Source organism: Pseudomonas sp. P116 (assembly GCF_020149425.1).
Lineage (GTDB): Bacteria > Pseudomonadota > Gammaproteobacteria > Pseudomonadales > Pseudomonadaceae > Aquipseudomonas > Aquipseudomonas anatoliensis.
The window spans coordinates 55,151-112,821 of the sequence record NZ_JACVHB010000010.1 but is presented as its reverse complement, the minus strand read 5'-3'; the positions used below and the strand labels follow the sequence as shown (position 1 = coordinate 112,821).

49 protein-coding genes (2 of these 49 running past the window's edge) are annotated in these 57,671 nt (G+C 59.7%); 16 read left to right on the top strand and 33 right to left on the bottom strand.

What is annotated here, in order from left to right; genetic code table 11:
• Both ICA15_RS27040 and ICA15_RS27035 read left to right on the top strand, forming a co-directional pair.
• Positions 1-2,072: the 3' portion of an Orn/Lys/Arg decarboxylase N-terminal domain-containing protein gene (locus tag ICA15_RS27040; protein ID WP_210555174.1), read on the top strand. 184 nt of this gene lie to the left of the window's left edge; the window shows 2,072 of its 2,256 coding nt (coding positions 185-2,256); its start codon lies off the left edge, out of view; it ends in the stop codon at positions 2,070-2,072.
• 14 nt (positions 2,073-2,086) lie between these two features.
• Positions 2,087-2,701 carry a GNAT family N-acetyltransferase gene (locus ICA15_RS27035; protein WP_150595431.1) on the top strand — a complete coding sequence of 205 codons (615 nt, stop codon included), beginning with the start codon at positions 2,087-2,089 and terminating at the stop codon, positions 2,699-2,701.
• On the opposite strand, the gene ICA15_RS27030 is transcribed toward ICA15_RS27035, so the two are convergent.
• Both ICA15_RS27030 and ICA15_RS27025 read right to left on the bottom strand, forming a co-directional pair.
• A complete protein-coding gene (locus tag ICA15_RS27030) occupies positions 2,667-3,560 on the bottom strand; it encodes a LysR family transcriptional regulator (RefSeq protein ID WP_150604969.1) in 894 nt (297 codons plus the stop codon). The genes ICA15_RS27035 and ICA15_RS27030 overlap by 35 nt on opposite strands.
• 85 nt (positions 3,561-3,645) lie before the next feature.
• A complete protein-coding gene (locus tag ICA15_RS27025) occupies positions 3,646-3,882 on the bottom strand; it encodes a hypothetical protein (RefSeq protein ID WP_150618188.1) in 237 nt (78 codons plus the stop codon).
• Positions 3,883-4,063: 181 nt separating this feature from the next.
• On the opposite strand from ICA15_RS27025, the gene ICA15_RS27020 reads away from it, so the two are divergent.
• Together ICA15_RS27020 and ICA15_RS27015 are read left to right on the top strand one after the other, a co-directional pair.
• Positions 4,064-4,621: an NADPH-dependent FMN reductase gene (locus tag ICA15_RS27020; RefSeq protein WP_150604971.1), complete on the top strand. Its 558-nt coding sequence runs from the start codon at positions 4,064-4,066 to the stop codon at positions 4,619-4,621.
• Positions 4,622-4,879: 258 nt separating this feature from the next.
• Entirely contained in the window at positions 4,880-6,163 is a 1,284-nt protein-coding gene (locus tag ICA15_RS27015; RefSeq protein ID WP_210555175.1) for an arsenic transporter, read from the top strand.
• A 109-nt stretch (positions 6,164-6,272) separates the two neighbouring features.
• Here ICA15_RS27015 and ICA15_RS27010 read toward each other — a convergent pair whose 3' ends face one another.
• The gene (locus tag ICA15_RS27010; protein WP_210555176.1) at positions 6,273-7,223 is read right to left on the bottom strand and encodes a DUF1853 family protein; all 951 of its coding nucleotides are present in this window, start codon (positions 7,221-7,223) and stop codon (positions 6,273-6,275) included.
• 115 nt (positions 7,224-7,338) lie between these two features.
• On the opposite strand from ICA15_RS27010, the gene ICA15_RS27005 reads away from it, so the two are divergent.
• From ICA15_RS27005 to pepN, 6 genes are read left to right on the top strand one after another with little or no spacing between them, the layout of a single operon-like run.
• The gene (locus ICA15_RS27005) at positions 7,339-8,229 is read left to right on the top strand and encodes an NAD(+) kinase (protein WP_042558815.1); all 891 of its coding nucleotides are present in this window, start codon (positions 7,339-7,341) and stop codon (positions 8,227-8,229) included.
• Positions 8,226-9,200, top strand: a complete 975-nt coding sequence (locus tag ICA15_RS27000; protein WP_191626503.1) for a metallophosphoesterase — start codon at positions 8,226-8,228, stop codon at positions 9,198-9,200. Before ICA15_RS27005 ends, ICA15_RS27000 begins: the two co-directional genes overlap by 4 nt.
• On the top strand, positions 9,197-10,066 hold the full coding sequence (locus ICA15_RS26995; protein WP_150604976.1) for a rhomboid family intramembrane serine protease: 870 nt from the start codon (positions 9,197-9,199) through the stop codon (positions 10,064-10,066). Before ICA15_RS27000 ends, ICA15_RS26995 begins: the two co-directional genes overlap by 4 nt.
• 34 nt (positions 10,067-10,100) lie before the next feature.
• Entirely contained in the window at positions 10,101-10,361 is a 261-nt protein-coding gene (locus ICA15_RS26990) for a YeaC family protein (protein ID WP_210555177.1), read from the top strand.
• Positions 10,358-11,188, top strand: coding sequence for a DUF2797 domain-containing protein (locus ICA15_RS26985; RefSeq protein ID WP_210555178.1), 831 nt, complete (start codon positions 10,358-10,360; stop codon positions 11,186-11,188). The genes ICA15_RS26990 and ICA15_RS26985 overlap by 4 nt, the downstream gene beginning before the upstream one ends.
• Positions 11,189-11,198: 10 nt before the next feature.
• The gene (gene pepN, locus ICA15_RS26980) at positions 11,199-13,856 is read left to right on the top strand and encodes an aminopeptidase N (protein ID WP_210555179.1); all 2,658 of its coding nucleotides are present in this window, start codon (positions 11,199-11,201) and stop codon (positions 13,854-13,856) included.
• Positions 13,857-13,997: 141 nt separating this feature from the next.
• On the opposite strand, the gene katG is transcribed toward pepN, so the two are convergent.
• The 7 genes from katG to ICA15_RS26945 form a co-directional block, all read right to left on the bottom strand.
• Positions 13,998-16,268, bottom strand: a complete 2,271-nt coding sequence (gene katG, locus ICA15_RS26975; RefSeq protein ID WP_210555180.1) for a catalase/peroxidase HPI — start codon at positions 16,266-16,268, stop codon at positions 13,998-14,000.
• A 271-nt stretch (positions 16,269-16,539) separates the two neighbouring features.
• Positions 16,540-18,750, bottom strand: coding sequence for an LTA synthase family protein (locus tag ICA15_RS26970; RefSeq protein ID WP_210555181.1), 2,211 nt, complete (start codon positions 18,748-18,750; stop codon positions 16,540-16,542).
• A gap of 254 nt (positions 18,751-19,004) precedes the next feature.
• A complete protein-coding gene (locus ICA15_RS26965) occupies positions 19,005-19,202 on the bottom strand; it encodes a helix-turn-helix transcriptional regulator (RefSeq protein ID WP_150595422.1) in 198 nt (65 codons plus the stop codon).
• A complete protein-coding gene (locus tag ICA15_RS26960) occupies positions 19,199-19,573 on the bottom strand; it encodes a hypothetical protein (protein WP_210555182.1) in 375 nt (124 codons plus the stop codon). The genes ICA15_RS26965 and ICA15_RS26960 overlap by 4 nt, the downstream gene beginning before the upstream one ends.
• A 151-nt stretch (positions 19,574-19,724) precedes the next feature.
• Positions 19,725-20,204 carry a copper chaperone PCu(A)C gene (locus ICA15_RS26955; protein WP_210555183.1) on the bottom strand — a complete coding sequence of 160 codons (480 nt, stop codon included), beginning with the start codon at positions 20,202-20,204 and terminating at the stop codon, positions 19,725-19,727.
• Positions 20,204-20,809 carry an SCO family protein gene (locus ICA15_RS26950; protein WP_210555184.1) on the bottom strand — a complete coding sequence of 202 codons (606 nt, stop codon included), beginning with the start codon at positions 20,807-20,809 and terminating at the stop codon, positions 20,204-20,206. Before ICA15_RS26950 ends, ICA15_RS26955 begins: the two co-directional genes overlap by 1 nt.
• A 173-nt stretch (positions 20,810-20,982) precedes the next feature.
• Positions 20,983-22,542 carry a sensor domain-containing diguanylate cyclase gene (locus tag ICA15_RS26945; protein WP_210555185.1) on the bottom strand — a complete coding sequence of 520 codons (1,560 nt, stop codon included), beginning with the start codon at positions 22,540-22,542 and terminating at the stop codon, positions 20,983-20,985.
• Between the two features lie 225 nt (positions 22,543-22,767).
• On the opposite strand from ICA15_RS26945, the gene ycaC reads away from it, so the two are divergent.
• Entirely contained in the window at positions 22,768-23,400 is a 633-nt protein-coding gene (gene ycaC / locus ICA15_RS26940) for an isochorismate family cysteine hydrolase YcaC (RefSeq protein WP_042558826.1), read from the top strand.
• Positions 23,401-23,943: 543 nt separating this feature from the next.
• On the opposite strand, the gene ICA15_RS26935 is transcribed toward ycaC, so the two are convergent.
• The 3 genes from ICA15_RS26935 to ICA15_RS26925 are packed head-to-tail and all read right to left on the bottom strand — an operon-like array spanning position 23,944 to position 27,486.
• The gene (locus tag ICA15_RS26935) at positions 23,944-25,182 is read right to left on the bottom strand and encodes a nucleoside permease (RefSeq protein ID WP_210555186.1); all 1,239 of its coding nucleotides are present in this window, start codon (positions 25,180-25,182) and stop codon (positions 23,944-23,946) included.
• A gap of 41 nt (positions 25,183-25,223) precedes the next feature.
• Positions 25,224-26,306: a sugar phosphate isomerase/epimerase family protein gene (locus ICA15_RS26930; protein ID WP_210555187.1), complete on the bottom strand. Its 1,083-nt coding sequence runs from the start codon at positions 26,304-26,306 to the stop codon at positions 25,224-25,226.
• Positions 26,296-27,486, bottom strand: coding sequence for a Gfo/Idh/MocA family protein (locus tag ICA15_RS26925; protein ID WP_210555188.1), 1,191 nt, complete (start codon positions 27,484-27,486; stop codon positions 26,296-26,298). The genes ICA15_RS26930 and ICA15_RS26925 overlap by 11 nt, the downstream gene beginning before the upstream one ends.
• A 178-nt stretch (positions 27,487-27,664) precedes the next feature.
• Here ICA15_RS26925 and ICA15_RS26920 point away from each other — a divergent pair, with 178 nt between their 5' ends.
• Positions 27,665-28,669 (top strand): LacI family DNA-binding transcriptional regulator, encoded by a 1,005-nt coding sequence (locus ICA15_RS26920; protein WP_210555189.1) that lies wholly within the window; start codon positions 27,665-27,667, stop codon positions 28,667-28,669.
• Here ICA15_RS26920 and ICA15_RS26915 read toward each other — a convergent pair.
• From ICA15_RS26915 to ICA15_RS26895, 5 genes are all read right to left on the bottom strand, one after another.
• The gene (locus ICA15_RS26915; RefSeq protein WP_210555190.1) at positions 28,666-28,989 is read right to left on the bottom strand and encodes a hypothetical protein; all 324 of its coding nucleotides are present in this window, start codon (positions 28,987-28,989) and stop codon (positions 28,666-28,668) included. The two genes, ICA15_RS26920 and ICA15_RS26915, sit on opposite strands and share 4 nt — an antisense overlap.
• A 484-nt stretch (positions 28,990-29,473) precedes the next feature.
• Positions 29,474-32,389, bottom strand: coding sequence for a PAS domain S-box protein (locus ICA15_RS26910; protein ID WP_210555255.1), 2,916 nt, complete (start codon positions 32,387-32,389; stop codon positions 29,474-29,476).
• Between the two features lie 173 nt (positions 32,390-32,562).
• Entirely contained in the window at positions 32,563-34,101 is a 1,539-nt protein-coding gene (locus tag ICA15_RS26905) for a cryptochrome/photolyase family protein (RefSeq protein ID WP_210555191.1), read from the bottom strand.
• Between the two features lie 103 nt (positions 34,102-34,204).
• Positions 34,205-35,329 carry an alkene reductase gene (locus ICA15_RS26900; protein ID WP_210555192.1) on the bottom strand — a complete coding sequence of 375 codons (1,125 nt, stop codon included), beginning with the start codon at positions 35,327-35,329 and terminating at the stop codon, positions 34,205-34,207.
• A 110-nt stretch (positions 35,330-35,439) separates the two neighbouring features.
• Positions 35,440-36,117, bottom strand: a complete 678-nt coding sequence (locus ICA15_RS26895) for a type 1 glutamine amidotransferase domain-containing protein (RefSeq protein ID WP_042558830.1) — start codon at positions 36,115-36,117, stop codon at positions 35,440-35,442.
• A 209-nt stretch (positions 36,118-36,326) separates the two neighbouring features.
• On the opposite strand from ICA15_RS26895, the gene ICA15_RS26890 reads away from it, so the two are divergent.
• Positions 36,327-36,911 carry a TetR/AcrR family transcriptional regulator gene (locus ICA15_RS26890; protein WP_210555193.1) on the top strand — a complete coding sequence of 195 codons (585 nt, stop codon included), beginning with the start codon at positions 36,327-36,329 and terminating at the stop codon, positions 36,909-36,911.
• 57 nt (positions 36,912-36,968) lie between these two features.
• Here ICA15_RS26890 and ICA15_RS26885 read toward each other — a convergent pair whose 3' ends face one another.
• The 8 genes from ICA15_RS26885 to ICA15_RS26850 all read right to left on the bottom strand — a co-directional run bounded on the left by ICA15_RS26885 (position 36,969) and on the right by ICA15_RS26850 (position 44,687).
• Positions 36,969-39,404, bottom strand: a complete 2,436-nt coding sequence (locus ICA15_RS26885; protein ID WP_210555194.1) for a TonB-dependent siderophore receptor — start codon at positions 39,402-39,404, stop codon at positions 36,969-36,971.
• A gap of 99 nt (positions 39,405-39,503) precedes the next feature.
• A complete protein-coding gene (locus ICA15_RS26880; protein WP_210555195.1) occupies positions 39,504-40,472 on the bottom strand; it encodes a FecR domain-containing protein in 969 nt (322 codons plus the stop codon).
• The gene (locus ICA15_RS26875) at positions 40,469-40,975 is read right to left on the bottom strand and encodes a sigma-70 family RNA polymerase sigma factor (protein ID WP_210555196.1); all 507 of its coding nucleotides are present in this window, start codon (positions 40,973-40,975) and stop codon (positions 40,469-40,471) included. Before ICA15_RS26875 ends, ICA15_RS26880 begins: the two co-directional genes overlap by 4 nt.
• Positions 40,976-41,071: 96 nt before the next feature.
• Positions 41,072-41,995, bottom strand: coding sequence for a LysR family transcriptional regulator (locus ICA15_RS26870; protein WP_150618210.1), 924 nt, complete (start codon positions 41,993-41,995; stop codon positions 41,072-41,074).
• Between the two features lie 112 nt (positions 41,996-42,107).
• Positions 42,108-42,818: an SDR family NAD(P)-dependent oxidoreductase gene (locus ICA15_RS26865; protein WP_042562036.1), complete on the bottom strand. Its 711-nt coding sequence runs from the start codon at positions 42,816-42,818 to the stop codon at positions 42,108-42,110.
• Between the two features lie 49 nt (positions 42,819-42,867).
• On the bottom strand, positions 42,868-43,524 hold the full coding sequence (locus tag ICA15_RS26860) for a DsbA family oxidoreductase (RefSeq protein ID WP_210555197.1): 657 nt from the start codon (positions 43,522-43,524) through the stop codon (positions 42,868-42,870).
• The gene (locus ICA15_RS26855; RefSeq protein WP_042558834.1) at positions 43,521-43,736 is read right to left on the bottom strand and encodes a tautomerase family protein; all 216 of its coding nucleotides are present in this window, start codon (positions 43,734-43,736) and stop codon (positions 43,521-43,523) included. The genes ICA15_RS26860 and ICA15_RS26855 overlap by 4 nt, the downstream gene beginning before the upstream one ends.
• A 255-nt stretch (positions 43,737-43,991) precedes the next feature.
• Positions 43,992-44,687 (bottom strand): tRNA (adenine(22)-N(1))-methyltransferase, encoded by a 696-nt coding sequence (locus tag ICA15_RS26850; protein WP_210555198.1) that lies wholly within the window; start codon positions 44,685-44,687, stop codon positions 43,992-43,994.
• Positions 44,688-44,940: 253 nt separating this feature from the next.
• On the opposite strand from ICA15_RS26850, the gene ICA15_RS26845 reads away from it, so the two are divergent.
• Positions 44,941-45,870, top strand: a complete 930-nt coding sequence (locus ICA15_RS26845; protein ID WP_210555199.1) for a Gfo/Idh/MocA family protein — start codon at positions 44,941-44,943, stop codon at positions 45,868-45,870.
• A gap of 424 nt (positions 45,871-46,294) precedes the next feature.
• On the opposite strand, the gene ICA15_RS26840 is transcribed toward ICA15_RS26845, so the two are convergent.
• The 5 genes from ICA15_RS26840 to ICA15_RS26820 all read right to left on the bottom strand — a co-directional run bounded on the left by ICA15_RS26840 (position 46,295) and on the right by ICA15_RS26820 (position 52,788).
• On the bottom strand, positions 46,295-47,560 hold the full coding sequence (locus tag ICA15_RS26840; protein WP_210555200.1) for an NAD(P)/FAD-dependent oxidoreductase: 1,266 nt from the start codon (positions 47,558-47,560) through the stop codon (positions 46,295-46,297).
• Positions 47,550-49,142, bottom strand: coding sequence for an aldehyde dehydrogenase (NADP(+)) (locus ICA15_RS26835; protein ID WP_210555201.1), 1,593 nt, complete (start codon positions 49,140-49,142; stop codon positions 47,550-47,552). Before ICA15_RS26835 ends, ICA15_RS26840 begins: the two co-directional genes overlap by 11 nt.
• 67 nt (positions 49,143-49,209) lie before the next feature.
• The gene (locus tag ICA15_RS26830) at positions 49,210-50,157 is read right to left on the bottom strand and encodes a dihydrodipicolinate synthase family protein (RefSeq protein WP_210555202.1); all 948 of its coding nucleotides are present in this window, start codon (positions 50,155-50,157) and stop codon (positions 49,210-49,212) included.
• A 55-nt stretch (positions 50,158-50,212) separates the two neighbouring features.
• Positions 50,213-51,139: a 4-hydroxyproline epimerase gene (locus ICA15_RS26825; RefSeq protein WP_210555203.1), complete on the bottom strand. Its 927-nt coding sequence runs from the start codon at positions 51,137-51,139 to the stop codon at positions 50,213-50,215.
• Between the two features lie 23 nt (positions 51,140-51,162).
• Positions 51,163-52,788, bottom strand: coding sequence for an APC family permease (locus ICA15_RS26820; RefSeq protein WP_210555204.1), 1,626 nt, complete (start codon positions 52,786-52,788; stop codon positions 51,163-51,165).
• 220 nt (positions 52,789-53,008) lie between these two features.
• Between ICA15_RS26820 and ICA15_RS26815 the strand changes: the two genes are divergently transcribed.
• Together ICA15_RS26815 and ICA15_RS26810 are read left to right on the top strand one after the other, a co-directional pair.
• Positions 53,009-53,782, top strand: a complete 774-nt coding sequence (locus ICA15_RS26815; RefSeq protein WP_210555205.1) for an AraC family transcriptional regulator — start codon at positions 53,009-53,011, stop codon at positions 53,780-53,782.
• A gap of 137 nt (positions 53,783-53,919) precedes the next feature.
• Positions 53,920-54,207, top strand: coding sequence for a hypothetical protein (locus ICA15_RS26810; protein ID WP_150595402.1), 288 nt, complete (start codon positions 53,920-53,922; stop codon positions 54,205-54,207).
• A 119-nt stretch (positions 54,208-54,326) separates the two neighbouring features.
• On the opposite strand, the gene ICA15_RS26805 is transcribed toward ICA15_RS26810, so the two are convergent.
• Positions 54,327-55,871, bottom strand: coding sequence for a class I SAM-dependent methyltransferase (locus ICA15_RS26805; protein WP_210555206.1), 1,545 nt, complete (start codon positions 55,869-55,871; stop codon positions 54,327-54,329).
• Positions 55,872-56,160: 289 nt separating this feature from the next.
• Positions 56,161-57,671: the 3' portion of a DUF3772 domain-containing protein gene (locus tag ICA15_RS26800; RefSeq protein ID WP_150605009.1), read on the bottom strand. The gene runs 871 nt beyond the window's last position; 1,511 of the gene's 2,382 nt are visible here — the last part of the coding sequence; its start codon lies beyond the right edge, outside the window — the gene reads right to left on this strand; its stop codon occupies positions 56,161-56,163.

Below are 57,671 nucleotides of genomic sequence, written 5' to 3'. Positions count from 1 at the left end.
TGTTGATTGCCGCCGAGGACGCCAGCACCGACTCGCATCTTTTGCAGAACATGGCCGAACTGATCGGCCTCGCGCGGGTGCGGGCGCCGGATCTGCCGATCTTTGCCCTGGGCGAGCAAGTCACCCTGGAAAATGCCCCGGCCGACGCCATGGCCGAGCTCAATCAACTGCGCGGCATCCTTTATCTGTTCGAAGACACCGTACCGTTCCTGGCCCGGCAAGTCGCGCGGGCGGCGCGCAAGTATCTCGATGGTCTGCTGCCGCCGTTTTTCAAGGCGCTGGTGCAACACACCGCCGACTCCAATTATTCCTGGCACACGCCCGGCCATGGCGGCGGCGTGGCGTATCACAAGAGTCCGGTGGGGCAGGCGTTTCATCAGTTTTTCGGTGAAAACACTCTGCGCTCCGACTTGTCAGTGTCGGTGCCGGAACTCGGTTCTCTGCTTGATCACACCGGTCCGCTCGCCGAGGCAGAAGCCCGCGCAGCTCGCAATTTCGGAGCCGACCACACGTTTTTCGTGATCAATGGCACCTCGACCGCCAACAAAATTGTCTGGCATTCGATGGTCGCTCGCGATGATCTGGTGCTGGTGGATCGCAACTGCCACAAGTCGGTGCTGCACGCGATCATCATGACCGGCGCGATCCCGTTGTACCTGTGCCCGGAGCGTAATGAACTGGGGATCATCGGCCCGATACCGCTTAGCGAGTTCAGCCGCGAATCAATCCAGGCCAAGATCGACGCCAGTCCGCTGACCAAGGGGCGCGCGCCGAAAGTGAAACTGGCGGTGGTCACCAATTCGACCTACGACGGGCTCTGTTACAACGCCGAACTGATCAAACAAAGCCTGGGCAATAGCGTCGAAGTGCTGCATTTCGACGAGGCCTGGTACGCCTATGCGGCGTTTCACGAATTTTTCGCCGGGCGCTATGGGATGGACACTTCGCGCAGCGAAGACAGTCCACTGGTATTTACCACCCATTCCACTCACAAGATGCTGGCGGCGTTCAGTCAGGCTTCGATGATTCATGTGCAGGACGGCGGCGCGCGGCAACTGGATCGTGATCGTTTCAATGAAGCATTCATGATGCACATCTCGACCTCGCCGCAGTACAGCATCATCGCCTCGCTGGACGTGGCCTCGGCGATGATGGAAGGTCCGGCCGGGCGCTCACTGTTGCAGGAAACCTTCGACGAAGCCCTGAGCTTCCGCCGCGCGCTGGCCAATCTGCGTCAGCATATCGCGGCGGATGACTGGTGGTTTTCGATCTGGCAGCCGCCGGGTGTCGAAGGCATCGACCGCGTGCACACCGAGGACTGGCTGCTGAAGCCTGACGCCGACTGGCATGGTTTCGGCGAGGTCAGCGACGATTACGTTTTGCTCGATCCGATCAAGGTCACGCTGGTGATGCCGGGCCTGAACGCCGGTGGCGCGTTGAGCGAGAAGGGCATCCCGGCGGCGGTGGTCAGCAAGTTCCTCTGGGAGCGTGGGCTTGTGGTGGAGAAGACCGGGCTGTATTCGTTCCTGGTGTTGTTCTCCATGGGCATCACCAAAGGCAAATGGAGCACGTTGCTCACCGAGTTGCTGGAGTTCAAGCGCAGTTACGACGCTAACGTCAGTCTGGCGACGTGTCTGCCGTGTGTCGCCCAGGAAGACACCGCGCGCTATCGCGGCATGGGCCTGCGGGATCTGTGTGATCAATTGCACGCCTGTTATCGCAGCAATGCCACCGCCAAACATCTCAAGCGCATGTACACGGTGCTGCCGGAAATCGCCATGAAGCCGGCCCACGCTTACGATCATCTGGTGCGCGGTGAAGTCGAGGCGGTGCCGATCGACGAGCTGGAAGGGCGGATTGCCGCCGTGATGCTGGTGCCGTATCCGCCGGGAATCCCGTTGATCATGCCCGGTGAGCGCTTTACCGAGTCGACGCGCTCGATCATCGATTACCTGAAATTTGCCCGCACGTTTGATAGCAGCTTCCAGGGTTTTGTAGCTGATGTGCATGGACTGCAACATGAAGATGAAGGCAATGGGCGACACTACACCGTCGATTGCGTCAAGGAATGAGGAGCTTTGCGAGCATGCAACCGGTCATGAATCCAAAACACCCAGGGCTGTCGGTGCGGGTTGCCGATGAAGGTTTTGCGCCTTATATCTGGGGCAGCGACTTCAGTTTTGAAGTCGCAGCGTATGGTGCCGCTGTAATCGGCAAACCCGTCGAACAGTGGCGTGTGACGCCCATCGTGCCGTACCGCAAGTGCTACGGCATTGATCCCGAGGAGTTCAGCAGCTTTCACAAAGCTGCCGACAGCGCGATATTCATGGCCTACCTCGATGATGAGCCGGTGGGCCATCTGGTGATCAGCACCAACTGGAACGGCTTTGCCCATATCGATGAACTGGCGGTGCACGCGCCGGCCCGTCGCCATGGCGTGGCCAAGGCTTTGCTGGATGTGGCGCAGTTCTGGAGTCGCAAGAAGAAGCTGCCGGGGATCATGCTGGAAACCCAGAACAACAACCTCGGTGCCTGTCGGCTGTATGAGCGTTGCGGGTATGTGATTGGCGGCGTCGACCAGTTGCGCTATCGCGGTATTGATCCGAACACCGCCGAAGAGGCGCTGTTCTGGTATCGATTGTTCGATAACCCGCTGGAAAATCCGCTCAGCTCGACAACATCGCCTCGGCTTGTTCCGTGATGATCGCCAGTAACGTCTGAATCGTCGATGACGGTGCGACGTGTTTGAAGGTCAGGGCGTAGAGGCTGATCGGCACGGCAGGCGAGAGCGGGCAGACATCCAGCCCGGCCGCGCGCGCACCGAGCGCGGTAAACGGGTCGACGATGGCCAACCCTTCGCCAGCCTCGACCATGCTGCGCATCATCTGGTGGGTTTGTACGCGGGTCTGGATACTCGGCGCCGGACGCACGGCCTGGAGTTTGTGATCCAGCGCCGGGCTCAGCGGGTCCTGACCGTCGAGGCCGACCATCGCCTGGCCTGCCAGATCCTGTAGGGAAATGTACTTTTGTCGGGGTTGCAGCCAGCCGTGCGGCGCGAGCAGTTGCAGCTTGCTGTGGGCCAGTGGCTGGCAATGAATGTCTGGATGTTCGGGATCGTGCAGGCTCAAGCCGAGATCGCTTTCGCGCAGCAGCAGACTGCGGACGATGTCGCGGGTCGGTGCGCTGAGCAGGCTGCACGGCGCGTCTGGCACGCGTCGGCGCAGGGCGGCGAGGCTGTGCGGGAGTAATTGTTGCGCCAGCGGCGGGGTGCCGATGATGCGCAGCGGCGGTGCGAGGTATTGCTTGAGGCTGCTGGCCAGACGTTGCACTGGTTCCAGCGCTTCATAGACGTGGGCGATTTCCACTTGCAACGCCCGCGCCTCGGGCGTCGATTGCAGGCGCCCGCGAACGCTGGCGAACAGCATGAACCCCAACTGACTCTCGGCTTCGCGCAAACGCTCTTCGACTTCGGTCACCGGCAACTGCAGCCATTCGGCGGCGGTGCCCAGGTGACCAGTCTGCAAGAGCGCCTGAATCACTTCGATATGGCGTAAACGCATGCGTGAAGTCCATGTTCAGCAGGTGGGGTCAGAGGCTGAATCCTACCCCAAGTCTGCGCATATGACTTCTGCTCATAACGCACGGTTATGAAGCGACGATTGGCTCAGGTTCGCGGGTCAGGATAATGCCTGACTGAACCAGCTTGAATTCGGCGTCATCAAGTTTCTCGATGCGATCGCCAATCGCCAATTTGTACGTGGTGACGGGCTCCGTGCCGGTGATTCCGTCCGCAGACGGGGTGGATTCCTGGAACTCATGCACGGAATAAACGCGGCCTTCCGCATCTCTTGCATGGAACTGACCGACGAGTACTGCTGCCATCTGCTTAGAACCTCTGGAGATAAATCGCTTGATTTGCGGCTTGGTAGACCGTCATCAAGTGCTGTAAGTTTTCCTACAGGAAAAAAATAATCAGCAGCCGGGAATTTCCCTCCTCTGCTGGTGAAATCGTCATCGGATCATCTATAACTAGTGGCTCCCCCACTGACAGTCGAGAGTTTCCATGAGCAATGTCTACAACGTCGCGGTAGTGGTTGGTAGCCTGCGCAAAGCTTCGATCAATCGCAAGGTCGCTTTGGCACTGGCTGAGCTGGCGCCAGCGAACCTCAAGCTTGAGATTATCGAGATTGGCGACCTGCCACTGTACAACGAAGACATCGACGGTGATTCACCGCCCGCAGCCTACAGCACTTTCCGTGAAAAAGTGGGTTCATCCGACGCGTTGTTGTTTGTGACGCCGGAGTACAACCGTTCCGTGCCGGCTCCGCTGAAGAATGCCATCGATGTCGGCTCGCGGCCTTACGGCAAGAGCGCTTGGAGCGGCAAGCCGGGCGCGGTGATCAGCGTATCGCCGGGGGCTATCGGTGGTTTTGGCGCGAACCAGCACCTGCGCCAGTCGTTTGTGTTTCTTGATGTGCACTGCATGCAGCAACCGGAAGCCTATTTGGGTGGCGCGGGTTCGGCTTTTGACGAGGCGGGCAAGCTGAGTGAAACGGTGAAGCCGTTCCTGCAAAAATTCATTGATGCCTATGGGCAGTTTGTCGAACAACACAAGAAGTAAGCCAGGACCGAGAACCCCTGTGGCGAGGGGATTTATCCCCGATGGGTTGCGAAGCGACCCCCAGCATTCCTCAGTCATACCCTGTTTGCAGGTTTGACGACTGCTTCGCAGCCGATCGGGGATAAATCCCCTCGCCACAGATTATTTTCAACTCTGCCTATTTCTTGACTGCACAACATTGCTCGCCACAGGGATCTTCTTTCCACAAGTCGGTGTATTGTTCGCGCCTCCTTTTTCCCTTTCTGAAGGTTGCTGTAGATGCTCGCTGCGTCACTGATTTTCCTGCTGACTATTACCCTCGTGATCTGGCAACCCAAAGGCCTCGGCGTCGGCTGGAGTGCGACGTTGGGCGCGGTGCTGGCGTTGATCTTTGGGGTGGTGCACCTGAGTGATATCCCGCTGGTGTGGCAAATCATCTGGAACGCCACCGGCACTTTTGTCGCGCTGATCATCATCAGCCTGCTGCTCGATGAGGCCGGTTTTTTCAATTGGGCCGCATTGCACGTGGCGCGCTGGGGGCGGGGCAGTGGGCGCAAGCTGTTTGCCTTCATGGTGCTGCTCGGCGCGCTGGTGTCGGCGCTGTTCGCCAATGATGGGGCGGCGTTGATTCTCACGCCGATTGTCATTTCCATGCTGCTGGCGCTGCGGTTTTCACCGGCAGCAACACTCGCGTTCGTCATGGGCGCAGGGTTTATTGCCGACACCGCAAGCCTGCCGCTGGTGGTGTCGAACCTGGTCAACATCGTCTCCGCTGACTTCTTCAACATCGGCTTCAACCGCTATGCGGCGGTGATGGTGCCGGTGAACTTCGTCAGTGTGGCCGCGACGCTGGGCATGCTGATGTGGTTTTTCCGTCGCGATATTCCGGCAGCTTACGACCCCGAACAGCTCGAGCGTCCAGAAACCGCGATCCACGACAAAGCCACGTTTTACGCCGGTTGGGCGGTGTTGGCGATCTTGCTGATCGGCTGTTTCGCGCTGGAGCCGCTGGGCATTCCGATCAGTGCGATTTCCGCTGTCTGCGCGGCGCTGCTGCTGGCGATCGCCGCCCGTGGTCACAAGATTTCCACACGCAAAGTGGTGAAAGACGCGCCGTGGCAGATCGTGATTTTCTCGCTGGGCATGTATCTGGTGGTCTACGGCCTGCGCAATGCCGGTCTGACCGGGTATCTGGCCGGTTGGCTCGATGTCTTCGCCGGTCATGGCGTGTGGGGCGCGGCGTTCGGAACCGGTGTGCTGACGGCGGTGTTGTCATCGATCATGAACAACATGCCGACGGTACTGATCGGGCTCTTGTCGATTGATGCCAGTCAGGCGAGCGGAGTGGTCAAGGAGGCGATGATCTACGCCAACGTGATCGGCAGTGACCTGGGGCCGAAGATCACGCCGATTGGCAGTCTGGCCACTTTGCTGTGGCTGCATGTGCTGGAGCGCAAGGGGATCCGGATTGGCTGGGGGTATTACTTCCGGGTGGGGATTGTGCTGACGGTACCGGTGTTGTTGGTGACGTTGGCGGCGTTGGCTTTGCGCTTATCCCTCTGACCGGGTTGACCCAATCGCTGGCAAGCCAGCTCCCACAGGTTCTGTGTGCACCACGAAACCTGTGGGAGCTGGCTTGCCAGCGATTGGGCCAGTATGAACACCACAAATCTCAGGATTGGCCCGGGACATTCGGCCAAAGGTCGGACACCAGAAACAGCCGCTCCGCCTCTTCCCATTCCCCTCGCGCATTCTCGGTCAGGCGCACCATCAGTTGCGCTGGCGCCAAGGGTTCCAGCGCCTCGAGCCACATCTGCAAATGCTCCCGGCTCCAGGTCTGATCCGCCGGGTAATGCGCCGGTGCCAGCCAGGCATGGCGGGGCAGGGGTTGCCAACGTCCCGGCGGACGCTGCGCCAGGAATGCCGGCCAGTCTTTCTGATGCAACCAGCTGCCACGCAAATGCTGCGGATGCGCGCCATTCGGTGATTGCGACTTGCCGGGCCACGGGTAAAGCAGATAGCCGCCCAGCCACAGTTGTGCACTGAACGCCTCGATATCCAGAGCAGCAAGGGTTTCGCGGCTTTCCGGGCGCGCCGAAATCGGCAGTTGATGTTCAGCCAGATGCGCCAGTTTACGATCCAGTCGATCATGGCAACCCGGCCCCAGCCATTGCGCCGGATCGTGGCCGTCGCCATTTTGCGGGCCGAGGTAGAGTTTGATCGCCAGTTCCAGGTGATGCACGCCGTCGCGGTCACGCAGCAGCATGTCCAACTCGCCAAGGGTATGGCCCTCGCGGCGTATCGGCAGATTGGCCGCGATCAATTCAATGCCCGGCGCATGCTGCACGGCAAACTGCCACAGCCGCTCGTAATACAAACCCAGGCGCCGCGTGCGTGCCTGGGACAACCAGTGCAGCAAGCCGTAGCTGTCGCGATCGAGCTGACGCAGCCACTGCTCCAGTCGCTCGGGATCGCTGACCCAATCGCTGCCCGCCAGCGGATGGCGCTGCGGCCACGGTGTGGTCGCGAGCATCGGCGGGGCGAGGATCACCCACGCCAGGTCGCGCACTTCCGGATGGCGTAATTGGTGGGGTAGCTGCAGCAAGTCGGGAAATAGGATCATCTTGCGAGCATAGCCTTAAACACGCGCCCACCCCTGAGGCTGAAAGGATTTTGTCTAACGGCGGCTTTCGCCCATAATCGGGTTTTTCGCGTTTTCGATTGTCCGCAGAGGTCCCATGGAGCAATTTCGTAATATCGGCATCATCGGTCGCCTGGGCAGTTCCCAGGTGCTGGATACCGTCCGCCGACTGAAACGGTTTCTGCTCGATCGTCACCTGCATGTGATCCTCGAAGACACCATCGCCGAAGTCCTGCCGGGGCATGGCCTGCAAACGTCGTCGCGCAAGATGCTCGGTGAAGTCTGCGACATGGTCATCGTTGTCGGCGGCGACGGTAGCCTGCTCGGCGCTGCCCGCGCGCTGGCCAAACACAATACGCCGGTGCTGGGGATCAACCGTGGCAGCCTCGGGTTTCTCACCGACATTCGCCCGGATGAGCTGGAAGTCGAAGTCGCCAAAGTGCTCGATGGCCATTACCTGGTGGAAAACCGTTTTCTGCTGCAAGCCGAAGTTCGCCGCCACGGCGAGGCCATCGGGCAGGGCGACGCGCTCAACGATGTGGTGCTGCACCCCGGCAAATCGACGCGAATGATCGAGTTCGAGCTGTACATCGATGGCCAGTTCGTTTGCAGCCAAAAGGCCGACGGCCTGATCGTTGCCACGCCGACCGGCTCCACTGCATATGCGCTGTCTGCCGGTGGCCCGATCATGCATCCCAAGCTCGACGCCATTGTGATCGTGCCGATGTACCCCCATATGTTGTCCAGCAGGCCAATTGTGGTCGATGGCAACAGTGAGCTGAAAATCGTCGTGTCCAAAGATATGCAGATCTACCCGCAAGTCTCCTGCGACGGGCAGAACCACTTTACCTGCGCGCCGGGCGACACCATCACCGTCAGCAAAAAAGCGCAAAAGCTGCGGCTGATTCACCCGCTCGACCACAACTACTACGAAGTCTGCCGGACCAAGCTCGGCTGGGGCAGCAAGTTGGGTGGTGGAGGCGACTGATGCTCGATCCCGCGCGCAGTTATGACTTGATTGGTGACGTGCACGGATGCGCGCAGACCCTCGAACACTTGCTTGATCGCCTCGGCTATCACAAACAGGGCGGGGTCTGGCGGCATCCATCGCGCATGGCCGTGTTCGTCGGTGACATCATCGACCGTGGCCCGCGGATTCGCGAGGCGCTGCACATCGTCCACGACATGGTCGAGGCCGGTCAGGCCTTGTGCATCATGGGCAACCACGAATTCAACGCTCTGGGCTGGAGCACCCCGGCGCCACCGGGCAGCGGCAAGCAGTTTGTGCGCGAGCACACGCCGCGCCATGCGCGCCTGCTGCATGAAACACTGACGCAATTCGAAGGCCATCCGGGCGACTGGCATGACTTCCAGCAGTGGTTCTATCAACTGCCGCTGTTCGTCGATGCCGGGCGTTTTCGCGTGGTGCACGCCTGTTGGGATGCCGGCCTGATCGAGCCGTTGCGCGCGTTGTTCCCAGACGGCTGCATTGATGAACACTTCCTCCAGGCTTCGGCAGTGCCGGGCAGTTTCGCCTGTACCGTGTTCGACCGCTTGCTGCGTGGCACCGACATGCGCCTGCCCGATGGCCAGACCATGACCAGTGGCGACGGTCTGGTGCGTTCGTTCTTCCGTACCAAATTCTGGGAAGACGATCCGAAAACCTACGGCGACATTGTCTTCCAGCCCGATGCACTGCCGGAACCGGTGGCGCAAACCCCGCTGACTTCAAGCGAAAAGAATTCCCTGCTGCGCTACGGCGTCGATGAGCCGTTGCTGTTCGTCGGCCACTATTGGCGCAGCGGCAAACCGGCGCCGATCCGCCCGAACCTCGCGTGTCTGGATTACAGCGCGGTGCTCTACGGCAAACTCGTCGCCTATCGTCTGGATCAGGAAACACGTCTGGATCCGCATAAATTTGTCTGGGTCGATGTCGAGCGGCCGGAGGTCCTGCAATGAGTTCGGTAGCGGTATTGCGTCTGCCCCTGGCGGTGGATCTGAGCGGTTTCGTCACGCTGTTGCAACGCATGCAAGTGCCCCATCGAGTCAGTGAAGAGGCGGGCGAGCAGGTGCTGTGGGCGCCTGCGGAGATCAGCGACGACGTGCGTTCGCTGTACGAGCGTTTTCCCGCTGGCGACCCGGATCAACAACTGGATATCCCGGTTACGCAGACTTTCAAACGCCCCGGTTTTGCCGAGCAACTGAAGCATGCCAAAGCCACCGGGTTCATCCTGCTGCTGAGCCTGATAGTCGGCGGCCTGACCTTCCTCGGCGAAAATCTGGAAACCCTTCGCTGGCTGACCTTTCTCGATTTTCGCGTAATCGGCGAGTACATCCATTTCACGCCATTGGCCGATAGCCTCGCGGCGGGGCAGTGGTGGCGTCTGGTCACGCCGATGCTGATTCACTTTGGCATCCTGCACCTGGCCATGAATGGCATGTGGTACTGGGAGCTGGGGCGGCGTATCGAATCGCGTCAGGGCAGCATCAACCTGATCGGCCTGACCTTATTGTTCAGCCTCGTTTCCAACTACGCGCAATTTGTCTGGAGCGGCCCGACCTTGTTCGGCGGTCTGTCCGGCGTGCTTTACGGCTTGCTCGGGCATTGCTGGATCTTCCAGTTGCTGGCGCCGAACCCGGCTTATCGGCTGCCGCGCGGTGTGTTGGTGATGATGCTGGTGTGGCTGGTGGTGTGCATGTCCGGGCTGATCTCGATGATCGGTTTCGGCGAAATCGCCAACGCCGCGCATGTCAGCGGGTTACTCATCGGATGCTTCACCGGTTTGTTGGGTGGTTTGTATAACCGCCGTAAACTGGCCATCTAATTTTAGTTTGTAGATAAAGAGCACGGAGACCCAGATGTCCTCTTTTAACGACATGATCAAGAACATCACCCCGGACATCTACGAGAGCCTGAAACTGGCCGTGGAAATCGGCAAGTGGGCCGACGGTGGCAAGCTCACCGCCGAACAGCGCGAGTTGTCGTTGCAGGCGATGATCGCCTGGGAAATGCAGAACCTGCCTGAAGACCAGCGCACCGGTTACATGGGCCCGCAAGAATGTGCGTCGAAGTCGATCGAAGTGCCGAACATCCTGTTCAAGTCGGATGCCATCCATTGATCGAGATTGGCCGCGGTGCAATCAGCAAAATGTCGGCACGCCTTGACGGGCCGAACGTGCAATACGCGTTTCGTCTGGATGATGTCGAGGTGCCGGTCAACCCGTTGATCGGCACGACGGTGCGTCTGGAATACCTGGGGGCGATCCACTGCACCCATTGCGGGCGCAAGACCAAAACCAGTTTCAGTCAGGGGTATTGCTACCCGTGCATGACCAAACTGGCGCAGTGCGACTTGTGCATCATGAGTCCGGAGCGTTGCCACTTTGATGCGGGCACCTGCCGGGATCCGGTGTGGGGCCAGCAGTTTTGCATGACCGACCACGTGGTCTATCTGGCCAATTCGTCGGGGATCAAGGTTGGCATCACCCGTGCAACCCAATTGCCGACGCGCTGGATCGATCAGGGCGCCAGCCAGGCGTTGCCGATCATGCGCGTGTCTACGCGCCAGCAGTCAGGCTTCGTTGAAGACCTGTTTCGCAGTCAGGTGGCGGACAAAACCAACTGGCGCGCACTGCTCAAGGGCGACGCGGTGTCCGTGGATCTGGCGCAGGTGCGTGATCAGTTGTTTGAAAGCTGCGCCGAAGGTTTGCAAGCCTTGCAGGAGCGATTCGGCCTACAAGCCATTCAGACGATTGCCGATGTAGAACCTCTCGAAATCCGCTATCCGGTCGAGCAATACCCGGCCAAAATCGTCAGCTTCAACCTGGACAAGAACCCGATTGCCGAAGGCACGCTGCTGGGGATCAAGGGCCAGTACCTGATCTTCGACACCGGCGTGATCAATATTCGCAAGTACACGGCTTATCAACTCGCCGTGCATCAATAAGGATTCCAGCATGCGCACCGAACAACCGAAGATGATTTACCTCAAGGACTATCAGGCGCCCGAGTACCTGATCGACGAAACGCACCTGACCTTCGAGTTGTTCGAGGACCACAGCCTGGTCCATGCGCAACTGGTGATGCGCCGCAACCCGGCGCGTGGCGCGGGTCTGCCGCCGCTGGTGCTTGATGGCCAGCAACTGGAACTGCTGTCGGTGACGCTGTCTGATCAGGAACTGAGTGCCGATGCTTATCAACTCAGCGAAAACAACCTGACCCTGCAACCGACCAGCGAAACCTTCACGGTCGACACCAGCGTCAAGATCCACCCGGAAACCAACACGGCGCTCGAAGGCCTGTACAAGTCCGGCACGATGTTCTGTACCCAATGCGAGGCCGAAGGCTTCCGCAAAATCACCTATTACCTCGACCGCCCGGACGTGATGAGCAAGTTCACCACCACCGTGGTGGCCGAACAGCACAGCTATCCGGTGCTGCTGTCCAACGGCAACCCGATTGCCTCGGGTCCGGGCGAAGACGGCCGGCACTGGGCAACGTGGGAAGATCCGTTCATGAAACCGGCGTACCTGTTCGCGCTGGTAGCCGGTGATTTGTGGTGCGTTGAAGACACCTTCACCACCATGACCGAGCGCGAAGTCGCGCTGCGCATTTATGTCGAGCCGGAAAACATCGACAAGTGCCAGCACGCCATGAACAGCCTGAAGAAGTCGATGCGCTGGGACGAAGAGGTCTACGGTCGCGAGTACGATCTGGACATCTTCATGATCGTCGCCGTCAACGACTTCAACATGGGCGCCATGGAGAACAAGGGCCTCAACATCTTCAACTCCAGCGCCGTGCTGGCCCGCGCCGAAACCGCCACCGACGCCGCACACCAGCGGGTCGAAGCTATCGTCGCCCATGAATACTTTCACAACTGGTCGGGCAACCGCGTGACCTGCCGCGACTGGTTCCAGCTGTCGCTCAAGGAAGGCTTCACCGTATTCCGCGATTCCGGCTTCTCCGCCGACATGAACTCGGCCACGGTCAAGCGCATTCAGGATGTCGCCTACCTGCGCACCCACCAGTTTGCTGAAGACGCCGGCCCAATGGCCCACGCCGTGCGCCCGGACAGCTTCATCGAGATTTCCAACTTCTACACCCTGACCGTGTACGAAAAGGGTTCGGAAGTGGTCGGCATGATCCACACCCTGTTGGGCGCCGAGGGCTTCCGCAAGGGCAGCGATCTGTACTTCGACCGCCACGATGGCCAAGCCGTGACCTGCGATGACTTCATCAAGGCCATGGAAGACGCCAACGGTGTCGACCTGACCCAGTTCAAACGCTGGTACAGCCAGGCCGGCACGCCGCGTCTGGCAGTGAGCGAGTCTTACGATGCTGCAGCGAAAACCTACAGCCTGACTTTCCGCCAAAGCTGCCCGGAAACCCCGGACAAAGTGGAAAAACTGCCGTTCGTGATCCCCGTTGAATTGGGCCTGCTCGACAGCAAAGGCAACGAGATTGCCCTGCGTCTGGCCGGTGAAGCGTCGGCCCAAGGCACCACCCGCGTGATCTCGGTGACCGAGGCTGAGCAGACGTTTACCTTCGTCGATATCGCTGAACAGCCGCTGCCATCCTTGCTGCGTGGTTTCTCGGCGCCGGTGAAACTGAGCTTCCCGTACAACCGTGATCAACTGATGTTCCTGATGCAGCACGACAGCGACGGTTTCAACCGCTGGGATGCCGGTCAGCAACTGTCGGTACAGGTGCTGCAAGAACTGATCGGCCAGCAGCAGAAGGGCGAAAGCCTGAAGCTCGACCCGCGTCTGGTGTCGGCACTGCGCACCGTGCTGTCCGATGAATCGCTGGATCAGGCGATGGTTGCCGAGATGCTCTCGCTGCCGGGTGAGGCGTACCTGACTGAAATCAGCGAAGTCGCAGACGTTGATGCCATCCATATCGCCCGTGAATTTGCCCGCAAGCAACTGGCTGAAGGTTTGTTCGAGGCGCTGTGGCTGCGTTATCAGGCCAACCGCGACCTGTCGAAGAAAACCCCGTACGTGGCCGAGGCCGAGCACTTTGCCCGTCGTGCACTGCAGAACATCGCGCTGTCGTACTTGATGCTCAGCGGCAAGCCGGAAGTGCTGGCGGCGGCGCTGGAGCAATTCGAAACGGCCGACAACATGACCGAGCGCCTGACCGCGCTGGCCGTATTGGTCAACTCGCCGTTCGATGAGCAGAAAGACTTGGCGCTGGCGAGTTTCGCCGAGCATTTCAAGGACAATCCGCTGGTCATGGATCAGTGGTTCAGCGTGCAGGCCGGCAGCACGTTGCCGGGCGGTCTTGCGCGGGTAAAAGCGCTGATGCAGCACCCTGCGTTCAACATCAAGAACCCGAACAAGGTGCGTGCGCTGGTGGGGGCTTTTGCCGGGCAGAACCTGATCAACTTCCACGCGGCGGACGGCTCCGGTTATCGCTTCCTCGCGGATCTGGTGATCGAGCTGAACGGCTTCAACCCACAAATCGCCTCGCGCCAACTGGCACCGCTGACGCGCTGGCGCAAATACGACACTGCGCGGCAGGCATTGATGAAAGGGGAGCTGGAGCGGATTCTGGCTTCCGGGTCGCTGTCGAGTGATGTGTATGAAGTGGTGAGCAAGAGCTTGGCGTAACGCTCGCCTAATCAATATCTTCGGCAAACACAAAACCCTGTAGGAGCTGCGGCACGCTGCGATCTTTTGATCTGATCTTTAAATCAACATCAAAAGATCGCAGCGTGCCGCAGCTCCTACAGGGGTTTTGCGTTTTGTCAGTTACTTCACATCGAACCGATCCAGATTCATCACCTTCGTCCACGCTGCGACGAAGTCTTTGACGAACTGCTCCTTCGCATCCGCACTCGCATACACCTCCGCGACCGCCCGCAATATCGCGTTGGAACCAAACACCAGATCAACCCGCGTTGCCGTCCATTTCACGCTGCCGGTTTTACGGTCGCGGCCTTCAAACTCTTCCGCGTCCGGTGAGGTCGGCTTCCACTCCACGCCCATGTCCAGCAGGTTGGTGAAGAAGTCGTTGGTCAGCGCTTCGGTCTGGCTGGTGAACACGCCATGGCGGGTTTGCCCGACGTTAGTGTTCAGCACCCGCAGCCCACCGAGCAAAACGGTCATTTCCGGCGCGGTCAGGGTGAGCAATTGCGCCTTGTCTATCAGCAGTGCCTCGGCCGCTACGGTGTATTTGCCCTTGCTGTAATTACGGAAGCCATCGGCAATCGGCTCGAGAAAACCGAACGACTCGACGTCGGTTTGCTCCTGAGTCGCATCCGCACGCCCCGGGGTAAATGGCACGGTGACCGAGTGGCCGGCATTTTTCGCCGCCTGCTCGACCCCGGCATTGCCCGCCAACACGATCAGGTCGGCCAGCGAGACTTTCTTGCCGGTTGCGCCGCCATTGAACTCGCCCTGAATGCCTTCGAGGGCTTGCAGAACCTTGGCCAGTTGCTCAGGTTGATTGGCCTGCCAGAACTTCTGCGGTGCCAGACGCAGGCGACCACCGTTGGCGCCACCGCGTTTGTCCGAGCCACGGAACGTCGACGCCGCCGCCCATGCGGTCGACACCAGTTGCGAGACGGAAAGCCCCGATGCCAGCACTTTGCTTTTCAGCGTGGCCACATCGTTATCGTCGATTAGCGGATGAGTGACCTCGGGAATCGGGTCTTGCCACAGCAACTCTTCATTCGGCAGTTCCGGGCCGAGGTAGCGTGACAGCGGGCCCATGTCGCGGTGGATCAACTTGTACCAGGCGCGGGCAAACGCATCGGCCAACTGATCGGGATTGGCCAGGAAGCGCCGGGAGATCTGCTCGTAAGCCGGATCGAAGCGCAGTGCCAGGTCAGACGTCAGCATGGTCGGGTCGATACGCTTGTTCGGGTCATGGGCATGGGGAATGGTGCCGGCGCCCGCACCGTTCTTCGGTTTCCACTGGTGCGCGCCGGCCGGGCTTTTGCTCAGTTCCCACTCAAAGCCGAACAGGTTTTCCAGGTAGTTGTTGCTCCATTGGGTCGGCGTGGTGGTCCAGGTCACTTCGAGGCCGCTGGTGATGGTGTCAGCGCCCTTGCCGGTGCCGAAGCTGTTCCTCCAGCCCAGCCCTTGTTCTTCCAGCCCGGCGGCTTCCGGTTCAGCACCGACGTTATCGGCAGGGCCGGCGCCGTGGGTTTTACCGAAGGCGTGGCCGCCGGCGATCAGCGCCACGGTCTCTTCATCGTTCATGGCCATGCGGCCGAAGGTTTCGCGAATGTCGCGGGCCGACGCTACCGGGTCTGGATTGCCCTCGGGGCCTTCCGGGTTCACATAAATAAGACCCATCTGCACGGCGGCGAGCGGGTTTTCCAGATTGCGTTCGCCCTGATCGGTGCGGCTTTCTTCTTTGCCGTGCAAATCCGGCTCGGCGACCAGCGTACCGTCACCAGGCTCCTGCATCGGTTCCTTGCTTTTGCCGTAACGGCTGTCGCCGCCCAGCCATTCATTTTCCGAGCCCCAGTACACGTCTTCATCCGGTTCCCAGACGTCCGCGCGACCACCGGAGAAACCGAAGGTCTTGAAGCCCATGGATTCCAGCGCGACGTTACCGGTGAGGACAATCAAGTCAGCCCAGGAAATATTGCGACCATATTTCTGTTTGATCGGCCACAACAGGCGCCGGGCCTTGTCGAGGCTGACGTTGTCCGGCCAGCTATTGAGCGGGGCAAAACGTTGCTGGCCGGAGCCGGCGCCACCGCGGCCATCCGCGGTGCGATAGGTGCCGGCGCTGTGCCAGGCCATGCGCACGAAGAGCGGGCCATAGTGGCCAAAGTCTGCCGGCCACCAGTCCTGTGAGTCGGTCATCAGTGCGCGCAGGTCTTGTTTCAGTGCCTGGAAGTCCAGGCTTTTGAAGGCGTTGGCGTAGTCGAAGTCCTTGCCCAGCGGATCGGACTTGGGCGAGTGCTGGCTCAGGATCTTCAGGTTGAGTTGATTCGGCCACCAGTCACGGTTCGTCGTACCACCACCGGCGGCGTGGTTGAACGGGCATTTCGATTCGTTTGCCATGTTCGGGTCCTTATCAGGTCTGCGACGGCCGGCTCGTGCCGACTTCGGACTTGTAAGGCTAGACCCGAGTTGGCGAGTCAGCTAATAGCCCGACTGATGGGCGCTGATAGGCAGAACCTTTTACCGCAGATGTTGCTGCAAAACCCTCACTCTGCATCGCGCATAACCCCCTGTAGGAGCTGCCGAAGGCTGCGATCTTTTGACGTTGGCCTTTAAAAAAGCAAGATCAAAAGATCGCAGCCTGCGGCAGCCCTTACACGGGATTGTGCAGTCAACTCGACTGCGCGGCCTCGTCCTCAAGCACGTCGTCGAGAATGTCCTCTTGCCCCGGCACTTCAGTGATCACACTGAAATCCGTTACCTCCACCGCACCCAGCCCATACCCCAGCAAATGGAACGAGAACGCCTTGCGCTGTTGCGGGTTATCAAAGCTGAAATCCATCTCCAGCGGTTGATCCGCCGTGGCGACCATTTCTGCCGGCAATCCCAGTTGCACGTCCTGCTCGAACTCCTTGGCCTTGAGCTGAATGTACGCAGCCTGTTGCGGATCGACAGAGCGTACGGTCAGGCGCACGCGGGTGTGCGAGCCCTTGGGCATTTCCAGGTATTGCGCGCCGATCAGGTTGTCGGCCCAGTCGTCCTTGATCTGCGCTTGCAGGGGGATGACGTTGGTGCTGCCGAACTGATAGCGATGGTTGAGCGGGGTGCGCAGCAGCGACAGGTCGAGCGCCGTGGCGCGGGCGGCGATTTGCCGGGCGCGCTGGCCGCTGTAGCTGCCCTTGAAGGTGGCGCTCTCGGCGATGAAACCGGCGCTTTCGTAGTAGCGGCAGCGGCGCGGCATGTCACATTCGGAGAAGATGCCCTGGCCGTTGTGATAGCGCAGTTTGCCGTTGGTGAACGACATGATTTCGCGACCGGAATCGTAGTCGCGAAACAGCGAGCGACCGCTTAGCGCGGTCGGCACCGGCAGGTCGAAGTAGTCAAGGATCGACGTGCTCAGATCAACATGGCCATAGACCCCGGCATTCAGTCGCGGCAGTTGTGCCTGCTCCGGCGCCAGCGTCAGGTTGAAGCCCCACGACGAGGCCAGACGTACACCGTCGATGCCGTGGGATTCATCCGAAGTGATCACCACCAGCGTGTCTTTGAGCACACCTTGTTGTTCAAGACCTTTGAGGAATTCATCCAGCGCATCGTCGAGGTATCCGACGGCGGCTTGCTTGGGTGTCTCGTAGCGCTCCAGATATTCGTCCGGCGCGGAGTAGGGTTGATGCGTGCCCACCGTCAACAACGTCAGCATCCACGGCTGTTTCTGCTGGTTCAGTTGGCCGACATAATCCAGCGCACCCTCGAAGAACGCCTTGTCATCCTTGCCCCACGGAAACTCCAGATAGTTGGCATTGGTGAACCATTCCAGGCCATGCGTCGCATCGAAACCGATGTGCGGCATGATCTTGTCTTTGGCCATGAAGCGCAGGCCGGCGCCTTGCAGATAGTGGGTGCTGAAGCCATGTTCGCGCAGCTGCGCCGGCAGGCACGCCTGATTGCGCTCGGTGAGGGTGAGCATTTCCACGCCTTTGGGCGTGCCGTTATTGAGTTTGTCGTAATCGCCACAGAGCATCGCGTACAGACCGCGAATGGTCTGGTGCGTGTGCAGAACGTAATCCGGAGTGTTCATGCCGCGCTCGGCCCAACGGCTGAGGTTGGGCATCAGGTCTTCCTGATAATGGCTGCCGATGGCTTCGCGATTGGCGCGGACGTAAGCGCCGGGAATGCCTTCCAGAGCAATGACCAACACGTTGCGCGCCTGCCCCGGCGCGGCCAGCAGTTTTTGACCATTGAGGTCGACGTCGGTGAGCCCGGCCATGGCCGGCGCGACTTCCTCGACATCGCCGTCCAGCCATTCCTCGGCGTGTATCTGCAGGTCAGCCACTTCGGTGGCGAGCAATTGATGCGGCAGGTTGTACGCGCGCCACGGATCGTCTTCGCTCGGCCACAGGTTCTGCGCGCCCCAGTGCGCGGCAAATAGCACCAAAGGCGCGCTCCAGACCCCGCGGGGCAGGGGTGGGCGGACAATGCCGCGACCGGTGAACTGCGTCAGCAGCCAGAATGCCAAGGCCAGCAGCAACGTGATGCCCAGCGCCGGGTGCGCCAAACCACCACCAGTTGAGTTTTCGACAAATTGCGGATCAATCAGGTAATGCAGATCGGAAGGACTCGGCAAACGGCCAACGGCGCTGACCAACTCAGCCGTTGCCACCGCCAACAGCGCCCAGAACACCAGCACCGGCAGCGCCAGCCACCACGCTCGGCGATGCAGCAGAACCACCAGCAGACTGCCAATGGCCAGATCCGACAAATAGCCCAGCGGTGTCGACCAGCCCAGCGCCGCGCGCAGACACACCGGCACAATCAGTACCAGCAGAATCAGAGAGAACAGGCGGGCATGCGGCTGCCGCAACCAGCGAAAAAGAGCGCTCACAAAAAAAGACCTTCCAGTCATTAAATCGTCAAAAAAGTGTGGGCGATGATACCAAGGGTCAGCGGTCTGATCGTCTTTTAAAACTTGAAGGTGATCCGATGTCGGGCGGACTTGTCAGCGTGGGCACTGGGCTAGGGGCCAGTCAGGGGTGGGTGTTTGACAATTAACCGGGATACGGCAGGCGAATCGGTGCAGGCGTTTTTTTGTTTCAGGCTGTTTAACCGAAACTGGAATCCGCCTGCACCGACTTTTGCTCAGTTCAAGCCATCATCAAAAATGCTTTCAATCGACAGCTCAAACGCTCGGGCAATCTGAAACGCCAGCGGCAGGCTTGGATCGTAGCGTTCGTTTTCGATGGCATTGATGGTCTGGCGCGACACGTTCAGGCGTTCAGCCAGATCGACCTGTGACCATTTGCGCTCGGCGCGCAGTGCCTTGAGGCGGTTTTTCATTGGTAGCGGCGTCGGGCGATTTGCAGGCCGAGGATCCACATCGCGCCCATCACTGGCCACACGCAAGTCCATGGAATGTGCGGCGCGCCGACGTTTTCCAGAAAACCGTAGCTGAAGGTCAGCAGCGCTGAAGCGGCAAACGCGAAGCCCAGCGCTTCGAACTGGATGCGCAGATGCATTTCATCCATGCGGCGCATGTTGCGCACGATGGCCCAGCACATCAAACCTGCCGGCAGGATCGGCGTCAACGCGACAGCTGAGCGCAGAATAATGTTGGCATCCATCAGGTATTGCGAGGCAACCAGTGAGGCGACCAACGCCACCGTGTAAAGGATGAGTGCTGCGCCCATTTCCAGGTAATACCGGTTCATGCTTACTTCCTATGTAAAAGACCCTTTACATAGTCGCGAAAGATTTTCCTCATGTAAAGCCTGCTTTCCACAAAAGCCGATTTCCCAAACCCAAAAAGGGGCGGCCTGATCAACGATCAGGCCGCCCCTTTTTTGTTACCGCTCCGTCAGATCAATGCATTTTGCTGTGATCGTGACCTTCCATGCTGGTCAGCGAACGCACGCTGGCCTTCACTTCAACGGTTTCTTTTTCGCCCTTGGCGTTTTCCACGGTCAGGGTCAGCGGCACGGATTCGCCTTCTTTCAACTGACCGGTCAGGCCCATCAGCATGACGTGGTAACCGTTTGGATCAAGCTTGACGGCTTTACCTGCCGGCAGGTCGACCGATTTGACCGGGCCCATGCTCATGACGTCGTTCTTCATGCTCATTTCGTGGATTTGCACGTCTTTGGCCACTGGCGTCGCAACGCTGAGCAGCTTGCTGTCGCTGTCGGCGGTGACGATCATGAATGCGCCGCTGGCGGATTGGGTCGGCACGGTTGCACGTACCCATGCATCGTCAACCTTGGTCTGTGCAGAGACCTGGAAGGCCAGGCCCAGCAGGGACAGACCGAGTACCGCGCGTTTGATGTTGTTCAGAAACGGTTGCATCAGCAAACCTCCATAACGGTAAGCAAATCTTCCGTGCATTCTTCTGCCGAAAGCGAGGTGGACAGACCCAGGCGCAGTTCGCCGCGCGAGTCGAAGACGTAACTGGTGGAAGTGTGCGAGATGGTGTAGGTGTCGCCGGCCGGCACCTTCTCGAAGAACACGTCGAATTCCTTGGCCGTGGCCTTGGTTTCCTCAAGCGTACCGTACAGCGCGACGAAGGTCGGGTCGAAGGCTTTGACGTAGGCGTCGAGGATTTGCGGCGTGTCGCGCTCAGGGTCGAGGGTGATGAAAATCACCTGCAAGCGATCGCCGTCCTTGCCCATCAGTTTCTTGATTTTTGCCGCGCGGGCCAGGGTGGTCGGGCAGACCGCCGGGCACTGGGTGAAGCCGAAGAACACCATCGGCATCAGGCCGCGGAAGCTCGACAGGGTCATGGTGTCGCCGTCGGTGTCCTTCAGTTTGAAGGTGCGGCCCATGATCTTGTTACTCAGATCCTTGCCGTACTTGTACGACAGTTGGCCGCGGGTGTCGCAGCCGGCGAGCAGGCCGAGCCCGAGTACGCCCATTCCCGCAAGTACCTTGCGGCGAGTCAACAAAGCCGTCATCTAATACCGCCTTTTGCAGCCCGTCAGTCGGCAGGACTGGCGAGGGGTTAACCGTAAAAGCGGCGCATGATACCAAACTGAACCGGCCAGTCGGTTTTCGATCGGCTGACAGGGTGTCGCAGGGCGACAAAAGGTGTAAGAAAAAGTGACCAGTGCGAGCGACGAAGGTGTTATCAGCTCATCACCGCCGAACTCGAACACCAACGGTTGCGCCCCTGTTGCTTGGCCTCATAGAGACGGGTGTCGGCCGCTTTCAACAACGAGGCCGGCGTGACCGTATCGTCGACAGGATGACGCGTGGTGATGCCAGCACTGGCCGTGACGTACCCCAGAGGATGCCCGGCGTGCGCAAGCTTCAGCGCACGAATACTCTGCAAAATGTCCTCAGTGACCTGAATCGCCCCGGCGCTATCGGTGTTGGGCAATAACACGGTGAACTCTTCGCCGCCGTAACGTACGGCCAGGTCACCCGGGCGTTTGACCGCTTGCTGGATCGCCTGGCCGACCGCGCTCAGGCAATCATCACCCGCCGCATGTCCGTATTGGTCGTTGTAGCGTTTGAAGTGGTCGACATCGAGCATGATCAACGACAGCGCCGAACCCTGGCGACGGGCCAATCGAATTTCATCGGCCAGCGAATTATCCAGGCGTCGACGGTTGCCGAGCCCGGTCAGGGCGTCAGTCAACGCCATGTCGCGCATGGTCTGATGGGCGTGGCGGATTTGTCGTTCCATCGCCATACGCTGGCGCAACTGGCTGAGGACGATGAGGCCGAAACAGCTCAGCACCAGAATCAGAAACACCAGCACGAAGCCGTTCTTCAGCAAATCCTGCTGCCAGGGTTCGATGATCGAATCACGCGACAGACCGGCCTCAACCACCAGTGGGTAGGTGGTGAGGGCACGATAGCCATACAAGCGCTCGGTGTCGTCGACGACGGCGCGCACTTGCGCGATGCCTGAGTTGGAGTTGGGTAAATAGGTCTTGAAGATCTCGCTGTTGGCCAGGCTCTTGCCGATCACCGAGGCGATGAACGGGCGGCGCACGAGGATGGTGCCGTCGCGCCTGGCCAGCACCAGCGCGCCTTTGTCATCGATGCGAAAGTCACCGTAGTAATCGACGAAATAGCTGACCTTGACCGTGCCCAGCAACACGCCGGCGAACGAGCCATCGGCATTGTTCAGCCGGCGTGATATGGGAATGATCAGGTCTTTTGTGGAGCGGCTCTCGACCACATCGCCGATGCGCACATGGCGATCTTCATGGGTGCGGTGGTACTGGAAATAATCACGGTCGGCGTTGTTCGCGGTCTCGGGCGTCACCTCCTTGTCGGTGACGATCCACTGTCCATCAGGACCGTAGATAAACAAGCCGTGCAGCTGCGGCATGATTGTCGATTGCTGCACCAACAATTTGTGAATGCGCGGGACATCCAGGTTTTGCAGGCCATCACCCTCGATCCGCTCACTCAGGGCGGCGGTCAGCACGTCCATCTGGCGGATGGTGTCTTCGGCATGCTGGGCCGTGGCGCGGGCGAGGTTGGTCACCGAGTTGCGCGCAGAATCGAAGGCTGCACGGTAGTCGCGCCAAGTTCGCCAGCTCTCGACCGCCAAAAAGGCCATGACCACTACCAGCATGAAACTCACCGTCAGGCGGAACGTCGATCCGGCGCGCACGGCTTTCAGGGATGCGGGGTTGTCTGTGTTCGGCTCTGGCGAGTGGCGTCCGAGCATGAACATCTCCTTGGGTTTATTGCACACGTGAAGCTGGTAACAGTATGACAAGGATCGCCGGGAAGGTCGGGATGCCAGCGAAATCCGTGATCAGTGTCGCGTGATTGTCCTGTTCAAGTTGACGGTTAAACGCTTTTCAGCCGATTTATCCAGCGCTGGAGTGTCAGTAATCTGAGCCCATCTTGAACGCAACAAGAACTTCCCCAACTAAAAAGGACTGCACAGATGAACACGCCAACCTACAACCGCCTCAACAAAGACGACGCCGTAGTACTGCTGGTTGACCACCAGACCGGTTTGATTTCTCTGGTGCAGGACTTCTCGCCGAACGAATTCAAGAACAACGTTCTGGCGTTGGCCGATCTGGCGAAATTCTTCGAACTGCCGACCATCCTCACCACCAGTTTCGAACAAGGCCCGAACGGCCCATTGGTACCGGAACTGAAAGAGATGTTCCCGGACGCGCCCTACATCGCCCGTCCAGGCCAGATCAACGCCTGGGACAACGAAGACTTCGTCAAGGCGATCAAAGCTACAGGCCGCAAGCAGATCATCATTGCCGGCGTGGTCACCGATGTTTGTGTGGCATTCCCGACACTGTCAGCCCTGGCCGAAGGCTTTGATGTGTTCGTCGTCACCGATGCCTCCGGCACTTTCAACACCACTGTGCAACAAGCCGCATGGAGCCGCATGACTCAGGCCGGCGCACAAATGATGAACTGGTTCTCGGTAGCCTGTGAGCTGCACCGCGACTGGCGCAACGACATCGAAGGGCTGGGTAATCTGCTGTCTCAGCGTATTCCGAACTATCGCAACTTGATGAATGGTTATGCGGCGCTGACGGCGCAGCAAAAGTAAGCTGGCACTGTCACAACTCGAAAAGCCTGCCCTGAAAAGCAGGCTTTCGTTCGTTCGACTGACACACCATCCTGTAGGAGCATTCGAGTGCAACGAGGCTGCGATCTTTTGATCCTGTTGTTTGAAATCAAGATCAAAAGATCGCAGCGTGCCGCAGCGCCTACAGGGGCGGTAGGGTCTAGACGGGACGCTGACTAACCAAAAGCCTGCCCTGAAAAGCAGGCTTTTGTTCGTTCAACTGACACACCATCCTGTAGGAGCATTCGAGTGCAACGAGGCTGCGATCTTTTGATCCTGTTGTTTGAAATCAAGATCAAAAGATCGCAGCGTGCCGCAGCTCCTACAGGGGGCGGTAGGGTCTAGATGGGACGCTGACTAACCCAAAGCCAGCCCTGAAAAGCAGGCTTTCGTTCGTTCAACTGAACACACAACATCCTGTAGGAGCATTCGAGTGCAACGAGGCTGCGATCTTTTGATCCTGTTGTTTGAAATCAAGATCAAAAGATCGCAGCGTGCCGCAGCTCCTACAGGGGGCGGTAGTGCTTAGACGGGTGAGGGGATCACAGCCTTGTCGCTGTCTCGTCCTTTGAACGTCATCCAGAAAAGCAGCATTACCGCAACCGAGAAACCGGCCGGAAACAGCCAGATGCTGCGCCAGTCATGCCCGTTAGCCGAGGCGAAGTGGTCGGTGATCTGGCCGGCGATCCAGAAGCCGATCAGCATGCCCAAACCGTAAGTCGCCAGGGTAATCAGGCCTTGAGCCGAGCTGCGAAAGCGCTCGGGGGCCTTGGCGTCGGTGTAGATTTGCCCGCAGACGAAGAAAAAGTCGTAGCAAACGCCGTGCAGCGCAATGCCGATGAGCAGAATGAATGCTTGATCACCGTTGTCGCCGAAGGCAAACAGCACGTATCGCAACGCCCAGGCCAGCATGCCGACCAGCAACGCGATCTTGATTCCGAAACGCTGAATGAACAGCGGCAGAAGCAGCATGAACAGCACTTCGGACACTTGCCCGATGGCCATCTTCGCCGTCGGATTGGTGACGCCGATTTCGGCGAGGAACGGGTTGGCATTCTGGTAATAAAACGCCAGAGGAATGCAGATCAGAATGGACGCGAGGAAGAACACCAGATAGCTGCGATCCTTGAGCAGGCTCAACGCATCCACGCCCAGCATCTGCTTCAGGCTCGCCGAACCTTCAGTGGATTTCAGCGGTGCGGTATTCGGCAGGCTGAAGCTGTAGAACCCCAACACCAGCGACGCTACGGCAGACATCAGGAAGGTGTTACGCAAGCCGCCCGCCGCGATGGCTTGTTGGGAGTCCCAGGCAAAACCAAAGCTGATCACGATGCCGGCGACAATCCAGCCGACGGTCCCCCAGACGCGTATGCGCGAAAACTCCAGGGCCGGGTCTTTGATTTGTCGGAACGCCACCGCATTGACCAAGGCCAGCGTCGGCATGTAGACCATCATGTAGGCCAGCACATAAGGATAAAACGCGCTGAAATCTGGCGCCCGATAGAGCTGGAACAACAGCACCGCGCCGATCAGATGCAGCACCGCCAGGATGCGTTCGGCGTTGAAGAATCGATCGGCAATCAGGCCAATGACGAAGGGCGCAATGATCGCACCCCACGACTGGGTCGAGAACGCCATCCCCACCTGGCCGCCGCTGGCCGCCAGCGTTGTGGTGAGGAAGGTGCCGAGGGTGACGAACCAGCCACCCCAGATAAAAAACTGCAAAAACATCATCACGCTGAGTCGCGCATTCATTACGTTCATTTCAATCACCGTATTATTTTTATGTCGGTAACAGCGGTAAATCAGTGGTCGTGAAGCCCCAGCAAACGTCGGTTGGATTGTTCGTCAGCGCTCACGCTGGCGAAGTCGTCGAACGCCTTGCGGGTCTTGGTGATCATGTGTTGTTCGATGAAGGCGGCGCCTTCGGCAGCGCCTTGCGCGGCATCTTTCAGACAGCATTCCCACTCGAGCACGGCCCAGCCGTTGAAGTCGTATTGGGTCAACTTGCTGAAGATCGATTTGAAGTCGATCTGGCCGTCGCCCAGCGAGCGGAATCGGCCCGGGCGATCAACCCAGCCTTGATAGCCACCGTAAACTCCGGAGCGCGCGTCGGGGCGGAACTCGGCGTCCTTCACATGGAACATGCGGATGCGCTCGTGATAGCGATCAATGAACCCCAGGTAATCCATCTGCTGTAACAGCAAGTGGCTCGGGTCATACAGAATCGCGGCGCGTGGATGATGATTCACCGCCTCAAGAAAACGCTCGAAAGAGGCGCCGTCGTGGAGGTCTTCGCCGGGATGGATTTCGTAACACAGGTCTACACCGGCCTCGTCGAAACAGTCGAGTATCGGCAGCCAGCGCTCGGCCAATTCGGCAAAGCCTTGCTCGACCAGACCGGCAGGGCGTTGCGGCCATGGGTAGACATACGGCCAGAGCAGGGCGCCGGAAAAGGTCGCATGGGCTGTCAGCCCCAGGCGCTGACTGGCGCGCGCTGCCAGTTTCAACTGGTTGATCGCCCATTGCGTGCGCGCTTGCGGCTTGCCGCGCAAATCCTCTGGGGCGAAGTCGTCGAAGAGGCTGTCGAACGCCGGATGCACCGCGACCAGTTGGCCTTGCAGATGGGTCGACAGCTCGCTGATCACCACGCCGGCCTTGGCGCAAATTGCGATGAGTTCGTCGCAGTAATCCTGACTGTGGGCGGCGCGCTCAAGATCAATGAAACGCGTGCCAAGGGTCGGCAACTGGATGGCCTTGTAGCCTTGCGAGGCCGCCCACTGCGCAATGTTGGCGAGGGAGTCGAAGGGCGCTTCGTCAGAGATGAACTGCGCGAGAAAGATGCCCGGGCCGCGCATGCCGCCAGGGTTTGTTTGATCAGTTGTCATTGGCGGATGCTCCGATTGACTGGCGAGGTATTTCGCTCCACTTGGCATCACCGCGATGGTTGGCGAGAGCGGTTTCGATGAAGGCCATGCCGCGCAGGCCGGCTTCTATGCCGGGCACGCCGGGCGCATCAGGGCCGCTCGCGCCCTGGAGAATGGCCTGCGCGAGGTCGCCGTAAAGATTGGCCATGGCTTCCAGATAACCTTCCGGGTGCCCGGCGGGCAGGCGCATGCGCCGGGTTGCGGCTTCACATAGCCACGGTTGGCTGAGGCCGGATCGCAGCACGCGCATGGGTTCGTTCAGCGGGCGATGGATCAGACTGGCGGGCTCTTCCTGGCGCCACTCCAAACCACCGTTGTCGCCGTACAGACGAATTTTCAGCGGATTCTCTTCACCGGCGCAGACCTGACTGGCGATCAACACGCCGCTGGCACCGTCGGCCATTTTGAACAGCATGGCGGCGTCGTCATCCAGTTGGCGGCTGCTGAAGTGCGAGCTAAGCATCGCGCTGATGAACTGGATGGGCTGACCGGCGACAAACTCCGCCAGGGAAAACGCGTGAGTGCCGATGTCACCGATGCAGCCGCCGATGCCCGATTGCTCAGGGTTGTCGCGCCAATCGGCCTGCTTGTTGCCTTGGCCGGCGACGTCGCTGCTGAGCCAGCCTTGCGGGTATTCGACGAGGACTTTGCGCAAGCGCCCGATAACGCCGCTGGCGACCATTTCCCGTGCCTGCCAGACCATCGCGTAACCCAGATAGGTGTGCGCCAGCGCGTAGATTCGCTGACTGCTGCTGACGACGCCTTCGAGCGCCTGCACTTCGGCCAGATTGAGCGCAGCAGGCTTCTCGCTGAAGACATGGAAACCGGCGCTCATCGCTGCGCTGGCGATAGGGGCGTGCAAGTGATTAGGCGTGACGATCACCAGCAGCTCCATGCGCTGATCGGGCGGCAGCCGGGATTCGGCGGCGAGCATGTCTTGCCAGGCGTCGTAACAGCGTTGCGCAGGCAGACCCAATGCGGCGCCACTGCGCTGATTGTTTTGCGCGTCTCGGCTGAACGCACCGCAGACCAGTTCAAAGCGTCCATCGAGGCCGGCTGCCTGCCGGTGTGCCTGAGCGATGAAGGCGCCTTCACCCCCACCGACGAAGCCCATTCTTATTTTTCGAGCAGCAGCAATCATGGCAATTGTCTCTGTGGATAGTGCATCAGTCGTCTATGATGTAACCGGTTACATCGTGGGCGAAATCTAGGCTCGAAATGCACGGCTGTCAAACCATCTCGGACGAATGTCGGCGTTTCGGAGGGCGGCGCGGTGCGGTAAGCTCGGCGGCCGATTTGATTGAAAGAGCGAGGCAGACTTGTCCAATATCCGCGAAGTGGCACGGCTGGCGGGCGTTTCGGTGGCAACAGTGTCAAGAACATTGAAGTCGCCGGAGCGCGTACTGCCCGACACCCGCGATCGGGTCATGGCTGCCGTCGAACAGGCCGGATATCGCCCGAATCTGATGGCGGTGCAGTTCCGCTCACGCAGAACCGGGAACCTGGTGATTCTGGTCCCGACCATCGCCAACACATTTTTCGCCCGAGTCATCAGCGGTGCGCAAAAGGCTGCGCAAGCCGCCGGCTACAGATTGTTGCTGTGCGACACCCAGGGTCGCGAAACACTCGAACGCCAGTTCGCTGATCTGGTGTATGCCCATCAAGCGGATGGCGTGATTCAACTGCGCGCCTTCGACCCCTTCGAAGGCTCCGCTTCGGGGAAGGATCTGCCACCGATCGTCAATGCGTGCGAAGTGATCCAGCAAGGCCGTCATCCGACAATCAGCCTCGACAACGTCGCGGCCGCCAAGGCGATGACCGAGCATTTGATCGCGCTTGGTCATCGGCGCATCGGCCTGATCAAAGGGTCGAAAGGCAGTCCGCTGACGCGAGATCGTCTGGCGGGATACGAACAGGCGATACGCCAGGCTGGCCTTGCGCTGGACGATGCGCTGGTTTGTCACGGCGATTTCAGTCTGGCTGCGGGCTATGCCGGCGCCGGAAAAATGCTCGCTCTCGACGACCGGCCGACCGCGCTGTTTTGTGAAAATGACGAGATGGCGATTGGTGCGTTGAAGCGCATCAAGGAGCAGGGGTTGCGCGTGCCGGAGGATATTTCGCTGGCGGGATTCGATGACATTCCGATGGCGGCTTACTGCGATCCGCCGCTGACAACCATCTCCCAACCGGCGGAAGTGTTTGGCGAGAAAGCCGTCGAAATGCTGATAGCCCTGATCGAGAAACAGCCGTTGCCTGCCCGACATGTGGTGTTGCCGTTTCAGCTGACGCCACGTGAAAGCACGGCGCGATTTGAGATGCCTTAGGCGCCTTCCAGTTTCAACGATTGATACCACTCGGCATACGGCGTGTTGCTCACTTTATACCGGTTGTAATCCGCAGTGCCGTCCTCCCACCAGACCGGGCCACGCTCGCCCAGTGCCACTTTGGCGGCGTGCACATGCGCCCTCGCTGCTTTCAATTTTTGCGGGTCATCCAGCAACTTCGCCGCTTTGACTTCGCGTCGCGCTGTCATCAAGTCGTCGACCAGATGCTGGCGCTGTTGCGGGTCCAACGCCGGGTTGCTGCACCGCCAAAGCTGTTCTTTGACCACGAAATATCGGCCGTCGGGCGTGGTTGGGTGCATCTGTGAGCCCCTCTCATTTTAAATATTGATAGCCGAGCTAATGGCAGTTCAACGGCATAAATACGCTCAGTCAATCGGCTGCGTTAAATCGGGGCTGGCACAGGCAAAACATCCAGTGACTGATCCACCGCTATCGCCAGCAGGCTGGCTCCTACAGGAAATCTGCAAGGGTCGAAAATGTGTGGGCACCGCAGCTCCCACCAGGTTTTGTGGTGTTCACAAGATTAATGCCCCCACCGAACAATGTAGGAGTGAGCCTGCTCGCGAAGGCGTCGACACGGTCAAAACATCCGATAACTGTTCCACCGCTATCGCCAGCAAGCTCGCTCCCACAGGTTTGTGCGTCGCTTACAGATCTTCGGCCAGCACACAAACCTGTAGGAGCATTCGAGTGCAACGAGGCTGCGATCTTTTGATTGTGATTTTTACAATCAAGATCAAAAGATCGCAGTGTGCCGCAGCTCCTACAGGGGCCGGTTGCGGTTTACGGCGTTGTCGCTTCGGACAGCAAATTGCTGACCCGCGAAACCAGGGTGTCGACTGCAAAAGGCTTGGTCAGCACTTGCATGCCCGGTCCGAGTTGAGCGCTGCCGATGACGGCGTTTTCGGCGTAGCCGGTGATGAACAGGGTTTTGAGTTTTGGGCGGATTTCCCGGCCTGCATCGGCCATTTGCCGGCCGTTCATGCCGCCCGGCAAGCCGACATCGGTGATGAGCAGGTCGATCTGCGCGTTGGAGCGCAGTACCTCCAGGCCTTCAACGCTGTCAGCCGCATCCAGCACTGTGTAGCCAAGTTCGCAGAGCACGTCTTTGAGCAGCATCCGCACGGTGGGTTCGTCGTCGACGATGAGGATAGTCTCGCCTGCTTTTACCAGCGGTGTTGTCGTGCTGCGGGTGGCGTCGTAATTTTGTTTGGCTTCGCCGCGATAGCGTGGCAGGTAGATGCACATCGTGGTGCCTTGGCCGACTTGTGAATGCACGCGCACCTGGCCACCGGATTGTTTGGTGAAGCCGTAGATCATCGACAACCCAAGCCCCGTACCCTGGCCGAGCGGTTTGGTGGTGAAAAACGGGTCGAAGGCCTTGGCGATGACTTCCGCGCTCATGCCGGTGCCGGTGTCGGTGACGCAGAGGCAAAGGTACTCGCCCTCGGGAATGTCCAGTGTGTGGACCGACTCGATGGTCACGGCGCGGTTGGCGGTTTCCACCGTGATGCTGCCGCCATCTGGCATGGCATCGCGGGCGTTGATGCACAGATTCAGCAGAGCGTTTTCCAACTGGCTGGCATCGACCAGCGCCGGCCAAAGATCGGGTGCCACCAACGTCTTCAAGCGAATGCTCGGGCCGACGGTGCGCTGGATCAGCTCGGTCATGCCGACAATCAGCGTGTTGACGTCCGTTGGCCGCGGATCGAGGGTCTGGCGTCGGGAGAACGCCAGCAGTCGATGGGTAAGCGCCGCTGCACGTTTGGTCGCGCCTTGGGCGGTCACCAGATATTTGTCGACGTCCTTGATACGGCCCTGAGCGATGCGTTTTTCCATCAGCTCCAGGGCGGCGGAAATGCCGGCCAGCAGATTGTTGAAATCGTGCGCCAGGCCGCCGGTCAGTTGCCCGACGGCTTCCATTTTCTGCGACTGGCGCAGCTTTTCCTCGGCTTGCATGAGATCGGCAGTGCGCGCCATCACGCGTTGTTCCAGGGTGTCGTTGAGCGCACGCAGTGCCGCGTTGGCCCGATCGCGCTCGGCCTCGACACTGCGCCGCTCTTCCACATCGATCAGCACGCCGGGGAAGCGCAGCGCAGTGCCGTCGTCGGCGCACTCGACGCGTCCGTTGGCCTCAAGCCAGTTGTATTTTCCATCGGCGTCGCGCACCCGATACTGATGGGAATAGGCGCCGCCACGGGCAATCGCTTCGTTGATCGCAGCGATGAGTCCTTCGCGGTCGTCGGGGTGAACGGTCGTCACCACTTGTTCCAGGCTCAGACCGGTGCGACCCAAAGCAGGATCGAGATTGAACACCTTGGCGAAGGCTTCATCCACGGTAAAGTTATCGGTCGGCAGGTCCCAGTGCCAGGTGCCGATAATGGCGCCGGCGGCGAGGGCGAGTTGTACGCGCTCGACGTTTTCACGCGCGAGTGCTTCGCTGACGCGCAGGCGCTCTTCGGCGTCGCGCCGTTCAGTGACGTCATTGAAGAGGATCGCGATTTGCCGGTCGGCCGGGTCGCCGACTCGTACGGCACGCACGTCGAACCAGCGCTCAAAGGTGTTGGCGTAATTTTCAAAGTTCGCCGGCTCGCCCGTCTTGGCCACGTGCCCGTAGGTCTCGAACCAGAACTTTTCCAGATTGGGGGCAAACTCGGTCACCCATTTACCACGCAGATTGACCCCGCATTGACGTTCGAACGCCGGGTTGGCTTCGACGAAGTAGTAATCCACCGGAAGATCGTCGGCGTCGAATTTGACGTTGACGATGGCGAATGCGGCTTCGATGGTTTCCAGAATGGTGCTGAAGCGTTCTTCGCTCAGGCGCAGCGCCGTTTCGGCACTGCGCGAGCGCGTCAGATCAAGCATCGCGCCGATCATGCGCTCGGCGCGGCCGTCGGCGTTGCGGATCAAGTGTCCGCGGTCGAGCACTTCGGCGTAGGAACCGTCCTGGCAGCGGAAGCGATATTCGGCGGTCCAGGTCGATCCGCTGCCGTCGATGGCAGAGCGAATCGAGGCTTCGACGCGCTCGCGATCCTGCGGGTGGATCTGGGCAAGGCGCCAGTCACTCGTCGGCTCGATGGCTGCTGAAGGGAACCCATAAGCCTGCTGCAAGGCTTCGTTCCAGACAATCTGCCGGGTCTGCAGATCCCAGTCCCAGACCGCGTCGCGTGTTGCCTTGAGCGCCAGGCGATAGCGCTCTTGCGATTCGAAAAGCGCACGGCCGGCGAGATGCTCCTGGGTGCGGTCACGAAGGATTTTCACGAAGCCCAGATGGGATTGATCATCCGCATAGAGCGGCATCAGTTCGCCCGACGCCCAGAACAATTTGCCGTCCTTGCGCAGGTGCCAGCGTTCATCTGAGGCGCGTCCTTCAAGCAGAGCGCGCTGCATTTCCAGTTCAACACGGCCGGAGGCGCGATCGGCTGGTGTGAAAAAACTCGCAGCACTCTGGCCGAGCATTTCCTCGGCGGTCCAGCCCATGACATTGACGGCGCCGGCGTTCCATTCGGTGATAATGCCCCGCGGGTCGGTGGCGACCATGGCGAAATCGATCGCGCACTCGAAGATTGCCCGCTGGCGCGCTTCACTGGCGGCGAGCGCCGCTCGGCTGGCGGCCAGTTGCGCGGCGATATCGTGCTGTACGTCGCTGATGAGTGTTTGTCCAGTGCCGGTTTCGAGCGCCTGGCGCAGACGCATGACCTCTGACTCAAGCGCTTCGCGGGTAAGATGTTTCAGGATTTTCACCACTCACGCCTGATGATTATTGTGGCCCGGGCTCGTTCAACGTATTGCAAACGAACACTACGGGTCACCCATTGACACGGCGCGCCCTGCATAAGTTGCAGCCTTGAAGGGCGGCGCTTGCGGATCTACAACGAATGGCCGTTATCCAGCTGGTCGAGCAGCATTTGCCCGCGTTGCCAAAGGGCCTGCTGTTTGGCTTCAGGCATGCGGTCGAGATTTTTGTAGAGCATGCCCATGCGTTGATTGCTGCGCAGGAGATTGCCGTGGCGCATCAGAAAATGCCAGTACAGCGAATTGAACGGGCAGGCGTTGTCGGTGGTACTTTCGCTCACCTTGTAGGCGCAATCGCGACAGTAATCGGACATTCGCTTGATGTACTGGCCGCTGGCGCAGTAAGGCTTGGAGCCCAGGTATCCGCCATCGGCGTGCATGACCATGCCCAAAGTGTTGGGCAGCTCGACCCAGTCGAACGCGTCCATGTAAATGGCCAGATACCACTCGCAGATCTCGCTCGGCGCGATGCCGGCCAGCAAGGCGAAATTGCCCGTGACCATGAGCCGCTGGATGTGGTGGGCATAAGCATGTTTGAGGCTTTGACCAATGGCTTGGCGCATGCAGTTCATCTGCGTTTCGCCGGTCCAGTAGAACTCCGGCAATGGCCTGCTGTTACCGAATGAATTGCCCTCGGCGTAGTCAGGCATTTTCAGCCAGTAGACTCCGCGCACATATTCCCGCCAGCCGATCAGTTGCCGAATGAAGCCTTCGGCGGCGTTCAGGGCAACGCTGCCCGCCCAATAGGCCGACTCGATGTCGCTGCACAATTGCCGCAGGTCGAGCAAACCGATGTTGAGCGCTGCACTGATGCGCGCATGGAACAGAAACGGCTCGTCGCTGGCCATGGCGTCCTGATAATCACCAAAACCGGCCAGACCGAAATCCAGAAAGTATTGCCACAGCGCTTGAGCGTCGGCGTGGGTCACCGGGTAGTTGAAGGTATCGAGAGCGCCGTAGTGACTGGCGAAGTGATCGCGCACCAACGCGAGGACTTCCTGAGTTACAGGGTCTGCGCCGAAGTTAAGCGGGTAGGGCGCCTTCACGCCTTTGGGCAGTGACTTGCGGTTGTCGGCATCGAAATTCCACGCGCCACCCACCGGCGTGCCGTCGCCATTGAGCAACAGCCTGCTTTTGCGGCGCATCTCGCGGTAGAAGAACTCCATGCGCAGCTGTTTTTTACCGGCCGCCCAATCGGCGAACTCGGCGCGGGTGCAGAGAAAACGGCTGTCATTGTGCCAATGGATGGGCAAACCACAATCGCGCAGCGAATGCTCCAGACGCCAGTCGCCGCATTCGGTCAGGTGCAACTCGTTCGGCTTTACAAGCGCATGCCAGCGCTGCAACTCACTCGGCACAGCGCCGGTGTTTTGCGGATCGTCGAGCCGGACGTACTGCACCTGAAAGCCTTGCTCCTGCAACGCCTGAGCAAAATGACGCATGGCGCTGAACACCAGGACGATTTTCTGCGGATGGTGAGGAACGTGACTGGCTTCCTCCATCACCTCGACCAACAGGACGGTATCGCGTTCGCGATCAAGCCCCTGCAAAGAGGCAAGATCGAAAGACAACTGGTCACCGAGGACCAGGCACAAGCGGTTAACAGTCTTCATTCGAACGCAATCAGCCTGATGAGAGGCAATAGAGGTAGCCAGTGGTTGGAAAGTCCTTGCTCAGATAGTTGTACGGAAATTTAGTTTTGTATAGGTTTTTCTGCTAGCCGGGGTACACCGGATAATCGATATAACCTTCAGCGCTGCCGCCATACACCGTGGCCGGGTTCAGTGCATTCAGCGGCCAGTCGTTGGCGATTCGCGCAGGCAGATCCGGGTTGGCCATGAACGGTCGACCGAAAGCGACAAAGTCAGCGAGGCCGGAATCGAGCAGCCGCGCACCGGATTCGGCGTTGTAGCGCCCGGCGTAGATGATCGCGCCGCTGAAGGTGTCGCGCACCGCTTGGCGGAAGGTTTGCGGCATTGCTGGCGCATCGTCCCAATCGGCTTCGGCGATGGACAGATAAGCAATGCCGACGTCCTCCAGCACCTTGATAGCTTCTATATAAGTGGTGTGCGGATCTTCCTCGACCAGACCCAGGTACGTGCGCGCCTCATCGGTGGTGGTGAACAGCGGGGCGAAGCGCACGCCGACCTTCTCCTTGCCAATGCAGTCGGCGACGCCCGCTACCACTTCGCGCAGAAAACCCAGGCGATTGTGCAGCGAACCACCGTATTGATCGGTACGCAGATTGCTGTGCGCCGAGATGAACTGGTTGACCAGATAGCCGTTGGCGCAGTGCAGTTCGATGCCGTCAAAACCGGCCTCCATCGCATTGCGTGCTGCCTGGATATAGAGCTGGATCAGCTCCTGAACTTCTTCAGTGCTCAACGCGCGCGGTGCGGACGGCGGCACCAGTTCGCCTTTGCCTGGTGCAGTTTCGATAAACACACTGACCCGATCAGTGGCCACGGCGGAAGCCGAGACCGGCGCCGCGCCGCCAGGTTGCAACGCGCTGTGCGACACACGGCCGACGTGCCAGAGCTGGGCGAAAATTACCCCGTCGACGGCATGCACGGCATCGGTGACTTTGCGCCATCCGGCAATTTGCTCGGGCGTGTGAATGCCCGGCGTCCAGGCATAACCCTGGCCGCGTGGCTCGATCTGCGTGCCTTCGGTCACCAGCAAACCTGCGCCTGCGCGCTGCTGGTAATACTCGGCCATCAATTCATTGGCGATGTTGCCCGGTTGGGTACTGCGCTGGCGGGTGAGGGGCGGCAGGACGATGCGGTTTTTCAGGGTGTGCAGGCCCAATTTGGCGGGGGTGAAATAACTGCTGTTGTTCATGGATTACCTTTTTCACTGGTTTATTAGACCAGTCAACTATTGGGTGGGCGTAAAAAAAACGCCGTGTGGCACGCACACGGCGTTCGGAGGACTTTTCCCGAAGGGGCTTATCAGCCGAGCATCTTCAGCAACTTCTCGGCGACGGCGGCGGAGCTGGCAGGGTTCTGGCCAGTGACCAATTGCCCGTCAGCCACCACATGCACTTGCCAGTCGGCGACCTTGGAGTAGTAACCGCCAAGACGCTGGAACTCGTCTTCGATCAGGAACGGCACGACATCGGTCAAACCGACCGCGGCCTCTTCGGCATTAGTGAAACCGGTGACCTGGCGATGCTGGATAAGCGGTTTGCCCTCGGCATTCAAAACGTGACGCAGTACGCCCGGTGCGTGGCAAACGAAACCGTGCGGCTTGTTGCTGCGGTCGAAAGCTTCGATCAAAGCGATCGACTGCTTGTCTTCGGCCAGATCCCACAATGGGCCGTGGCCACCTGGGTAGAACACCGCATCGAAATCATCCGCCCGAACATCCGCCAGACGCCCGGTGTTGGCCAGTGCCTGTTGGGCGGCCGGGTCATTGCGAAAGCGATCGGTCTCGGCGGTCTGTGCGTCTGGCTCGTCGCTTTTCGGATCGAGCGGTGGCTGGCCACCGGCCGGGGACACCAGGGTGACGTCGGCACCGGCGTCCTTGAAGGCGTAGTAAGGAGCGGCGAACTCTTCGAGCCAGAAGCCGGTTTTCTTGCCGGTGTCGCCAAGTTGATCGTGCGAAGTCAGAACCATCAAGATTTTCATAAAGCACCCTTGGTTGATCAGGTGGCGTCGCTGCGCAACGGATTTGCGAAACGCCGACACCGGGAGATGAGTTGTCGGAGCGCAGCATAGATGCCAATTAGACCAGTCGTCTAGTAATTTTTTCTGCGCAGGTTTTTCACTGACAGATATGGCAAACTTCCGTTCCTCTGAAATATACGACTGGTCTATTGTCTGGTAATTTGCGCCCCATGAAACCGACCTACGACGACACCCGCCAACACTTGCTCGATACCGGCCACCGAATGATGGCCGAGAAGGGCTTCACCAGTGTCGGCCTCAATGAAATCCTGCAAACCGCCGGCGTGCCCAAGGGCTCGTTCTATCACTACTTCAAATCCAAAGAGCTCTATGGCCAGGCCTTGCTTGAGGATTACTTTGTCGGCTACCTCGCCGACATGGAGCGACGCCTGACGTTGCCGGGGCTGACCGCTTATGAGCGATTGATGGATTACTGGCTGGGCTGGCAGAACCGCTGCACGCTCGAAGGCCACGGCGATGAGTGTCTGGTGGTGAAACTCAGCGCCGAAGTCGCCGATCTGTCCGAGTCGATGCGCCTCACCTTGCGTGATGGCGCCGAACAAGTGGTGTCGCGCATTACCCTGTGCATCGAGCAGGGCCAGGCTGAAAACAGCCTTCCTCAGGGCAATGCCCGGCGGTTGGCGGAAACCCTGTACCAGATGTGGTTGGGTGCCAGCCTGCTGAACAAGTTGCAGCGCACCGGGCAGTCGTTGAATACGTCGATGGCGACTACGCAACAACTGCTCAGCGTTTGATCCTTGAAGTGACCGGCCGGACCCGAACTCCGGCAGGTCAACGCCGAGTGCTGCGGTTCAGAACTCGGGCGTGTACTTGACGCTGAACATCACGTTGCGCGGATCGCCGAAGTTGTTGTTGCCATTGAGCTGGTTGTAGGCGGCGGTGTAGTAGCGCTTGTCGAACAGGTTGTTGGCGTTCACCGCAAGGCCGATTTCGTTGCTCAACTGGTAACCGAGACGGGCGCTCCACACCGTGTAACCGGCGACGTCGTAAGTGTGTTCATAGCCAAGCGTATGGCTTTGGGTGGTGAAACCCAGGCCAGTGCTGACACGGTTCCAGTCGCCGCTGAACTGATAATCGCCCCACACCCGCAGCATGTGTTTCGGCGTCCAGGTGCTGAAGGTTTTGCCTTTTTCAGTCGGGTCGTCGAGGTACTTGGTGGTGTTGTAGGTGTAGCCGGCGAACAGTTGCAGGCCAGTCAGCACTTCGCCGCTGATCTCGGCTTCGATACCCTGGCTGCGAACTTTCCCGGCGGCCGTCGAGCAATACCAGTCGTCGCAAACCATGCCTGAAGCCAGGTCGTTGACTGCACGGTTTTCCTGGTCATAACGGAACACCGCCAACGACGTGTTGACCCGGCCGTCCATCAATTCGCCCTTAAGACCCACCTCGTAATTGCTGCCGATCACCGGTTTGAGCACGGAACCGTTAGCGTTGCGATTGGTTTGGGGTTCGAACACGTCGGTATAGCTGGCGTACACCGCCCACTCGCGGCTCAAGTCGTAGACGATGCCCGCGTAAGGCGTGACTTCGCCGGTCTCGTTCGCGGTGCTTTGCGGTTCCTCGACAGCGACGTCACTGAACGCCATTTGCGTCCATGACTTGTAGCTGTAGTCGTACCAACTGACGCGCGAACCCAGCACCAGCGTGAGTGATTCGACCGGTTTGACCCGCCAGCTGCCGTACAGGCCTTTTTGACGAATGTCGTATTCGCTCGGCGTTGCCCGGCCACCCGGGGTATTGAGCAAACCTTCGTAGCTGATTTCGGGACGGTCGTGGTTGATGTCGAAAATCGTGTCGCTGCTGTTGTTGAAGGTGCGAGCGAATTTATCGTCAGAGGTGAACTTGGCGTAGTTGCCGCCGAGCATCACTTCATGCTCCATCGACAGCGCTTCGAAATGCCCGGAGAGGTTCATGTCCAGACCGAGTTTGTTTGCGTCGAAATCCGTGACGAAATCGGCGTATTGCAAACCGCTGCCATCAGCTTGCACCCCGGCGCCGCTGGTTTGCGTGCGCTGGTTTTTCGATTTGTTGGTCTCGGTCATGCGCACCGCACCGACCTTGACGGCCCAGTCGTCGTTGAAGCGATGTTCCAGATCGGCGTAAACGGTAGTGACATCAATGTCGGCATGGTTCCAGCGTGCACCACCGTAGGTGGAACGCGGCACGTTGAGCGGCTTGCCGTCGGCGTAACGTGGCAGGCCGCGGATCATTGGCCGTGATTCGCCATCCGAATGGCTGACCGCCACGCCGAGCGTGGTGTCATCGCTGACGTCGAAGTCCAGAGCGCCGTACAGCGAGTGAGTTTTGCTCCATTCGTAATCGACGAATGAATGGCTCTGATCTTCATCGGCGACAAAACGCCCGCGCACCGTGCCGGTCGAGTTCAACGGTCCGCCGGCATCCAGTTGCAAGCCGTAGTGATCCCACGAACCTGCCTTGCCGGTGACGGTTACGGTCGGGGTGTTCTGGCCGCGCTTGCGCACCAGATTAATGGCGCCACCGGGGCTGCCGGCGCCTTGCAGCAGGCCCGACGCGCCGCGCAGCACTTCCATGCGATCAAAGAAAATCAGGTCCTGCGTTGCCCAGTTGCCCAGCGCATAGGTATTGCGCGGGATCGGCACGCCGTCGTACTGCCAGTCGTCGATCTGAAAACCGCGTGAGGTGAGGATCATGCCCTTGCCCACGCCCTGAAGGCCGACCAGACCGGTGGTTTTATTGGCGGCGTCCTTGAGATCGGTGAGGTCCTGATCATCCATTTGCTTGCGGGTCATGACGGTGACCGACTGTGGAATTTCCTTGAGCGTGTGCGTGCCTTTGCCAATGGTCACCGCCCGCGCGGCATAGGAGCCCGATCCCTCGGTGGTGGCGTCATTGCTGCGCTCGACAATGTTGGTGGCCCCCAGTTGCAGCGCTGCGCTGTTGTCAGTTACCGGCTCGACGCTGAAGTTGCCTTGCCCCGTGACGCGCAGTTGCAAACCGCTGCCCGACAGCGCCTTTTGCAGCGCTTGTTCGGCGGGCATCCGGCCGATCACTGCCGGTGCCTGTTTGCCCTGCACCAGCGCAGGCTCCAGCGAAATGATCTGGCCGCTCTGGCCGGCAATCGCATTGAGCGTGTTGGCAAGGGCGCCGGCCGGCAAGTTGAAGCTCAGCTCTTGCGCCAGCGCTGAGCTTGCCAGGGTCGCGAGGGCAACGGCGAAGGGAAGGGTACGGGGCCACGTGTTGAGCACAACATTCTCCTGTTTGTTTTGAAGTGTCAGGAGATAGGTGGGATGAGAAATGAAAACCGGACACAAACGAGAACGATTTTCAAAAAAAATGTTCGCCCATCACTTTTTACTGATCAGGGTCAGCCAAGGGCCGTAGCGATCCACGCGAATCGGCAGGGTTTCGGCCAAGGCGCTGAAGGTGCGCTCGGCGTCATCCAGCGGGAATACGCCCTGCACCCGCAAGCCGCGAATATCCGGGGCCAGGCGTACGAACCCACGATGGTAAGGTCGCAGCGCAGCGACCACTTCTGCCAGTGATTCATCCAGTACATTCAACTTGCCGCTCAACCAGTCGGCGCGCCGACGTTCATCGCCGCTGGCCAGCGTGATGCCACGCGAGGAGAGGACCGCCGCCTGACCTTCCTTGACGATTTGCGTTGTGCCGTTGAACAAACGGGCTTCAACCGAATGCTGCAACACCACGAGGCGACTGGCGTCCGGTTCCTGGGCCACCAGAAAACGCGTGCCCAGTGCACGCATTTCGCCTTCGGCGGTGCGCACGACCAAGGGCCGACGAGCATCTGGCGCGACATCAATTACCAATTCACCATGACGCAGGATGATCACGCGTTGCGCGTCATCGAAGCGCAGATCCACCGCACTGTCGGCGTTCAGGCTCAGGCGACTGCCATCGGCCAGGTTGAAGTGCTGCCGCTGGCCGCGCCCGGTGTGCAGGTCCGCCAGCAGCGTTTCACCCAAGCGGGTTTTGCTGCCCAGCAGCAGACCACCGCCGAGCAGCCCGAGACCGGCGATGACGCGCAAGGCATCACGCCGCGAAGCCTGCGGCTGCAACAGAATCTGCCGGGCTTCACCGGCCTGGCCGGGCACGCGTCGATCCAGTGCGCGAACCGTGTTGAACGAACCGCCGAGGCGTTCCTGCAAGGTGTCCCATGCCTGTCTGTGCGCAGAATCCATTGCCAGCCAGGCGTTGAAGCGTTCGTTGAGCGCAGTGTCAGGCGTGCCGGCGCGAAGCTTGACCATCCAGTCGATGGCTTGCTCGCTGACAGGGTCGAGGCGGGTTTTGCTCACGGTGCCATCTCGCACAAATAGCATTGGCGCAACGCCTGTTTCATGTAGCGACTGACAGTGCGCTCCGACAGCCCGAGTTTCTGCGCAATCGCCACGTAACTCAGGCCGTCCAGTTGGCTGTAGAGGAAGGTGGTTTTGACGATCAACGGCAAACCGTCGATGGCGCGGTCGATCGCGACAAGGGCTTCGATCAATTGCAGTTGTTCTTCAGGGGAGGGCGCCAATGCTTCAGGCAGAGCGGACAACCGCTCAAGGTAGGCCAGTTCCAGCTTGCGCCGACGATGACGATCAAAGATCAGCCGGCGCGCGATGGTCGACAGGTAAGCACGCGGTTGCTCGATGCTGTCCGGATCAACGCGTGCCGCCATCAGCTGGCAAAACGTATCGGCGGCGGTGTCCTCGGCGTCCGCGTGGTTGCGCACATGACGATTGATGTGCTGCAACAACCATCGATGATGATCACTGAAAAAGTATCCCAGCTTGCTGGACGGAGGAGATTGCACTGGTGAGCTTTCCAGATGTTAGTGAGAATCTCTCTCAATACTACCTGTGTGGCCAGAGCCAGTGCAATCAGTCTGTAGCGCCCGGCGCATTCACCGCTAAAGCGCCGCCCATTGATCGCGGTATTGCAGCAGAAAATCGACGAAGGCGCGCACGTGTTGGGGCACGTAGCGCCCGTGCGGATACAGCAAGGTGTAAGGCCTGGAACGACCTTTATAGGGCTGCAGGACCTCGACGAGGCGGCCGTCCGCCAATTCCTGTTCGACAATGAATTTGTAGGTCTGGAACACCCCGGCACCATGCTTGGCCAGCGTCACGCCTCCGAGCACATCGTCAGAGCAGGAATAACCGCCGTCCGAAATAATCTCGCGATCGCTGCCATTTTCCTGAAACAGCCAAGAAATCCGCCGTCCGCTGCTGGGCAGTTCGAACTGGATGCACTCGTGTTCCGCCAGATCCTCCAGCGTCTGCGGCGTACCGGCCTTGCGCAGATACTCGGGCGAGGCGACCACCACCAGTTTGGCGTCCTCTAAAAGGCGCGCAATCATCGTCGAGTCGGGTTGGGCGCGCACGCGGATCGCCAAGTCGTAGCCCTCCGCGACGAAGTCGATGTTGCGATTACCCAAGTGGATATCGACGGTGACGTCGGGGTGCAGCGCACGAAACTTTGGCAGCAGCGGCAGGATGCGGTGATGCCCGTAAGTGGTCGGCAGGCTGATGCGCAATCGTCCTGAGGTACTTGTCTGTGCGCCCATGACCTCTTGTTGAGCTTCGACCAGTTGGGTCAGCGCCTGGCTGCACTGGACGAAGAAGTTTCTACCGGCCTCGGTCAAGCGAATGCTGCGCGTGGTTCGCGCGAAGAGCCGAGCACCGAGCCGTTGTTCCAGACGCAGAATCGACCGGCTCACCGCCGCCGGTGTCACCCCGGCGAGCTGCGCAGCCGCAGTGAAGCTGCCCGCTTCGGCGGCGAGGCAAAAGAGTTCGATACTGCCTAACTGCAAGTCTTCAAAGTGGCGCTTCATAATCGATTACACCGAGGCTCAACGGATATTTCATCCCGGTATTTACCACAACAAACGGCACCGCCGGTATAGACCGACGGTGCCGTTTGTTGTGGCAAGGACAGCGGCTGGATCAATGACCCGCGCTCTGGCCGCCGTCGACGTGCAGGATCTCGCCCGTGACAAAGTTCGCGTTATCCAGATAGAGGATCGCTTGCACGATGTCATCAATCTCGCCCATATGGCCAACCGGGTGGAGATTGCCCAGCGCTTCGTGGGTTTCCACGCCGTGCATTGGCGTCTTGATGATGCCCGGCGAAACCGCGTTGACCCGAATGCCGCGCTTGGCGTACTCGATGGCCAGCGATTTGGTTGCCGCGTTGATGCCACCCTTGGTCAGCGAAGCGAGCACCGAAGGCACGCCGTCAATCGCGTGGTCGACCAGGCTGGTGGTGACGCTGACGACATGGCCGCTACGGTTTTTTTCCATCTCGGCAATGGCCAGTTGGGTGATGTAGAAGAAGCCGCTCATGTTGGTCGCCACGACCTGGGCGTAGTCTTCTTTGCTGTAATCGGTGAACGGCTTGGCGACGAAGATGCCCGCGTTGTTGACCAGTGTGTCGATGCGACCAAAGCGTGCAACGGCTTCACGGATAACCCGCTCGGCGGTTTGCGGATCAGCGATGTCGCCAGCGACGGTCAGAATATCCGGGTCTGACGACGGTTTGACGGAGCGAGACGTCGCGACAACCTGATACCCGCGATCGCGAAAACCCTTGACCAGGCCAGCGCCAATGCCTTGCGAGGCGCCGGTAACCACTACAACTTTATTGGAAGTGCTCATGATGAATTCCTCATTGAATCGATAGGGATTGAGTAGAAAAATCTGCAAATCAGGCCTGAGAGGTCTCTCGTGCCGCCTGCCGTAACGCTTGCTGGTATTCGGCGACCGAGTGCGATCCGGACATCAGTTCTCGGTCATTGAGCACCATTGCCGGGACCGAGTTGATGCCTCGTGCCTGGTAAAACCGCTGAAGCTCGCGGACCTCCTGACTGAACTCGCCGCTCGCCAATACTTCTTGCGCACGCCGGGTGTCGAGACCGACTTCGCCCGCCAGATTCACCAGCGTTTGCGCGTCATCCGGGTTCTTGCCGTCGGTGAAGTAGGCTCGCAACAGAGCTTTCTTCAGTGCGCGTTGACGGCCTTCGATGTGTGCCCAAAACAACAGGCGATGCGCATTGAACGTGTTGAAAAAATGACTGCGTTTTTCCAGATCGAAAGTGAACCCGATGTCTTTGCCGCGTTGAATGATCATCGCGTTGCGCTCTGCCACTTGCTGAGCGCTACGGCCATATTTGCGCATCATGTGCTCGACGGCGTGTTCACCGGCGGCCGGCATATCCGGGTTCAGTTCGAACGGTTTGTAGGTCAGTTCAACATCGATCTCACCGGCCAGATTCGCAATCGCTTGCTCAAGTGCCGTAGCGCCCAAGGCGCACCATGGGCAGACCACATCCGAGACGAAGTCGATTTTTACCGTGCGGCTCATGACTGTTCGTCCGCTAGCTGCTGGCGGTACTCGGTGGTGGTGATACCGGCGTAACCCCAGTTATCCGTGTCGACTTCTTCAATCACGATGTGCGTGAGTTTTGGGTCCTTGTTGAGTACTCGCTCCATCGTTTCGGTGATCTCTTTGATCACCTGGGCTTTTTGCTCGCGAGTGACGCCGTCACGGGTGATGCGTACGCTGATGAAAGGCATTGGAGTAACTCCATTAGCCAGCCTGTCAGGATGATGGGCTGCTGTTGGAGTGAACTTTAAGAAGTGGCGCGTGATTGATAAATACGCCTTGAGGTACTTCATTTGTGATGTGGTGTATCAAATCGAAAGGAGCGAACCCTGCGGGATTCTTCCACTGAGGGCGATAGCGGGGGGGAGTCATTCAGAAGCCTTGGTCACAACGGATGTGCGCCCAGGATGGAAGCGAAGCGATCAGTGCTGTCAGGCGTCCGCCATTCAAGCCAATAAATCGGTGATCCATTGCGCCTGTTGCGCGATCTCTTGAACTTTCGCTTCGGGCAACGCCTGCCGCGCTCGGGCGAACTGGCTCAGGGTCTTTTGTTTCTCGCGAAGGATGCGCTGCCACTTGCTCAGGAACGCCGGGCTGCGCGCTTGCATCTGCAGTGGCCCGAAGTACAGCTCTGGCCCCGTGTAGGCGACGGGGTCTGCACGCTCGGCCACAATGATTTCGTAGTAGAAGCGGTTCTCCCATAGCAGTTCTTCGCAGAGGATGCGGTAGCCGTTATTCATCAGCCATTGGCGCAGGGGTTGCTCGCCGCCGTTGGGTTGCAGGATCAGGCGTTCGGCGCCGCTCAGCTGCGCTTTGCCGCTGTCGAGAATGTCGCGGATGGTTTCGCCGCCCATGCCGCAAATGCTGATCGCGGTGATTCCATCGCCAGGCTCGATTGCCGCCAGGCCGCTGGCATGACGCACGGTGATGTGCTGTTCAAGATCGTTCTCGCGCACCGTGCGTTCAGCCGAGCGGAACGGCGTCAACGCCACTTCGCCAGCCACTGCCGCTGCAATCACGCCACGGCGCATCAGCGCCACCGGCAGATAGCCGTGATCCGAGCCGATATCGGCCAGTCGCGCGCCGGCGGGCACGTGCGCCGCCACGCGTTCCAGGCGCATGGACAATGTGTGTTCGTTCAACGACAACCCCTGTTCAACACTGACCTGCGGCACTGATGGCCGCAAAAGGGGTGCGACTTTGTCGAGCTACGCGTTGCCTGTCAAATCCCGGCGACAGGGGCCACGTTGCGACCCGGACGTGAAGTCGTGAATTACCGAGCAATGCTTGCCTGATCCTGTGCGTCGTTGTGACGTTGCACCGACAGACGGGCGCGGCGTTTGCGGGTAATCTTCCGGCTCGCTGACTAAAACAAGACAAAAACAGGAGTCATTGATGCAACCGATCCGTCTCGGTCTGGTGGGCTACGGCAAGATTGCCCAGGATCAACATGTCCCGGCGATCAACGCCAATCCCGCATTCCAGTTGGTGTCTGTCGCCACACAGGGCAAGCCTTGCGCCGGCGTGGAGAATTTCCAGTCCCTGAGCGAGTTGCTCGCCAACGGCCCGCAAGTTGATGCGATCGCGTTCTGCACGCCACCCCAAGGGCGCTTTGCCTTGGTGCAAGAGGCGCTGGCTGCCGGCAAACATGTGCTGGTGGAAAAGCCGCCGTGCGCCACATTAGGTGAGGCCATGGCGTTGGTCAGCCTGGCCGGGCAGCAAGGCGTCAGCGCGTTGTTCGCCTGGCATTCGCGCTACGCCCCCGGCATTGCCGCCGCCCGCGAGTGGCTCGCCACGCGCACTCTGCAAAGCGTGCAGATCGACTGGAAGGAAGACGTGCGCAAATGGCACCCCGGCCAGACCTGGATCTGGCAACCGGGCGGTTTGGGCGTATTCGATCCGGGCATCAATGCTTTGTCGATTGCCACGCACTTGCTGGCGCTACCGTTATTTGTCGAGTCCGCCGAACTGCGCGTTCCCGAAAACTGCCAGTCACCGATTGCCGCGTCGATCAAAATGTCAGACGCGCGCCACCTCGATGTACGCGCCGAATTCGACTTCGACCACGGCCACGACGAACTCTGGAGCATCGAGATTCGTTGCGCCGAAGGGGTGTTGCGACTGGACAACGGCGGCGCATTGTTGAGCATTGACGGCGTGCGCCAGCCCGTTTCGGAGGAGGGTGAATACGCGGCGGTGTATCGGCACTTCCAGCAACTGATCGGTGACAAGAGCAGCGACCTTGACCTGCAACCGCTGCGGTTGGTGGCGGATAGTTTCTTCGTCGGCAGTCGCGTCTCAGTCGCCCCGTTCTACGACGCATAATTCCTGCAGGAGCTGCCGAAGGCTGCGATCTTTTGATCTTTCATTCCATCAGGCTTGCTGTGGACTGAACAAAAAAACCGCCGTCCCGGATGATCGGGACGGCGGTTTTTCATGTCAGACGAAAAGGTGATTTCCGCCCCTCACACAAGTCATTGTGGCAAGGGGCTTTAGCGAAACGTCGCACCGCCCCGATGGCTGCGCAGCAGACCCAAATCAGCAGCTCCAGTACAACCGATGAAACCCCATTGTGGCGAGGGGATTTATCCCCGATGGGCTGCGCAGCAGCCCCAAAACCAGTCACCGCGAACTTGCAGGAATACCGCATGCTCGGGTTTTACGACTGCTGCGTAGCTGATCGGGGCGGTGCGACGTTTCGCTAAATCCCCTCGCCACGGCGACGCGCTTCAGCGCATTTGACGCGAGATCAGAAGCGCGCCAGTCGATAGGCCTCTTTGCCTGGCAGGTCTTTCGGCGATTTTGTGGTTACCGCCCCCACCATCCCCACAATCATCTCCGCCGTCACCGCCGCCTGCGTCAGCCCCAGATGTTGATGCCCAAACGCAAGCAGCACCTTGCCACCGCACACCTGATCAATCACCGGAAGCGAATCCGGCAATGACGGTCTGAAGCCCATCCACGGTGTCGCCGCTTCAGCACTCAGATCTTTGCGGAACAGCCCCTGGCTCAACCGATGCAACTGCCACGCGCGTTCCATCTTCGGCGGCTGTTCAAGGCCTGCGAACTCAACTGTACCGGCCAGCCGCAGTCCCTCGGACATCGGCGTCATGATGAACTTGCGTTCCATGGAGGTGACGGGGAAGGGCAGTCGGCCGTGTTCCTGGGGCAGCATCAAGTGATAACCGCGTTCGGTGTCCAGCGGCACGGTTTTACCGGTCAACGCGGCCGTGAGTTTGGCCGAGTGCGCGCCGCAGGCGATCAAGACGCGGCTCGCGGTCACACCACCGTTTCCGGTGATCAGTGAAACGCCGTGCTCCTGAACATATCCGCCCTGAACCTGCTGCTTCACAAAATTTACGCCGCTGGCCTTGGCTGCGTTAACCAACTCGCAAACCACGCGATAAGGATCAATGAAATGCCCGGTGCGCGGAAAGAACAGACCACCCTTTATCTGCTCGCTGAGTTGCGGCGCGGTGTCGCGAATCGCATCTGCCTGCCAGAAATCGACGGGTACCTGCTGCTGATGCAAGCGTGCCTGAAGCGCTTCGATGGCCCGAAGTGATTCCGCACGTTCGAATACCAGCAGTGAGCCGTCGACTTTCAGCAGGTCGGGACGCTCGATATCGCTGAGCAAGCGATGCCAGGCATCGAGGCTGCCTTCGTTGAGCGCACGCAAACCGGCGACGGTTTTCTGAAAGGGCTCCGAGCGCAGATTCAATAACAACCGTGTGAACCAGGGCAGAGCGCGGGGCAGGTATTTCCAGTCCAGGCGCAACGGCCCCATCGGGTCCATCAACATGGCCGGCACGCGCTTGAGTATCGATAGATCTGCAATCGGAAACACTTGTTCGGTCGCCAGATGCCCGGCATTGCCGAACGATGCGCCGTGGCCCGGTTCCTGTTGGTCGATGACGACAACTCGCAAACCCTGGCGAGCCAGACGCAATGCGCAGGCAACGCCGATGATCCCGGCGCCGACCACAGCGATATCGTGCGAGGCGTTATTGGGCATTGTTCTGCGCTTCCCTTTGCCCGTCGAGCAACCGTCGCAACCCCAGCGGATTGGCCTGTTTCAGCGCGCCAGGCAGCAAGCTGTCCGGGAAGTCCTGATAACAGACCGGGCGCAGGAACCGCTGGATCGCTGCGGTGCCGACCGACGTTGTGCGCGAGTCGGACGTGGCCGGAAACGGTCCGCCGTGAACCATCGCCTCACACACCTCGACGCCGGTAGGCCAGCCATTGACCAGCAAGCGACCGGTCTTGCGCTCCAGTGTCGGCAACAATGCGCGGGCCTGCTCAAGGTCTGCGTCGTCAAGGTGCAACGTGGTGGTGAGTTGGCCTTCCAGGTGTTCGATCACTTGACGGATTTCATCGTCATCGCTGCATTGCAAAACCAGCGACGCCGCGCCAAACACCTCTGCCTGAAGACTGTGATCGGCCAGAAAATCCCTGGCCTGAGTGACGAACAGCCGGGCCTGACACTGATTTGGTCCTGTACTCATCTGACCCTCGGCGCACAGTTGCGCGCGCGGGTTTTCAAGCAACGCATTCACGCCAGCCTCATAGGCATTGAAGATCCCGGGCGTCAGCATCGTTTGCGCCGGGCTGTGTCGTAACCGTTCGGCAGCGGCCGCGATAAAGCTGTCCAGCGCGGGGCCCTTACGCGCAATCACCAGCCCGGGATTGGTACAGAATTGCCCGGCCCCTAGCGTCAGCGAAGCAACGAAGCCTTCAGCGAGCGCTTGCGCGCGATTGTGCAACGCCGCCGCAAACAGCAACACCGGATTGATCGAGCTCATTTCCGCATACACCGGAATCGGCTCCGGCCTTGCCTGCGCTGCTTGTACCAGTGCCAGACCACCGCTGCGCGAACCGGTAAAACCCACGGCTTTGATGCGCGGATCGGTGACCAGCGCAATGCCCACTTCACGCCCGGAACCGTACAGCAACGAGAACACGCCCGGTGGCAGACCACAGGCTTTTACCGCCCGCGCCAGCGCATGGCCGATCAGCTCACTGGTGCCGGGATGCGCGCTGTGCGCCTTGACGATTACCGGACATCCGGCGGCCAGTGCCGAAGCCGTGTCACCGCCGGCCGCGGAGAACGCCAGCGGAAAATTGCTCGCGCCAAACACCACCACCGGGCCCAGCGGTACCTGACGTTGGCGCAAGTCCGAACGCGGCAGTGGCTGACGTTGCGGTTGTGCGGTATCGACGCGCACGTCCAGCCATTCACCGTTGCGCACCGTGCGCGCAAACAGACGCAGTTGCTGACAAGTACGCCCGCGTTCGCCGAGCAGACGCGCACGGGGCAGACCGGTTTCTGCGGCGGCGCGGTCGATCAGTCCATTGCCAAGGGCTTCGATTTCGTCGGCAATGGCTTCAAGAAATTCGCTGCGGGCATCCAGCGTTGTTTCGCGATAGCTGTCCAGCGCCGCCCAGGCCAAGGCACAGGCCTGTTCGACATGCGCGGCCGATCCGCCGGCATAGGCAGGTTCCAGCACGGTATTGGTGGCCGGGCCGATCCCGCGAATGGCTTCACGATTGCCCGCAATACGTTGCTGCCCGATCAGCATGTGGCCCGTCAGAGTCATGGTGTCTTCCTGATGAGAAAAAAGCGCCCGCCGCAAAAACCGGCGGGCGAGAAAGCGACGTAAGGGGTCAGGCGAAGTTCTGCTCTGCCGACCAGTTTTCGTACCAGTGGCGGAACAGCGCGTACTGGTTTTCGGCATAGCGGCGCTGGGAGTCGCTCAACGCGTCGGTGTCGTTGAAATGCAGGGTGTATTCCTTGTCGCCGTTGAGCACCATCAGGTGTTTGTAATACAGCACCAGATCACAGCCCTCGTCGAACGACGACAGCACTGCCAGTGCCGATTCCAGCTCCCGCGCCTGACGCCGCGCCTTGGCATCACCCTTCGCCGCTTGCTTGCTCAGGGCCACCAGTTGCAGCACTTCGCGGGGCAGGGCATTGCCGATGCCGGTGATCGCGCCGGTGGCGTTGCAGTTGACGAAGCCATGCACCACTTGAGTGTCAACGCCGACCATCAGGGTCACTCCGTCATCCTTGGAGGTGATGTTCTCGGCGGCGTAACGCAAGTCGGCGCCGCCGCCGAACTCCTTGAAGCCGATCAGGTTCGGGTACTCGCGGCGCAGCTCGAAGAACAGATCAGCGCGGGTGGCGAAGCCGTAGTAGGGGCTGTTGTAGATCACCGCCGGCAAGTTCGGCGCGGCTTGCAGAATCGCGGCAAAGTGGGCCTTCTGCGCGGCGGCCGAAGCGCCCCGGGACAGCACGCGTGGAATCACCATCAAGCCTTGCGCACCGACTTTTGCCGCGTGGGCTGCATGGGCAACGGCTTCACGGGTATTCACCGCGCCGGTGCCGACAATCGTCGGGATGCCCGCGGCCACCAGCCGCGCCACGCCTTCCTGGCGCTCGGCTTCGGTCAGCAGCGGCCAGTCGCCCATGGAACCGCAGTACACGACAGCGCTCATGCCGATATCGATCAACTCGCGACCCTTGGCCACCAGTGCGTCGAAATCCGGTTTGCGCTGGGCGGTGCACGGGGTCATCAGGGCCGGCATGCAACCGGTGAAGATGTTGTCGCTCATTGTTTTAACTCCTTGGCACATCATTCGGATGGGTTTGAAAAGTCGACGCGGTGGCTCAGATGCCCCACGCGAACGGGTCTGTTTCGTCGATCAGCAGCGTGCTGTCGGCGGTCATGTAAGCGCGGCCGGTGATGTACGGGCGAATGCGTTCGCCGTGCCATTCAAAGCGGCCTTCGAACTGGCTGCCGGTGATGCTTGCCTGCACCCAGCGCTCGCCGGGTTGCAATTTGTCATCAGCGGCCAGGCACGCGAGTTTGGCGCTGGTACCCGTGCCGCAAGGGGAGCGGTCATAGGCCTTTCCGGGGCACATGACGAAGTTACGGCTGTCGGCGTCGGGGTCATCGGCGAACAGTTCGATGTGGTCGATCACGGCACCGTCTTCGCCATAAATGCCCTGATCTTCGAGAGCCTTGAGCATCGCCCAGGTGTAGGCGGTGAGGTGCTCGACGTTGTCCATCGACAGGTTCTGGCCGTGTTCGGACACCAGGAAAAACCAGTTGCCGCCATAGGCGATGTCGCCAGTCACGCGGCCGAAACCGGGCACGTCCACCGGCACCTGTTTGCGGTAGCGGTAAGACGGCACGTTGCCCAGCGTCACCATGCCGTCTTCATGCAGCGTCGCGCTGACTGGGCCAACGGGCGTATCGATCTTGTGCACGCCCGCAGTGATCTGCCCCAGGTACTGCAACGAGTTGATCAGGCCAATGGTGCCGTGGCCGCACATGCCGAGATAACCGGCGTTGTTGAAGAAGATCACGCCGCAGGTGGCGTCCGCCGATACTGGCGCGCAATACAGCGCGCCGACCAGCACATCGTTGCCGCGCGGTTCCAGCAAGCAGGCGCGGCGCCACTGATCATGCTGATTGCGCAGGGCATCGCGTTTTTCCGCCATGGTGCTGCCGGGCAATTCGGGGAAGCCGTTCATCACCAGACGCGTGGGCTCACCCCCCGTGTGGGAATCGATAACGTGTACTCGTTTCATAAAAGGTGCCCCTTTGGCTGATTTCAGTAGGCGCCAGCAGGGCGCGCGTTCACGGTGGCGGCGGCGGAGGCGACTTCGCTTTCTTCATCGTCCTCTTCAAGACGCAGCAGGTGTGCCGGCACGCCCGTGGCGGCGCCCCAGTAGTAAATGCCGGTGGCACACGCGGCCACGACGATTGTGTCGAAAGGGTGGGCGAGAATGCCCAGGCCGCCGAAGGTGCCGAGCTTCGACAGCACGATGGTGATGGCGTAGAAGGCGATCAGCCACGCCGAAGAACGAACCTGGCGGGCCAGACTCAGGTGCGCGGTTGGCACGAAGCGGCCGCACAACAGGTACACGACAAACATCAGGATTTGCAGGCCAAGCAGCCACGAAACGGTGTTCCAGCCCGACCAGTAGACGATCAGCGCAGCGATGATGAACGACACCGGCCCGAGCACACTCATGTACTTGACCCTGAACGGTCGCGGCATGTCCGGCGCATTGCGGCGCAGCGCCGCCACCGTTACCGGCGCTACGGCGTAGCTCAACACCAATGCGGCGGAGACCACGTTGATCAACGCTTCCCACGACGGGAACGGCAGGGTCCAGAACACCGACAGCGCAAACGTCAGCCACAGCGCCGGGCGCGGAATACCGGACTTTTCATCGATGTGGGTGAAGACTTTGAAAAATGTACCGGTCTGCGCCCAGCCGTAGATCACCCGAGGCGTTGCGTTCATGTAGATGTTGCCGCAGCCGCTCGGCGAGATCACCGCGTCGGCCACGACCAGATAGGCCAACCAGCCCACGCCCAGTGCCAGCGCGATGTCGCGATACGGCAGGGCAAATTCCTTGCTGACACCGGCCCAGCCGTTGGCCAGCATTTCTGTCGGAATGCTGCCCAGGAAAGCCATTTGCAGCAGTACGTAAATCAGGGTCGACAGCAACACCGAAAGGATCAGTGCGATGGGAATCGTGCGCTGTGGATTCTTCACTTCACTGGCTACCGAGATGATCGGAGTCAGCCCCAGATAGGCAAAAATGATCCCGCCCGCCGAGACTGCCATCTCCACCCCCGACAGGCCGAAAGGCGCAAAACCCTGTACCTGAAAGTTCTCCGGTTTGAAGAAAGTGAACAGCACACCGATCACCAGCAGCGGCACGATGAACTTGAAAATACTCACCAGATTATTGGCCTTGGCGAAGGTCTTCACGCTGCGATAGTTGAGCACGAAGAACAGGCAGAGCAGACCAAACTGCACCAGCCAGCCGAGCAAGGTCGGATCACCGCTGCCGCTTTTGGTCAGGCCGGGAAACCACGCCGCGGCGTATTGGCGCGAGGCAACCACCTCGATCGCCACCAGACTGGAAAACGCGATCAGGGTGATGAAGCCCATCAGGTAACCGAGCAGCGGCCCGTGGGAGTAAACCGGATAACGCACCACGCCGCCGGCGCGTGGCAGTGCGGCGCCGAGTTCGCAATAAACGATGCCCAGCAGCAACACGGCGAAGCCGCCCAGCAGCCAGGAAAAAATCCCCGCCGGCCCGGCGATGGCGGACACATGACTGGCCGCGAACAACCAGCCCGAGCCAAAAATCGCACCGAGGCCGATAAACGTGAGATCAATCAGTGATAGCTGTTTTTTGAACTTGCCTTGACCAGACATGGCGTTGCCTTCTTGTGAGTTATTGGATAGGCAGTTGTGTCACTGGGACGGCCAGACTTTGAACTGATCGGCGTTCGCACGATTGATGTTTTGCGGCGCGATCGATGACGAAATCGGCACAGTTGCGCCGATGCACTGCGTCACTCGACACGACGCAAACGTTGCTGCAATCTGCAGGCGACTGCCCCATGGCCGACCTGTGAACAGGGAGAAACCTTCGATGCACAACGCGTTTTCAATTCTGTGCCAGGACGGTCAAGGCAATCGCCCGCAAACGCTGGAAGCGCTCTTGGCCGGCGCGGCGCCGCTGTTGCCGATGCTCGACCTGATTCCAAATGCGGCGATTTTCATCAAGGACGTTCAGGCCCGCTACGTGCTGGCCAACCGCACGCTGGTGCAGCGTTGTGGCTTGAAGGATCTGCGACCAATGCTCGGCAAAACCAGCGCACAGGTCTTTCCGGCGCAACTGGGGCCGGGCTACACGGAACAGGATCGCAAAGTGCTGGAGGAGGGCTTCGTGCTGGAGGATCAGCTCGAACTGCACTTGTACGGCAGCCGCGAACCGGGTTGGTGCCTGACCCATAAACACCCGTTGTACAACGGCGACGGCGCGATCATCGGTTTGGCCGGGATCTCGGTCGATTTGCAGTCGGCCAGTGAAACCCATCCGGCCTTCCAGCGGCTTGCCGCGGTAGACGACCACATCCGCAAGCACTTCAATCGTCGCGTCACGCTGGGCGAACTCACTCGGATTGCGGGCATTTCAGTGGCGCAACTGGAGCGCTACTGCAAACGGGTATTCCATTTAACGCCACGACAGATGATCCAGAAAGTGCGGCTTGAACACGCCCATCGACTGTTGCATACCGACCTGCCGATCACCGAAGTTGCATTGCAATGTGGCTACACCGATCACAGCGCCTTCACCCGCCAGTTCAAGGCCTCGACCGGTTTCACCCCGCGCCAGTACCGCCAGGCCACGACCTCCGTGTAGGAGCTGCCGAAGGCTGCGATCTTTTGATTCTGTTTTTACAGTCAAGAGATCGCAGCCTTCGGCAGCTCCTACAATGGGGCGCGTTCAGTGCAGCTAGACTGAATGAGTCACAACCCTCATGCGACAGGAGCAACGCGATGATCGGAACACCTCGGCACCGATGCTCGCAGTGGCTCTTGCCTGCGCTCATCGTTTTCAGCCTGACGCTGAGCGCCGGCTGCTCGAACCGCAAACACTATCCGCCCTCAGGTGTGGGCGACAGTTGCTACGCCAAGGCGTTGCCGACGGTGGGCGAGGGCGGTCTGGCGTGGGGCTCAAGCCTGAACATGGCGCGGCAGAAATCCATGAACAACTGCATTCGCTATGCCGGGCGCTCAGGCGGCACGCCGAATACTTGTCAGGTGGTGTTGGCAAAGTGCAAATGATTTGAGCTGCGAAGAAGCTAATGCGGTTGCCGCGAATGAAACCGAGCCTGTAGTGACAAAAAAAACCGGCCTCTTCAGCCGGTTTTTTCATGAGCGATACTTTTGCGCGGGTGTGCCTGTCAGACGATGTTCAACGCTCTGAGAATCACCAGTTTGTTACTGGCAAACACTTGGGCACTCAGCGTCAGTTCAGCGACGTTCTCTTGGGCGCTGGCCAGCGGCTGGCCGTCCCTGACGAGGACTTCGCCTTGTTCACCGAGGATGGCCCACGCCAGTTGTGCCCATTCGGCGGGTTGTTCCTGGCCATGCTTGATCGATATCAGGAAGAGCTGTTCGAAACGGCTGACGGTGATGCCGCCGCCGGTCACCGGGCTGGCCAACACCTGGATCTTGTCGTTCAGCAGCGAGCGTTTGCACAGTTCCAGGTTCAGGTCGTTGCAACGCGCCTGCACGCCTTTCTCGGCGGCTTCGCTCTGGCACGGTGCCACGGCATTCATGCCGATCAGTACGTTCAGCGCCTGCAGCACATCGTCAGAAGCCAGCGAGGACGCGGCGGCTGACAACTGGCGCAAGGTTTTCGGGGCATAGTCGTTGGCTGCCAGCGCTTCAAGTACCGGGCCGTAGATCTCCGTCTGCAGCGAGGCTTCACCCGCAGGGCCGCGAACGTGGACAGGTACGCTCTCTGGCGCTTGCAGCAGGATGAATCGGGTATTGAACAATGTCTGGCGCTGCTCTGCAGTGGACAGCCGGGTGGCGCCGCGCACGTAGAGATCACGACGGAAACTCTGATTGACGAAATAGTCACGCGCCTGTTCGCGCATGATCGGATGCTCGATCCCTTCCAGGAAATCCATGCCTTCGGGTCTGAGGTTGAGCGGGTCGACCGAGTCCAGCGGCACAGCGGTGGTGACGTAGTCGAGTTTGGCGGGGGCCATGGCGTCGACCACGTCAGTGAAATACATGCAATCCCAGCTGCGATTGAAGTATTCATGGGCGATGTACTGGCGATTCTGCCCCTTGATGCTCTGAAGTTTGGTATCCAGATTCGGCGCTGCGCTGGCGTAGTTGGGATTGGCGGCCAACAGCGCTTCAGAGAATTGCAGAGCGGCGTCAATACGCTGATCCGGGCCGGCAGACGCGGACTTGGTGAAGCGATCATGCAAGCTGAACAGGTTGCGCAGTGGCGCTGCAGGCGACCAGCCGGGGAAGCAGTTGTAGCTGACGTACAGCATTCCACCCGGTTTAAGATGGCGACGGGCAAACTCGACGATCAGTTGCTGGTTGTCGCGACTGACCCAGGTCCAGATGCCATGCAGGCTGATGCTGTCGAATTGCGGCAAGTCATCGCGGGCCAGCAGTTGCGCGAAGCTGTCGTCATACAGCCGCGCGTTGCTGTTCCAGTCGCTCGCGAGCGTACTGGCAAAGGCGGCCTGAGACGGCGTGAAGTCTGTACCCACATAGGAACCGGGGTTGGCGGCGGCATGGATATTGATCGAAACGCCTTGGCCGAAGCCCAGTTCGCAATGATGGCTTTCGCTCGATTCCAGGCTGGCAAAGCCGCGCAGCAACAAGCAATAACGCTGGAAGACAGGATTGATTTCCCGGCTATAGCTGTAGGTGTAGCCTTCGTCGGTGAAATACCCTTCGTTCCAGGTGTCGCTCATGTTCGTGTCCTAATATTTCGTGACTGAAAGGCTGGTTTTATAAGGGCTGGTGATTACGTGCCACAAGGACAAAATGCGCGTGAGTATTTCTATTCGTGTCCGCATTGTGGCGAGGATTCATCCCCCGATGGACTGCGGAGCAGGCCCCAGTCTCTAAATGGCCTCATCGCGAGCAGGCTCACTCCTACAGTGATCGGCGTCAGGTAAAGATTCTTTAGACACCCGGCAACCTGTGGGAGCTGGCTTGCCAGCGATAGCGGCGCATCAGCCAGCGAAAAATCGAATCTGATCAAGCACTCGACGCCGGCTTCGCCAGCGCAATCCCCGCCGCGCCCAACCGCTTGAGCACCTCGAACAGCAAATCACTCTTGGTCACCCCGACAATCCTCGGGCTGCCCACATACCCCGTTACCGTCAACGTAATCCCGTCCGGCGACAAATGGCTGAAGCGCACAAACGGCGCCGGCTTGTCGAGGATGTTTTCGTTCTCGCGGTAGGTGTTGAGGAGAAGCTCTTTGACCTCCTCGGGATCGATATCCAGTGGGAACATCAACTCAAGCGATGCCACGCCCTGGGCACTGCCACCGAGGGTGACGTTGCGCAGGTTCTGCGAGATCAGTTGCGAGTTGGGCACGATCACGATCGAGCGGTCGCTGAGCTGGATTTCCGTGGCGCGCACATTGATCCGGCGGATGTCGCCCTCGACGCCGCTGATGCTGATCAGATCGCCGACCTTCACCGGGCGCTCGGTGAGCAGAATCAGGCCCGAGACGAAGTTCTTCACGATCTCCTGCAAACCGAAACCGATGCCCACCGACAGTGCGCTGACAATCCACGCCAGATTGGTCCACTGCACGCCGAGCGACGACAGCGTCAGCAAGATCACCAGCGCGTAACCGATATTGGAAAACAGCGTGCTCAGCGATGCGCACATGCCCGGATCCATGTCGGTCTTGGGCAGGAACTCGTTGTCGAGCCAGCGGCGCAGGGCACGGATCAACCAGATGCCGATCAGCAGTGCCAACACGGCATTGAGCAGATGACCGGGGACAATGTTCAGCTTGCGCAATCCGGCGCCGCCGAGGATTGCCATGATGTTGCTCATCAGTTGTCCGAACGTAGTGCCAATGCCGCCGACAAACAGCGAAATAACCGCAAACAGTAACAGCATGGCGCGGCTGAAGCCGGACAGCACAATCGCGATCTGATCCAGCCGTCGATCCCCCATCCCGAACAGATGCTTGAGCGCTTTGCCGCTCGAATGCCTGGGCGAAAACGCGTACTCGCAACCGTCCTTGACCACTTGAATCAGCATGTAGAAGCCCGACAGCACGATATATGCCCACACCAGCTCATACGTGACAAAACGTGCCAACGACACATAACCGGTCAGCAGTGCGATCGTTGAGACAAACATCGAAATACTCGCCGCCGTGTAAATTACCCCGGCAAATGTACTGCCCGCTTGTGGATCGTTGGCGGCGATCAACACCTTGCGCACTTTGCCGACGCGCAACAGCATCGTCACAATAATCGCCATGACCACTATGGAGATCACCCCACGCCCGGCCAACACGATCTGGCTGCTCATGGCCGTAGCGTTGCCGACCAGCACCAGCGTCACCAACACCAGCAATGTGCAGGACAGGATGCGCGGATAAGGCTTCAGCGCCAGCGCCACTTCATCGGCAATCGCTGGCAAACGCCACGACGGATGCTCCGTTGCCAACAGCGCGCGGCTCAAACCTGTGATCAGCACACAGGCATAGACGACTTTCTCGAACTCTTCGGAGAACGTTG

Coding starts and splice junctions, on each gene's coding strand:
- ICA15_RS26865 (WP_042562036.1), bottom strand. CDS start 42,818: ATGAGCACTTCCAATAAAGTTGTAGTGGTTACCGGCGCCTCGCAAGGC.
- ICA15_RS26915 (WP_210555190.1), bottom strand. CDS start 28,989: ATGCACCCAACCACGCCCGACGGCCGATATTTCGTGGTCAAAGAACAG.
- ICA15_RS26830 (WP_210555202.1), bottom strand. CDS start 50,157: ATGAGCGACAACATCTTCACCGGTTGCATGCCGGCCCTGATGACCCCG.
- ICA15_RS26890 (WP_210555193.1), top strand. CDS start 36,327: ATGAAACCGACCTACGACGACACCCGCCAACACTTGCTCGATACCGGC.
- ICA15_RS26900 (WP_210555192.1), bottom strand. CDS start 35,329: ATGAACAACAGCAGTTATTTCACCCCCGCCAAATTGGGCCTGCACACC.
- ICA15_RS26835 (WP_210555201.1), bottom strand. CDS start 49,142: ATGACTCTGACGGGCCACATGCTGATCGGGCAGCAACGTATTGCGGGC.
- ICA15_RS27010 (WP_210555176.1), bottom strand. CDS start 7,223: ATGATCCTATTTCCCGACTTGCTGCAGCTACCCCACCAATTACGCCAT.
- ICA15_RS26960 (WP_210555182.1), bottom strand. CDS start 19,573: ATGAACCGGTATTACCTGGAAATGGGCGCAGCACTCATCCTTTACACG.
- ICA15_RS26895 (WP_042558830.1), bottom strand. CDS start 36,117: ATGAAAATCTTGATGGTTCTGACTTCGCACGATCAACTTGGCGACACC.
- ICA15_RS26910 (WP_210555255.1), bottom strand. CDS start 32,389: ATGCGTCTGCGCCAGGCGCTCGAAACCGGCACTGGACAAACACTCATC.
- ICA15_RS26845 (WP_210555199.1), top strand. CDS start 44,941: ATGCAACCGATCCGTCTCGGTCTGGTGGGCTACGGCAAGATTGCCCAG.
- ycaC (WP_042558826.1), top strand. CDS start 22,768: ATGAACACGCCAACCTACAACCGCCTCAACAAAGACGACGCCGTAGTA.
- ICA15_RS26855 (WP_042558834.1), bottom strand. CDS start 43,736: ATGCCTTTCATCAGCGTACGCATCACCCGTGACGGCGTCACTCGCGAG.
- ICA15_RS27030 (WP_150604969.1), bottom strand. CDS start 3,560: ATGCGTTTACGCCATATCGAAGTGATTCAGGCGCTCTTGCAGACTGGT.
- ICA15_RS27020 (WP_150604971.1), top strand. CDS start 4,064: ATGAGCAATGTCTACAACGTCGCGGTAGTGGTTGGTAGCCTGCGCAAA.
- ICA15_RS26930 (WP_210555187.1), bottom strand. CDS start 26,306: ATGACAACTGATCAAACAAACCCTGGCGGCATGCGCGGCCCGGGCATC.
- ICA15_RS26820 (WP_210555204.1), bottom strand. CDS start 52,788: ATGTCTGGTCAAGGCAAGTTCAAAAAACAGCTATCACTGATTGATCTC.
- ICA15_RS26860 (WP_210555197.1), bottom strand. CDS start 43,524: ATGAGCCGCACGGTAAAAATCGACTTCGTCTCGGATGTGGTCTGCCCA.
- ICA15_RS27015 (WP_210555175.1), top strand. CDS start 4,880: ATGCTCGCTGCGTCACTGATTTTCCTGCTGACTATTACCCTCGTGATC.
- ICA15_RS26965 (WP_150595422.1), bottom strand. CDS start 19,202: ATGAAAAACCGCCTCAAGGCACTGCGCGCCGAGCGCAAATGGTCACAG.
- pepN (WP_210555179.1), top strand. CDS start 11,199: ATGCGCACCGAACAACCGAAGATGATTTACCTCAAGGACTATCAGGCG.
- ICA15_RS27035 (WP_150595431.1), top strand. CDS start 2,087: ATGCAACCGGTCATGAATCCAAAACACCCAGGGCTGTCGGTGCGGGTT.
- ICA15_RS27005 (WP_042558815.1), top strand. CDS start 7,339: ATGGAGCAATTTCGTAATATCGGCATCATCGGTCGCCTGGGCAGTTCC.
- ICA15_RS26935 (WP_210555186.1), bottom strand. CDS start 25,182: ATGAACGTAATGAATGCGCGACTCAGCGTGATGATGTTTTTGCAGTTT.
- ICA15_RS26810 (WP_150595402.1), top strand. CDS start 53,920: ATGATCGGAACACCTCGGCACCGATGCTCGCAGTGGCTCTTGCCTGCG.
- ICA15_RS27025 (WP_150618188.1), bottom strand. CDS start 3,882: ATGGCAGCAGTACTCGTCGGTCAGTTCCATGCAAGAGATGCGGAAGGC.
- ICA15_RS26905 (WP_210555191.1), bottom strand. CDS start 34,101: ATGAAGACTGTTAACCGCTTGTGCCTGGTCCTCGGTGACCAGTTGTCT.
- ICA15_RS26990 (WP_210555177.1), top strand. CDS start 10,101: ATGTCCTCTTTTAACGACATGATCAAGAACATCACCCCGGACATCTAC.
- ICA15_RS26840 (WP_210555200.1), bottom strand. CDS start 47,560: ATGCCCAATAACGCCTCGCACGATATCGCTGTGGTCGGCGCCGGGATC.
- ICA15_RS26805 (WP_210555206.1), bottom strand. CDS start 55,871: ATGAGCGACACCTGGAACGAAGGGTATTTCACCGACGAAGGCTACACC.
- ICA15_RS26995 (WP_150604976.1), top strand. CDS start 9,197: ATGAGTTCGGTAGCGGTATTGCGTCTGCCCCTGGCGGTGGATCTGAGC.
- ICA15_RS26945 (WP_210555185.1), bottom strand. CDS start 22,542: ATGCTCGGACGCCACTCGCCAGAGCCGAACACAGACAACCCCGCATCC.
- ICA15_RS26950 (WP_210555184.1), bottom strand. CDS start 20,809: ATGACGGCTTTGTTGACTCGCCGCAAGGTACTTGCGGGAATGGGCGTA.
- ICA15_RS26870 (WP_150618210.1), bottom strand. CDS start 41,995: ATGAAGCGCCACTTTGAAGACTTGCAGTTAGGCAGTATCGAACTCTTT.
- ICA15_RS26815 (WP_210555205.1), top strand. CDS start 53,009: ATGCACAACGCGTTTTCAATTCTGTGCCAGGACGGTCAAGGCAATCGC.
- ICA15_RS26925 (WP_210555188.1), bottom strand. CDS start 27,486: ATGATTGCTGCTGCTCGAAAAATAAGAATGGGCTTCGTCGGTGGGGGT.
- katG (WP_210555180.1), bottom strand. CDS start 16,268: ATGGCAAACGAATCGAAATGCCCGTTCAACCACGCCGCCGGTGGTGGT.
- ICA15_RS26825 (WP_210555203.1), bottom strand. CDS start 51,139: ATGAAACGAGTACACGTTATCGATTCCCACACGGGGGGTGAGCCCACG.
- ICA15_RS26955 (WP_210555183.1), bottom strand. CDS start 20,204: ATGCAACCGTTTCTGAACAACATCAAACGCGCGGTACTCGGTCTGTCC.